This window comes from Stenotrophomonas sp. NLF4-10 (assembly GCF_022359915.1).
GTDB classification, from domain to species: domain Bacteria; phylum Pseudomonadota; class Gammaproteobacteria; order Xanthomonadales; family Xanthomonadaceae; genus Stenotrophomonas; species Stenotrophomonas daejeonensis.
Genome location: NZ_JAKSEE010000003.1, coordinates 2,365,913 through 2,421,112, shown reverse-complemented (window position 1 = coordinate 2,421,112; position 55,200 = coordinate 2,365,913). Strand labels below are relative to the sequence as shown.

Sequence of the window (55,200 nt, the reverse complement as noted above, 5' to 3'; positions counted from 1 at the left end):
TGAGTCCGAGGGCCACACGCTCAACTATCTCGTCCACCTGTTTGCGCTCAGCATCGGTGGGATCACCGTGGGCGTGGACAGCGCGGCCAGCATCACCGACGAAACCACGGGCTGGTACGGCGTGCAGCATGGCTTTCACCCGATCTTTCGCTCGAACGTTCGTTCGGACCGGCTGCTGGTCAAGACGCCGCACAGTTCGCTCTCGGGAACGCTCGACGAATTGCATGTTCGTGCGCAGATCAAGGGTGCCAGCATCGACGTGGCCCTGAAGGCCGTCGGCCACCCGCTCTACAACAAGGGCACGGGACGGTTCGACATGCTGGGCATGGACGTCTTCCAGTATTCCATCCCGACGCTGGAGACCACGGGGCGCCTGACCATCGACGGTCGGGAATTCCCGGCATCGGGCATGAGCTGGTTCGACCGGCAATGGCAGAACCAGCCGCTGGGCCCGCCGCGTGGCAGATGGACGTGGATGGATCTCAACCTCAGCAACGGTTGGCGGATCAGCCTCTGGGATGCGACGGGCGTTGACGGCAAGTCGGACGCCTGGGTGACCGTGGTTGACGAAGGCGGTAAGCACGTCGTCGCCGACCTGATTCCACTTGTCGAGGACGCCTGCGACTACTGGCTGAGCCCGCAATCCGGCGCCCGGTTCCCGACCCGATGGCGGGTGCGAGTGCCTGCGCTCGACATGCAGTTGGAGGTGATCGCGAAACCGCGCGAGCAGGAAGTCCGGGGCCTGCATGCGCGCTACGAGGGCGCGAGTTCGGTCAGCGGTTCTGTGCGCGGCGAGAAGGTCGGCGGCTACTGCTACGTCGAAATGGTCGGCGATTGGCAGGCCTGAATGAGACTTTTCATGATCCTTCGCCTGTCCTCCGTGGTCACCTGCTGCGGGCTGGTCCTGCTGTTGGTCGCCTGCGCTGGTACACCGTCGCGCGCGCCGTTGGCCGTTGATCTGCCCGAGGTCTGGCGCGCTCCCTTGCCCCATGACGGATCGACAGTGGCGCTCGCCGATTGGTGGAGGGCGTTTCCCGATCCAATGCTCGTCAAGTTGATTGAGCGCGCGCAGGCCGCCAACCCGGACCTGCAAATGGCCGCCGCCAGGCATCGGCAGGCGCGCGCCTTGGTCAAGCAAGCCCGTGCCGATCTGCTGCCGCAACTCGGCGTGAGTGCCACATCGAGCCGTGGCAAGAACCTCAACAACGTTGGCGGCGTGTCCACCCAATCGGACGCGCAATTCAACGCCAGTTGGGAGATCGACCTCTTTGGCGGCCAGCGCGCAGCAGCCGACGAACAGGCGGCGCGGGCCGTCGCCGCGCAACACGATTGGCATGCCGCTCGCGTGACGCTGGCGGCCGACGTTGCAGCGGCCTACGTCAACTTGCGGCTGGCGCAGGCCCGTGAGGAAGTCGCCGAACTCGATGGGCTACTGGCGGCCCAGCTTGCGGCCTGGGGACGCCAACAACAGGCGGCCGGTCTCTTGAATGCCAGCGACGTGGCCCTGTTGCACACCGATGCTTCGCTCGCCGCCGCCCGCCGCAGCACCGAGCGCGCCGAGGCGCAGGTCGCGTTGCAGGAACTGGCCCTGTTGCTTGCGGTACAGGCGGCCCCGCTAGCGGCCGAACTGCAGGCGCCCGCCTTACCCGCTGGCTGGGCGTCGCCCCGTCGCGCATTGCCCGGCGTGCCCGCCTTTGCAGTCCACGCGTTGCCGGCGCAGTTGCTGGCGCAGCGGCCGGATGTGGCTGCGGCCCATCAACGTTGGCTGGCCGCACTGGCCCATCACCGCAGCGTGGATGCCCAGCGCTACCCGCAACTCAGTCTCGGCGCCTTGGTCGGCGAAGCGCGCCTGCGCGTGGGCGGCGAAAGTTCGGTGACTTCGCTCTGGTCGATTGGACCGAGCTTGACCTTGCCGCTGTTCGATGGCGGGGCACGCCGGGCACAAGGCCAGGCCGCGCTGGCCGCAGCCGACGAGGCCGCCGCCGCTCTACAAGCGAAGTGGCAAACCGCCGTCGCCGAGGTCGAGGAGTCGCTGGAACGCATGGTCGCCACGCGCGACCGCGGACGCGAAGCCGAATCAGTGGCGCGTGAATGGCAAGGCATCGCGCATCGCGCCGCCCTGCAGGCGCAGGCGGGCTTGCACAGCGGCCCGCAGCGCGTCGTTTCCCAACGCAATGCACTGACCGCGCACGACGACCTGCTCACCGCGCAGGCGGATCAGGCGCAGGCCTGGTTCCGCCTGTATCGCAGTCTTGGCGGTGGCTGGAGCGCCGACACAAGCCCCACCGAACAACTGGTTGCTCAACCATGAAACGTCGCCTCGTCTATCTCTTTGCCGCGGTCGTCGGTCTTTCCGTCGCCTGCGCCGCGCTACTCGTGACCACGCGCAGCGCCGCTCAATCCACCTCGTCTCCGGCCACGCCGGCGGCACTGACGGTCAAGCGCACCGTCGCCACCGCACAGCAATGGCCGCAGACGCTGAACGCCGTCGGCAGCATTGCCGCCTGGCAGGAAGTCGTGATCGGGGCCGAAATCGGAGGGCAGCGCCTGTCGCGGCTGCTGGTCGATGTCGGCGACCGGGTGAAGCAGGGGCAGCTTCTGGCACAGTTCAGCCCCGGCACGCTCGAAGCCGATCTGAACGCTAGCCGGGCGGCGCTTCAAGAGGCCGAGGTCAGTGCCGCAGAGGCACGCCGTGCAGCCGATCGCGCCCGGGCGCTGCAAGGCACCGAAGTCTTGTCGGAGCAGGCCATCGACCAAGCACTGGCGGCCGGCGACGCCGCGCAAGCGCGCCTGGCCGCAGCCCGCGCGCGCGTGCAGGCTGATTCGCTGCGCCTGGCCTATACCCAGGTGCGCGCGCCGGACGACGGCGTGATCAGCGCCCGGCCGGCGGCTGAGGGGGCGCTCATTCAAGAAGGGGCGGAAATCATGCGCCTGCAACGCCAAGGCCGGCTTGAATGGCGCGCCGAATTGCCCGGACCCGAACTCGCACGGGTAGCGCCAGGGCAGACCGCGCGCATCGCACCGAGCGGCACACAGCCCGTCGAAGGCCGCGTGCGAAAAGTCGCACCGCAGGTCGATCCGCAAAGCCGCATCGGCATCGTGTACGTGGATCTCAAGCCCTCCGCGCAGGTGCGCGCGGGCCTGTTTGCCCGAGGCGAGTTGCTGCTGGACCAGCGTGCGGTGTTGACCTTGCCCGAAAGCGCCGTCCTGCTGCGCGATGGTTTCAGCTACGTCTTCCGCATCGAAGGCGACAAGGTGCGGCAGCAGAAGGTGACGCTGGGCGTTCGCCACGGTGACCGGGTGGAGATTCGCGAAGGGCTGAGCGCCGACATGGCGGTTGTCGAGTCCGGCGTTGGGTTCCTCGCGGATGGCGTGACGGTGCGCATCGCCTCAGCCAGTCCGAATACCTCCCCTCAAACGACACGCTGAAGAGGGCGACCATGAACTTCTCCGCCTGGTCAATCCGCAACCCCGTACCGGCCATCTTGCTGTTCGTCATGCTGACGGTCGCCGGGCTGTTCGCATTCAGCACCGCCAAGGTCCAGAACTTCCCAGACGTTGACCTGCCGATGGTCACCGTCGTGGCCAGCCTGCCAGGTACTGCACCGGCCCAGATGGAAACCGAGGTGGCGCGCAAGCTGGAGAACGCGATGGCCACCATGAAGGGGCTCCGGCACCTGCACACGACGGTACAGGACGGCGTGGCCACAGTCTCGGCGGAGTTCCGCCTGGAGAAGCCGCCACAGGAAGCTCTGGACGACACCCGTGCTGCCGTGGCCAGGGTGCGGGCCGACCTGCCCGCGGCCTTGCGCGACCCCATCATCAGCAAGATCGAGTTCAAGAACGATCCGATCCTGACCTACACGGTGGCGTCGCCACGCATGGACGACGAAGCGTTGTCGTGGTTCGTGGATGACCAGATCACTCGGCGCCTGCTCGCCGTGCCCGGCGTCGGGGCCGTCACCCGCGTGGGCGGCGTGAATCGCGAAGTGCGCGTGGAGTTGGACCCGGACCGGCTGCTGGCCTTGCGTTTGAGCGCGGCCGATGTCTCGCGCCGGCTTGTCCAGGTACAACGAGAGGCGCCTGGTGGCCGTGCCAAGCTTGGCAGCGGCGAACAGACCGTGCGCACGGTCGTCGCCGTACCTTCGGCCGACGCGCTGGCGGCCATCGAGATTCCATTGCCGGATGGTCATGTCGCACGCCTGGATCAAGTGGCCTCTGTGTCCGACGCGCTGGCCGAGCGCCGCAGCGGTGCCTTCCTCAACGGCAAGCCGGTGGTCGGCTTCGAGATCCTGCGCACCACGGGCGCCGGTGACATCGAAGTTGCCGATGGCGTGCGCCAGGCGCTCGCTACCTTGAAGGCGGAACAGCCAGACATTGAACTGACCGAGGCGTTCAACGCCATCGACCCGGTTGTGGAGAACTTCGAGGGCAGCATGTCGCTGCTCATCGAGGGTGCCGTGCTCGCGGTACTCGTGGTGGGGCTGTTCCTGCGCGATGTCCGCGCAACCTTCGTCAGCGCCGTGGCACTGCCGCTGTCCATCATTCCCACCTTCCTGTTCATGCAGTGGATGGGATTCACGCTGAACATCATCACCTTGCTGTCGCTGTCGCTGGTGGTCGGCATCCTCGTGGATGACGCCATCGTGGAGATCGAGAACATCATGCGCCACCTGGCGCAAGGAAAGGAGCCGCTGGTGGCCGCCCGCGAGGCGGCCGACGAGATCGGGCTGGCGGTAATCGCCACTACCTTCACGCTGATCGCCGTCTTTCTGCCGACTGCCTTCATGAAAGGTTTGGCCGGCAAGTTCTTCGTGCAGTTCGGTTGGACAGCATCCATCGCCGTGTTCTTCTCGCTCGTCGTGGCCCGGCTGCTCACGCCCATGATGGCGGCTTACCTGTTGAAGAAGCCGACCCGGCCCCATGCCGAGCCCTTCTGGATGTCGGCTTATCTGAAGGCTGCGCGCTGGGCATTCACACACAAGGGCGCGACGCTGGCGATCATGGCGGTCTTCGGCGTCGCCAGTTGCACACCGCTGCTTACCGGGGCAATCAAGGGCGACTTCATGCCGCCGGACGATCTGAGCCAGACCCGTATCAGCGTCGAGCTGCCGCCGGGCAGCACCTTCGAGCAAACGCGCGCCATCGCCGATGAGGTACGTACCATCGTGGCCGCACATCCGCATGTGACGATGGTTTACACCGCTGTTGGCGGCGGCAGCGCTGGGGACAGTCCGGTGCGCAACGCGGCCGAGGCGCGCACGGCGAACTTGACGCTGAATCTGACACCACGCAAGGAGCGCCCAGGCCTGAGCCAGCAGCACATTGAGCGCGAGCTGCGTTCTCGCCTGCAGGACGTGGCCGGCGCACGCATCAAGGTGGCCGCGAACGAAGCCTACACGCTGGTGCTCTCCGGCGAAGACAGTGACCTGCTGGCGCAGCATGCCGCCACGGTGGAGCAGGAATTGCGTGGCCTGGCAGGGATCGGCCAGGTGACCAGTAGCTCAAGCCTTCAGCGGCCCGAGTTGATCGTGCGCCCCGACACGGCGCGCGCGGCGGACCTGGGCGTGAGCACCGAGGCCATTGCAGAGACCGTGCGTGTGGCCACCCTGGGCGACTACGACCAGTTCCTGCCGAAACTGAACCTAAGCCAGCGTCAGGTGCCGATCGTGGTGCGGCTGCCCGACGATGCGACGCGGAACCTTGATCTGCTGCGCCAACTCACGGTGCCGGGCGCCCGCGGCCCGGTGCCGCTGCGTGACGTGGCAGAGGTCGAGATCGCTAGTGGACCTGCGCAGATCAGCCGTCTTGACCGCCTGCGCAACGTGAACTTCGAGATCGAACTCAACGGCCAGGCGTTGGGTGATGTGCAGCAGCGCGCCGCGGCGCTGCCCAGCCTGTCCCGCTTGCCGCCTGGCTTGTTCAAGAACGACATCGGCGAAGCAGAAACGTCCAACGAACTCGGCCAGAGCTTCCTGCTGGCGATGGGCACGGGCGTGGCCTGCATCTACATCGTGCTGGTGCTGCTGTTCCATGCCTGGGTGCAGCCAGTGACGATTCTCGGGGCGCTGCTGTTGTCGATTCCCGGCGCGATCCTCGCGCTGTTCGTGACCGGCACCAACCTGAGCATGCCCGCCATGATCGGAATGATCATGCTAATGGGCATCGCCACCAAGAACTCCATCTTGCTGGTGGAGTACGCCATCGTGGCGCAGCGCGATCACGGCATGTCGCGGCTCGACGCGCTGCTGGACGCCTGCCACAAGCGCGCACGTCCCATCGTGATGACGACTCTGGCGATGGGCGCCGGCATGCTGCCCATCGCCCTGGGCTTCGGTGCCGACCCCAGCTTTCGCGCGCCGATGGCCATCGTCGTGATCGGCGGCCTCATCACCTCCACATTCTTGAGCCTGCTGGTGATCCCCGTTTTCTACGAAGTTGTGGATGACCTTGTTCAGCGTTTCACACCGAGACGTTGGATGGCAAGACTGGAAGGAGCTTGAAATGGAGCTTCGCCATCTTCGCTGTTTCGTTGCGGTCGCTGAAGAACTGCACTTTGCGAGAGCGGCGGAGCGGCTGCATATCGAGCAATCGCCCCTGTCAACCGCGGCAACATCAGCAAGATATTCGGCGAGCTGATCACTCTGATCGAGGCCGACAAGCGCGAAGGCGCGGCCAATGCGCTGTCGGCGCTGTTGCCGTATTCGGGCGAGTCGTTCAGCGTGCCGCGCAACGTGCACATCATCGGGACGATGAACACCGCCGATCGTTCGCTGGCGCTGCTCGACACCGCGCTGCGCCGGCGTTTCGAGTTCGTGCCGGTGCTGCCCGACCTTGCGCCGTTGCAGGACCTGCATGTGGGCGAGATCGACATCGCGCGCATGCTGGTGGCCATCAACCGCCGAATCGAAAGCCTGTACGACCGCGACCACGCCATCGGCCACGCCTTCTTCACCGGCCTGCGCGACGTGGCCGAAGGGCCGGCACGTTTCGCCGCGCTGAAGGCGGTGTTCCGCGGCCACATCCTGCCGCTGCTGGAAGAATATTTCTTCGAGGACTGGAACAAGATCCGCCTGGTGCTGGCCGACAACCAGAAGCCGGAGGGCGCGCGGTTCGTGGTGCAGGCCGATGCGGATGGCGCGCTGGAGCAGTTGTTCGGCGACGGCCACGGCCTGGACGAACATGGCGTCAACCCGCGCCATGAACTGGACATGCAGGCGTTCGAGCGGCCCGAAGCCTACGTCGGCATCTATTCGACCCTGGCGTAATGCCGATGGCGGCCGGCGTCATCACCACCCACGAGTTCGACCGGCTGGTTGCCGGGGATGCGGCGACCGCGCTTGAGGCCGGCGTACGCGTGGTGCCGGCATCGACGTACCGCTGGCTGGAGGCGCAGTGCTTCGGCGGCGATGGCAACGCGCCGTGGATACGGCCGGCGCGCTGGCGGGGGCGACCGGCGCTGCAACTGACCAGCCATGCCGGCATCGTGCAGGCCGCCGATGGCGTCCGCATCGAAGTGTTGCCCAAGGTCGGCAAGGCCATTGCCGGTGGCGAGGTGCAGACGCGGCGCCTGCTGGTGGCGATGCTGCGCTGCCTGCCGGGGTTCCGCCACGTGCGTGCCGGCAGCGCCGAGCAACTGGCGCTGCGCATGTCGCTGCCGGAGGTGTTCATCGCTGAATTCCTCGATGGCGTGCGCGGCATCGTCAAGCGCGGCCTGCGTGGTGATTACCGGCAGTGCGAAGGCAACCTGCCGGCGCTGCGCGGCAAGCTGCGGGTGGACGAACAACTGCGGCGCAACTGTCTGCGTCCGGACCGCTTCTTCACCGCGCACGATGAATTCTCCAGCGACCGTGCCGAGAATCGCCTGCTGCATGCGGCGCTGCGCCGGGTGCTGGCGCAGAGCAGTTCGCGGGAAAACCAGCGGCTGGCGCGCGAGTTGGCCTTCGTGTTCGCCGAGGTGCCGCCCTCGACGACGCCGGCTGTGGATTTCGCGCGGGTGCGCCGTGACCGTGGCATGGCGCATTACGCCGATGCGCTGGCATGGGCGCGCTTGATCCTCGATGGCTGCGCGCCGGCGCCCAGCGGCGGCGCGCATGTCGCGCCCTCGTTGCTGTTCCCGATGGAGGCATTGTTCGAAGCCTGTGTGGCCCGGCACTTGCCCCCGCAACTGCCGGCTCCGCTGCGCCTTGCCGCACAGGTGCGCAGCGAGCATCTGGTGCGGCATCTGCAAGCACGCTGGTTCCGGCTGCAACCGGATTTGCTGCTCAGGCAGGGGCCGGCGGTGCGCATGGTGCTGGATACCAAGTGGAAACTGCTCGATGCCCGCGCGGGCAGTGCAGCCCGCAACTACGGCTTGGCCGAAGCGGATTTCTACCAACTGCACGCATACGGTCATGCCTACCTGCGCGGCGTGGGCGAGATGGCGCTGGTCTATCCGATGACCGATGCCTTCGCCGCGCCGCTGGAATTCACGTTCCCGCACAGTCCCGGCCTGCGCTTGTGGGCGTTGCCGTTCTGCCTGCGCACGGCGCGGTTACATGTGCCGGATGCCTTGTTGTCGCAGTTGGCGGTGGCGTAGGGGGCAGCTTGCCGCCCTGTTTTTCGTGGGAGCGCTCTCCGCCCTGCGGCTATGCGTGGTTGTCCTGTACGGGAATGCTGTCGCGCATCGAGCGCAGTTCGCGTTCCAGCAGGGCATCCACTTCGCCCGGCTGGAATTGCATGGCGAACAACGGCACCGCGAAACGCAGTTGCTCGCCGTCGCCATGGCGCTTGAGCACGTAGGCCAGTTGCAGCCGCGACAGGGAGCGGCGCAGGGCTTCGGCCTCGATGGCGATGCCGGCATGGTCGAAACCCCGCAGCAGGCCGGGCAGGGTGAGGGCGTCGCCACGGGCGAAGTGCGCCTGCGCGGCGCGATAGACCACGATGCGGTCGATGCGGCACGCCGTTGGCTCGGGGCTGAGCCGCGCCCAGCCGGCCAGCGCGTCCAGCACGGCCTCGGATTGCATCGCCGCCTGCATCTGCCGCTGGTCGATCAGGCGCTGGCCGCGATCCATGTTTTCCAGCGCCTGCTGGCAGACGATGGCGACCAGGTTGGCGCGTTGGCCGCAGGCGGTGGCTAGCGTGGCGGGCAAGGCGCCATCGTTGAAATGGATGCCCAGCCGCGCCATCGGTTCGGTGGCCAGCGCGATGCAGGCGTCGCGTTCCAGCCCGCCGAGGTGGATGACCTCGCCGAAATTGCGGATCGGCGAGGCGTAATCGTGCATCGCCGCTTCGTAGAGATCCCAGAAGCCGGCCAGCATGAAGTGGCAGCGGCCGGATTCGCTCAGGGCGCGCAATGCGGCCAGTTGCCCGTAGCCGCTTTCGGCCTCGGCGCGCATGAACAGGTCGGTTTCGTCCACCAGCAGGAGCAGGCGGCGGCCGCCGGAACGGGCCGCCAGCGCTTCGATCAACGCATCCAGATCGGTGTCGGCGGGCAATGCCAATTCCGCCGCCAGACGTGCGCCCAGCCGGTGGTCGCGCAGCGACAGGTAGCGGCAATGCACGCGCGGGTGGCCGTCGAAGCGGCGTTCGATCGCCTTCATCAGGCTGGTCTTGCCGAGCTGGCGGCCGCCCACCAGCAGGTAGTTGCCGGGTTCGCGGTTGAGCACGCGCGCCAGCAGGGCGTCGCGGCCGAAGAACGCGGCCGGGCGGGTCACGCCGCCGCGGGTCTGGTAGGGCGAGATGCGCGTGACCTGAAGTTGCCGCGCCAGTTGCGCGACCAGTATCGGGGCGGCGGAGGGTTTCAGCAGCCATTCGGTCTGCGCGGCCTGATCCAGGCAGACGCACAGGTTGGCCGGGTCGCGGGTGAAGTCGAGCAGGGCGGCATCGGCCTCGATGGACGGGCTGACCACCAGCACCACGTCCTGCCCGCTGGGCAGGCTGCGCAGCAGGGCGACGATGCGGTCGGCGGGCAGTGCCGCATCCGGCAGGTAGAGCCACAGGCGTTCGAGGGCGACCGGCAGCGTGAGCGGCAGGCGCCAGAGGTGGACGTGGCCGGGCAGCGCCCAATCGTGCGTGGCTGTGCTCTCCGCGCCCATGCAGGCGGCAAGTCGTTTGGCGCGCGCTTCGGCATCGTCGCCGGGGTATTCCAGCGCGTCACGCCAGCGTTGCGATGGCACGCCGGCGGTTTCCAGCACGGCGCTGCGGGCGCGCAGCCAGCCAAGCTGCCGGTTCAACCGTGGCAGGGCGGTGACGGGCTGGCGGAACAGGTTGCGCGGCTCGCGGATAATCGTGGCGACGGCGGGGCGCACGAAGAACCACAGTGCGGCGATGCCCGCCATCGCCAGCAGCGCCAACACCAATATCAGCGTCAGCCATTCGATGATGCTCCACGGCGTCGAGTCGCGGCAGTCGTGGCCGAGCAGGCGCGACGGTGGGGACGGTGTGCCGGGCCGGCAACTCCAGCGCTGCGTCTGCGGGTCGAAGCGCTGCACCAGCGCGGTGCCGCGCAGCCGCGAACTGGCCGGGAAGCGTGAGGTGTAGCGGAAGCGCACTTCATGCGTGGCCGGCACGTCGATGTCCAGCAATGCTTCGGCGGGGTCATGCACGCCGGGGAGCTTTGCTTGCTGCGGCCACTGTTCGTGGATCAGCCAGTGCGAATGCAACTCTTCGCGCACCAGCATCATCTCGATGTTGGCCTGTTGCAGCAGCATCAGGGTCGGGCCATCGGTGCGAATGCGCCAGGCCACCCACGGGTTGAGCAGGGGGGCGAACAACAGGCTGCCGAAGAACCAGGTCAGGGCGGCGATCGCCAGCAGCCGCCAGCCGCGAAAGCGGGAACGCGCCGGCTTCATGGGTTGGCCGTGTCGAGGCTGGCGGCGATCATGCGCGCGGCGTCGCGGATGGCTTCGCAGCGCCATTCCAGCCATGCGCCATCGGCGTCGCGCCGCGTCGCCAGCAGGTTGGCCCAGTAGAGTTGGCGCAGCAGCGGGTCGAACAGGTAGGGGCGTGCGGGTGCAAGACGCGGGCGTTCGAGCCATTCGACGACCAGCGCACGCGCGGCCGGTTCGCGCATCAGCGGCAGCAGCGATTGCCACAGCGGCGGATGCTGGGCGAGCTGGGCCACCACGTCGGCGTCGCTGGCGTCCTCGTCCTGCGCCAACAGCGAAAGCGCTGCACTGGCCAGCAGCGGGTGGCCGCCGGAAAGCCGCAGCGCCCGCGCCGCGCCGGCAGCGTCATCGGCGAAACGGGCGTGCATGCGTTGCAGGTCGCCACAGGTCAGTTCCGGCCAGCCTTCGGTGGCGGCGATGTTGAGCAGCGACAGGTCGCCGCCCTGGTATTTGAGGTCGGCCAGCGCCGCGCCGCCGCAGATCAGCAGGTGCAACTGCCCGCTGTGCATCTCGCTGAGGCTGCGCAGGATGCCGGCCAGCACGTCGCGTTGTGCCGGCGCGCCCTGTTCGAAACGGCTGACCAGGCAGAACAGCGGCGGCGATTGCTGCAACAGCCGGCCCAGTTCGATTTCCAGCGCGTAGTCCGAGTCCACGCCGGCAAAGCCGCATTGGCGGCCCAGCGCGGCGAAATAGTCCTCGCCCTCCGCGCCGGCGCTGAAGGGTGGTTGCAGGTGCAGTACGCGCTCGGCTCCGTAGCGCGAGCGGGCCTCGGCCAGCATTGCCTCGCGTTCGGGCGGCTGCCCCCAGTGCGCCTGGGTCAACAGCAGCATCGCCGGATAGGGGCGCAGGCATTGCAGCCGGTCGAACAGCGCGGTCACCGTGGCCGGCCGCGCGGTGGCGGCGATGCCGTGCTGCGCGGGTTCGGCGGGAAACTCCGGCTCGAAGCCGGCCGCGGCGAGCAGTTCGTTGCTTTCCTGCTCGGTCAGGCGCAGGTAGTTGGCGCAGGCCAGCACTTTGTCGCGGTGCTTGCGGTTGGGCAGCGAATAGCCCTGCCGCCAGTTGTTGACGGCCTCGCGGCTGATGCCGATCTCGCTGGCCACGCCTGCCGCGCTGGCGCGGATGCGGCGCATGTGGCGGCCGAGCAGGTCGGGGAAATCCGGGACGGGCATGGCGGATGGCATCAGTGGTTGGTCCGCCACGTTAGCGGCCATGCCAGTGCTGTCAATCGCCTCCATGCCCGTGGCCGGCGCGGTGGTTACTGCGTGGCCGTTTCCTGCTGGGTCACGAACAGCTTGCGGGTGATGATCAGGTGCACGATGAAGGCCAGCACGGCCATCAGCAGCAGGCTGATGCACAGGCGGGTGAGGATGCCGCCCAGGCTCTTGTTGTTTTCCAGCAGGCTGAGCCGCTCGAACCGCGTCGGCTCGGACCTGGAATAGGCGATCTCGACCGTGGCGCCATCTTCCAGGTAGCGGTCGGCGTTGGCCTCGGACGTGGTGAAACTGCCGCGGTGGGTGACGCCGTTGGCATCGAACGCATAGTTGAAGTGGTACTGGTTGGTAACGCGGCCCTTGCGACCGCGTTTTTCCTCGATGGAATCCAGCTCGACCGGCGCGCTGACCACGGCATGATCCATGAGGATGGCGTTGGCCTTGCGGTAATTACCCAGTCCCGACAGCGAGAACACCAGCACGACCACCACGTAGGCGACCAGGCAAAGCCATTTGGAAGCGTTGGACAAGCGCCGGTGGGAGATGGGGGAAACGGGGATGCTGATCATGGCGTGGCTCTGCTTGGAATGGTTGGAGAGGAGGAGCATGCGGCAGGTGTGGCGCCTGCCGTCGTGTCCAGCCGGCCTGCATGCGTGGCACGCGATGCGGCATGGCAAGAGTGTGTGAGCGCGCGGGCGGGGATGGATTCCCGATGCGTCAAGTGCGGCAGACGATTTGCTTGACGCGATGTCAACCAGGCCATGTCCGGGATGTCCATGCAGGGGGAAATACATGGCATCCGGGATGTGCCGGCGGACGATGCGATTGCGCGCACCGGCCTGCTGCCACCCGGACGGCTATTCGTTGACCTTGGCGGTGGCGCATGGGGCCTGCGAGGCGGCCCTGCGTACCAGCACCGCCTCGCGGTGGGCGATGTAGGCGTTTGCACCGAGGATGATGGCCGCGCCGAGCACGGTCCAGCGGTCCACGGTTTCGCCGAACAGCAGCCAGCCCAGCAGCACCACCAGCGGCAGTTGGGTGAAGCTGATCGGGGTCAGCGCGGAGACTTCGCCGAGCTTGAGCGCGCGTGTCCACAGCAGTTGGCCCACGGTGCCCATCACGCCGGTGGCCAGCAGCCACAGCCAGGCGATGCCGGTGGGCCAGACCCAGACGAACAGCGCCGGCACCAGCGACAGGGGAACCCAGAAGACGTAGGTGTAGAACACCACGGTATCCGGGCCGTCGATGCGGGTGAGCTGCTTGATCTGGATCGACACCAGCGCGCTCAGCATCGCCGCGGCCACCGCGATCAACGCGCCCGCCTGGAAGCCGCTGGAGCCGGGGCGCACGATCACCAGCACGCCGATGAAGCCGGCCACGACCGCGGCCCAGCGGCGCATGCGCACGACTTCGCCCAGCCACAGCACCGCGGCGATGGTCACGAACAGCGGCGTGGAGTACGACAGCGACACCGCCTGCGACAACGGCAGATGGCCCAGCGCCCAGAAACCGCATAGCATCGAGGCCAGACCGATGCCGCTGCGCAGCAGGTAGCGCGGCAGTTGCCGGGTGCGCAGCGGGGCGTGGCCGGGACGCAGCAGGATCGGCAGCAGCACCAGCAGGCCGAAGGCATTGCGGAAGAACGCGACCTCCTGCGTGGGCACGTGGGCGGTGGCGAGGCGGATGGTGATGGCCATCAGGCCGAAGGCGGTCGCGCTGCCGAACATCAGCAGCATGGCGCGCAACGGCGTGGCGCCGGGCGTGGCGATGGCGTTCACCAGCGCGCGCCGACCAACCGTGGCTCGGGTTCGATGGGCACGCCGAATTTTTCCAGTACCGATGCGGAAATGCGCCGCGCCAATGCCAGCAGCTCTGCACCGCTGGCGTTGCCGTGGTTGACCAGCACCAGCGCATGGTTGGGCGACACGCCGGCGTCGCCGTCGCGGTGGCCCTTCCAGCCGCAGGCTTCGATCAGCCATGCGGCCGACAGCTTGCGGCAGGTGTCGTCCTCGCCAGGGAACACCGGCAGCGCGGGATGTCGCTGCAGCAGCAGGTCGGCCTGCTCGCACGGCAGTTGCGGGTTCTTGAAGAAGCTGCCGGCATTGCCCAGCACGTCCGGGTCGGGCAGCTTGCGGCGGCGGATGGCGATGACCGCATTGGCGACGTCGGCGGCCACCGGCAGTTCCACGCCCATCCGCTGCAATTCCTCGCCGATGCCGGCGTAGCCCAGGCGCAGCTCGTGCAGCAGCGGCAGCCGCAGCTGCACGGCGGTGATCAGGTAGCGGTCCGGTTCGTGCTTGAACAGGCTGTCGCGGTAGCCGAAACGGCAGGCGTCGCGCTCCAGCCGCACCCAGCCGCGCGCCTGCGTGTCCCAGGCTTCGACCAGGTGGATGAACTCGCCGACCTGCGCGCCATAGGCACCGATGTTCTGGATCGGCGCGGCGCCGACGGTGCCGGGGATCAGCGCCAGGTTCTCCAGCCCGGACAGGCCTTCGCCCAGCGACCAGGTCACCAGTTCGTGCCACGACGTACCGGCGCCGGCGCGGACGATGGCGTGGTCGGTGCGGTGTTCGAGGATGCCGATGTCGCGGTTCTCGAAGCACAGCACGCTGCCTTCCGGGTCGGCGGCGAGCAGCACGTTGCTGCCGCTGCCCAGCACCAGCAGCGGGCCGTCGCCGACGACGGCCAGTGCCTCGGGCAATGCCTCCGGGTCGGCCACGTGCAGCAGGCGCGGTGCATGGGCGACGATGTGGAAGGTGTTGAGCGCTTGCAGTGATGCGTTTTCGGCCAGCCACCAAGGCCCGGTGCTGGTCATAGCGGGGCGACGGCTCCACGCGAGGGCGCCTCGCGACGGCGGCGGATGGCTTCCACGCATTCGCCAACCAGCGCCGGGCCGCGGTAGATCAGCCCGCTGTAGCACTGCACCAGCGATGCGCCGGCGGCCATCTTGGCCACCGCGTCGGCGCCGGACTGGATGCCGCCGACGCCGACCAACGGGATGCGCTCGGGCAGGCGCGCGCGCAGCCGGCGCAGCACGAAGGTGGACTGCGGCATCAGCGGCGCGCCGGACAGGCCGCCGGCCTGCGTCGCGTGCGGGTGGCTCTCCACGCCGTCGCGGTTGATGGTGGTGTTGGTGGCGATCACGCCGTCCACGTCCAGCTCGGCGAGTACGCGCGCGGCGGCGTCGATGTCGTTTTCATTCAGGTCCGGGGCGATCTTGACCAACATCGGCACGCGCCGGCCGTGCACGCCGGCCAGCCGCTCCTGCGCCTCGCGCAGGCCGGCAACCAGCCGCCGCAGCGCCTGTTCCTCCTGCAGTTCGCGCAGGCCGGCGGTGTTGGGCGAGGAGATGTTGACGGTGATGTAGTCGGCCAGCGGGTATACCCGCTCCATGCAGTGCAGGTAGTCGGACAGCGCCTCCTCGTTGGGCGTGTCCTTGTTCTTGCCGATGTTGATGCCCAGCGGGCCCTTGCGGTGCCGGCTATGCCCGACGTTCTTCACCAGCGCATCGACGCCGGCGTTGTTGAAGCCCATGCGGTTGATGATGGCCAGGTGCTGCGGCAGCCGGAACATCCGCGGCTTCGGGTTGCCGGCCTGCGGCCGCGGGGTGATGGTGCCGATCTCGACGAAGCCGAAGCCCAGCGCGAACAGGGCGTCGATGTGCTCGCCGTTCTTGTCCAGCCCCGCGGCCAGCCCGACCGGGTTGGGGAATTCCAGCCCCAGCAGTTTGGTCGGCAGCGCCTCGACCCTGCCTGCCAGCAGCGGCGTGGTGCCGGTGCGCCAGGCCAGGTCGAGCGCGCCGAGGCCCAGGCCGTGCGCGCGCTCGGCGTCGAGGGTGAACAGGAAGGGACGGGCGAGTGGGTACATGCAGGATCAGGAATTGACTGCGGCCAACCAGGCCAGGCCGCCGAAGAACATGATGAAGGCGATGATGCCGACGATCCACAGGCCGACGTTGATCCAGCCCAGCACCAGGCCGGTGACGGCCAGGCCGTCGCCGTCGAGCTGGCCGTGACTGCGGCGGATTTCCCCGCGTGCCATGTGGCCGAAGATGATGCCGCCGAGGCTGCCCAGGAACGGCAGCAGGGTCCAGCCGAGGATGCCGGCGACCAGGGCGATGACGGCGAGGGTGCTGGTCTGGCGGGGGGCGGGGATGCTCATGGGTGGGCTCCGTTGCAGGTTATGAAGCCCCTCTCCCTGCGGGGCGAGGGGGCACGGCTTGCGCACCACTGGTGCGCGTACCCCTGAGCGCCCACGCCGCTGGCGTGGGCCGGGGCGCGGAGCGGGGGTTGGTGAGAGGGTCGGGGCGAAGCCCCCGCAGTGTTCAACTGCACGTGTGCTTCGCCCGTACCCTCATCCGGCGCTTCGCGCCACCTTCTCCCGGAGGGAGAAGGGTAAAGCAGTCACAGGTCGAACTTGATGCCCTGCGCCAGCGGCAGCGAATCGGAGTAGTTGATGGTGTTGGTCTGCCGGCGCATGTAGACCTTCCACGCATCCGAGCCGGACTCGCGGCCGCCGCCGGTGTCCTTCTCGCCGCCGAACGCGCCGCCGATCTCGGCGCCGCTGGTGCCGATGTTGACGTTGGCGATGCCGCAGTCGCTGCCGGCCGCCGACAGGAACTTCTCGGCGCGCTTCAGGTTGGTGGTGAAGATCGACGAGGACAGGCCCTGCGGCACGCCGTTCTGCATGTCGATGGCTTCGTCCAGCGTCGAATACTTCATCACGTACAGGATCGGCGCGAAGGTCTCGTGCTGGACGATTTCATCGGTGTTCTTCAGGCCGGTGACGATCGCCGGCAGCACGAAGTTGCCGGGGCGGTCGATGGCGGTGCCGCCGGTCTCGACGGTGCCGCCGGCGGCCTTGGCCTTCTCGATCGAGGCCAGGAACTGCTGCACGGCCTCCGGGCTGTTCAACGGGCCCATCAGGTTGGCCGCGTCCAGCGGGTCGCCGATCTTGCCTTCGACCTGCTTGTAGGCCTTGACCAGCGTGGCCAGCACGGCGTCATGGATGGACTCGTGCACGATCAGGCGGCGGGTGGTGGTGCAGCGCTGGCCGGCGGTGCCGACCGCGCCGAACACGATGCCCGGCACCGCCAGCTTCAGGTCGGCGGTTTCGTCGAGGATGATGGCGTTGTTGCCGCCCAGTTCCAGCAGGCAGCGGCCGAGTCGCTTGGCGACCTTCTCGTTGACGATGCGGCCGATCCGGGTGGAGCCGGTGAAGGAGATCAGCGGCACGCGCTTGTCGTCCACCAGCTTCTCCGACAGCGCGGTGCCGGCGTCGTTGACCAGGAAGAAGATGTCCGGGAAGCCGCCTTCCTTCAGCGCCTCGTTGCAGATCTTCATCGTCGCGATGGCGGTCAACGGGGTCTTGTTGGACGGCTTCCAGATGCACACGTCGCCGCAGATGGCGGCAAGAAATGCATTCCACGCCCACACCGCGACCGGGAAGTTGAACGCGGAGATGATGCCGACCAGGCCCAGCGGGTGGTACTGCTCGTACATGCGGTGGCCCGGGCGCTCGGAGTGCATGGTGTAGCCGTACAGCATGCGGCTCTGGCCCAGCGCGAAGTCGGCGATGTCGATCATCTCCTGCACTTCGCCGTCGCCTTCCGGCTTGGACTTGCCCATTTCCAGCGCGACCAGCGAACCCAGCGCGTCCTTGTGCCGGCGCAGCGCCTCGCCGCACAGGCGCACGGCCTCGCCGCGGCGCGGGGCCGGGGTGGTGCGCCACGCCTTGTAGGCTTCCTGCGCGCGGGCGACGACGGTTTCGTAGTCGGCCTCGGTGGTGGCCTGCACCTGCGCGATCACCTCGCCGGTGGTCGGGTTGCGCGGCGACAGCACGCCGGCGCCGGTGGTGGTGGACCATTCCCCGTTACCCAGGTAGGTGCCAGCGTTGGAAGCGTCGAGGCCGAGCGCCTTGAGCAGTTCGAAGGACATGAAAACTCCTGATTGCCTTGCGTTGTAGGGCGCAGCCGCTGGCGAAGGTGGGGTGCGGCATGCAGAACCACGATTTTAGCAGAGCCCCGCCGGCTTCTCCCCGGCCGCGGGGGTGCGGCGGAGGGGGCGGGCGTGCCACAATGCGCGCCCTCGGCCCCGTAGCTCAGCTGGATAGAGCGGTCCCCTCCTAAGGGACAGGTCGCACGTTCGAATCGTGTCGGGGCCGCCATCGATGAACGCCCGTGCCGGCGCTTGCGGCCGCCACCGGCGTGCGCACAGACTGCGCCCATGTCTGCCACCGCGCGCCACCTGCGACGCTACCTCCGGCCCACCGGGCTGGAATGCCACGACCATGCGCAGTGGGTGCTGCCGCTGCGCGGCGACCTGCAGTTCGAGGTGGGTGGCGCAGGCGGCAGCCTGGACCTGCTGCAGGGCGCCTTCGTCGCGCCGGGCGAAACCCACGACCTGGAGGCATTGGGCGACAACTGCTGCCTGATCATCGACTGCCATCCCGACGTGCTCGACGACGATACGCTCGAACACCTGTGCCGGCAGCGCTGGTTGGCGTTGTCCCGGGACATCCGCCGGCAGTTGCAAGACATCCATGCCAACGGCGTGGGGATGGATCCGCTGCCGCAGCTGCTGCGCTATTTCGCCCCGGCCGGCAGCGGGGCGCGGCTGCAGGCGCTGTGCATGGCCATCGCGGCTGCGCCCGGCGCGGACTGGACGGTGGCACGAATGGCGGCCGAAGTCGGGGTCGGCGGCAGCCGCCTGCATGCCTTGTTCGCCCGCGAATTCGGGCTTTCGCCGCAGGCCTGGGTCAGCGGCGCACGCCTGCGCTGGGCCAAGCGGCAGCTGTTGGCCGGCACTGCCGGCATCAGCGACATCGCCCTGCACGCCGGTTATTCCGAACAGAGTGCATTGACCCGCGCGCTGCGCCGGGAAACCGGGATGACGCCGCGGCAATGGCGGCTGGCGGGCAGTAGCCTGGGTCAATACGCCCAGGGGTGAGCCACCTACACTGCGCGCCTTCCCTCTCTGGGTGGTGCTGCGGTGAGCGTGAACCGTTCGATGGGCGTCGGCCTTGCCAATGGCGTGGCCTCCGGCGCGTTGTGGGGCGTGGTGTTCCTGGCACCGGCGATGCTGGCCGGGTTCGCGCCGCTGCAACTGGCTGCCTCGCGCTACCTTGTCTATGGCGCCATCGCGGCGGTACTGCTGGTGCCGCGCTGGCCGACGCTGCGCGCCACCATCGGCCGCGTCGAATGGACTGCGCTGGCATGGCTGAGCCTGCTCGGCAACCTGCTCTATTACGTGCTGCTGTCCATTTCGGTGCAGTGGAGCGGCGGTGCGGCGGCGTCGCTGATCGTCGGCATGGTGCCGGTGCTGGTGGCGGTCACCGGCGCGCGCGAGCCGGGCGCGGTGCCGCTGCCGAAACTGGCGCCGGCACTGTTCCTGTGCGTGGCCGGCGTGGCGCTGATGGGGGTTGCGGCAATGGCGTCCTCGCATGTGGCCGGGACGCCCATGCAGCGCTTGCTCGGGCTGCTGTGCGGGGTAGGGGCGCTGGTGTCGTGGACGCTGTATTCGGTGGGCAACACGCGCTGGCTGGCGCGGCTGCCGCAGGTGTCCGGGCACGACTGGTCGTTGTTGACCGGGGTGGCTACCGGCGCATTGGCACTGCTGGTTGCGCCGTTGGCCTTCGCCGGTGGCGGACAGGGCCGGCCGGCGTCCGAATGGGGGCTGTTCTGGCTGGTGGCGGCGGGCGTGGCGGTGTTTGCCTCGATCCTCGGCAACGCCTGCTGGAATCGAGCCAGCCGCGCGCTGCCGCTGACCCTGGGTGGGCAGATGATCGTGTTCGAGACGCTGTTCGGCCTGCTCTACGGTTTCCTGTGGCAGCAGCGCTGGCCGACGCTGCTGGAAATGCTGGCCGCCGGCTGCCTGCTCGCCGGTGTGGTGCTGAGCACCGCGGCGCATCGCCCGGCGGCCAACCTGCACGCGGCCGCGTAGGTCGGGGTTACGCCCCCGACACGTGAATGTCCGGATGCCCGGAGCGTCGGGGGCGTAGCCCCGACCTACGGTTTTCGCGCAATTGGTGGCGGGTCGGGGGATTGCAGAAGGGGCCGCCGGGATGCTTCGTTGCCTCGCCGGATTTTTCCCGACAGCGCTGCCCGGGCCGGGTGGCGGCGTTTTCAATGATGCTTGCGCACCAGATGGCCGATGATCGCGGTTGATGACATTTGCAACCGATGCCGGCAAGTTTGCCGATGATGGTTGCAGTTGATTTTTGCAACGCAGCACTTGACAGCCCATTCATCGCTGGTGTCTTCTCGGCTCCATGCACATGTCGCCGACCGCCACCGCCCACGCATTGCCGACCTCCGGCAGGTCGGCATCTGGCTGCATGTCGATTACCACCACCATTACCGTCACCACTCGCCCGGTGCGGCCCGTCGTCTTCGCGTAATTTTCCGAAAACCACGGCCCCGCACCCGGATCAGGATGCGGGAAACCCATCCAGATGCGTGTCGGGGCCTCCAGCCGAGGTTCATCCGATGTCGCCAGTTGCCGTTCCCCCCGTCGAATCCGCCGCCGTGCGCACCGTCGTCCACAAGTTCGGCGGTACCTCGGTGGCCGATGCCGAGCGTTACCGCCACGTGGCGCAGCTGTTGCTGGCGCGCGAGGAGGCCATCCAGGTCACCGTGGTGTCGGCGATGAAGGGTGTGACCGACGCGCTGATCGAGCTGGCGAAGCTCGCGGCCAGCGGCGACGAGGCATGGCGCGAGCGCTGGCACGAACTGCGCGCGCGCCACCGCGCCGCGGCGGTGTCGCTGCTCGGCGAGCAGGTCGGTAGCACCATCGAATGGCTGGACGCGCGCTTCGAGCGCCTGGCGGAAATCCTCGCCGCGCTGGCGGTGATCGGCGAGTTGCCGCAGGAAGTGCTGGACCGCGTGCAGGGGCTGGGCGAGGTGTTCTCGGCGCAGTTGCTGGGCCGGCACCTGCAGGCATTGGGCGAGGACGCCGACGTGCTCGACGCGCGCGACGTGCTGGTGGTCAACCACGGCGAACTCGGCGTGGACGTGGACTGGAAGGCCAGCGCCGCCACGCTGGCGTTGTGGCGGCAGTCGCACCCGGCGCGGCGGCTGGTGGTCACCGGTTTCGTCGCCCGTGACCGCAAGGGCCACATCACCACGTTGGGCCGCAACGGCAGCGACTTTTCCGGCGCGATCTTCGCCGCGCTGTTCGCCGCCGACGAGCTGCACATCTGGACCGACGTGGACGGCGTGCTGTCGGCCGACCCGCGGGTGGTGCCCGAGGCGGTGCAGTTGGAAGCCTTGAGCTACGACGAAGCTTGCGAACTGGCCTATTTCGGTGCCAAGGTGGTGCACCCGCAGACGATGTCGCCGGCGATCGAGCGCGGCCTGCCGATCATCATCCGCAACACCTTTCAGCCGCAACATCCGGGCACGCGCATCACCGCGGCCAGCGGCGGGCGCGGGCCGATCAAGGGCCTGACCCTCAGCCCCGACCTTGCCGTGCTGAATGTCGAAGGCACCGGGCTGATCGGCGTGCCCGGCACCGCCGAGCGGGTGTTCGCCGCGCTGCGCAACGCGCACGTGTCGGTGGTGATGATCTCGCAGGGGTCGTCCGAGCATTCGATCTGCTGCGTGGTCAGGCAGGCCGAGGCCGGGCGCGCGCGCGATGCGGTGGTGCAGGCGTTCTCGCACGAACTGGCCGCGGGACAGGTGCAGCGCGTGCAGACCACCGAAGGCGTCAGCGTGCTGGCGGCGGTGGGCGATGGCATGGCCGGGCAACCGGGCGTGGCCGCGCGCCTGTTCGAGGCGCTGGGGCGGGCGCAGGTCAACATCCTCGCCATCGCGCAGGGGTCTTCGGAGCGCAACATCTCGGTGGTCGTCGATGGCAAGGACGCGACCAAGGCGCTGCGCGCCGCGCATGCCGGGTTCTGGCTGTCGCCGCAGACCTTCTCGGTCGGCGTGATCGGCCCCGGCAACGTCGGCGCGGCGCTGCTGGAACAGCTGCGCAGCGCCCAGCCGCAACTGCTGGCGCGGGCGCGGCTGGACCTGCGCCTGCGCGCGATCGCCTCGCGCAGCCACATGCTGCTGGAAGCGCGCGGCGTGCAAGGCGACTGGAAGGCCGCGTTCAACGCCGCCTCGCAGCCGCTGGACCTGGACGCGTTCGCCGACCACCTGCTGTCCGCGCGCCTGCCGCACACGCTGATCATCGATTGCAGCGGCAGCGCCGAAGTGGCCGGGCGTTACGCCGGCTGGCTGGCCGCGGGCATCCACGTGGTCACGCCGAACAAGCAGGCCGGCTCCGGCCCGCTGGCGCGGTACCGGGCCATCCGCGAAGCCGCCGCTGCCACCGGTGCGCGCTTCCGCTACGAGGCCACGGTGGGCGCGGGCCTGCCGGTCATCACCACGCTGCGCGACCTCGTCGATACCGGCGATGAAGTCAGCGCGATCGCCGGCATCTTCTCCGGCACGCTGGCGTGGCTGTTCAACAGGTACGACGGCAGCGTGCCGTTCTCGCAGCTGGTCGCGCAGGCGCGGGCGATGGGCTACACCGAGCCGGACCCGCGCGACGACCTGTCCGGCGTGGATGTCGCGCGCAAGCTGGTGATCCTCGCGCGCGAGGCCGGGTACGAATCGAGTCTGGAGGACGTGGCGGTGGAAAGCCTGGTGCCCGAAGCCCTGCGCCAGGCCAGCGTCGAGGATTTCATGGCACGCCTGCACGAGGTGGATGCGGCGTTCGCGCAGCGACTGGTCGATGCCCGCGCGCGCGGCCATGTGCTGCGCTATGTCGCGCAATTCGCGCCGGGGCAGGCGCCGAGCGTCGGGCTGGTGGAACTGCCGGCCGACCATGCCTTCGCCAACCTGCGCCTGACCGACAACGTGGTGCAGTTCACCACCCGCCGCTACTGCGACAACCCGCTGGTGGTGCAGGGCCCCGGCGCAGGGCCGGAAGTGACCGCGGCCGGCGTGTTCGCCGACGTGCTGCGGGTGGCGGCGGGCGAGGGGGCAAGGCTGTGAGTGCAGGCGTGACGGACAACGGCGTGCGCGAGGCGCGCGCCTTCGCGCCGGCTTCGGTGGCGAACGTGGCGGTTGGTTTCGACCTGCTCGGCTATGCGGTGGCCGGCGTCGGCGACACGGTGATAGTACGGCGCATCGACGCGCCGGAAGTGCGCATCGCCGCCATCCGCGGCGCGGCGGTGGAACTGCCGACGCAGGCGGCGAGCAATACCGCCGGCGCGGCGCTGATCGCGCTGCGGCAGGCGCTGGCGCTGCCGTTCGGTTTCGAGGTCGAGATCGACAAGGGCATTCCGCTCAGCTCCGGCATGGGCGGCTCGGCGGCCTCGTGCGTGGCGGCGCTGGTCGCGGCCAACGCATTGCTGGACCAGCCGTTGACCCGCGAGCAGCTGTACCTGCATTCGCTGGAAGGCGAAGCGGTCGCCAGCGGCAGCCGCCACGGTGACAACCTCGGGCCGATGTTCCTCGGCGGGCTGGTGCTTTCGACGTTGGAACGGCTGGTGCCGGTGCCGGTTCCCGCGCAGTGGCACAGCCTGCTGGTGCACCCGGATGCCTTGCTGGAAACCCGCCGCGCACGCGCCGCGTTGCAGGGCAGCTACGCGTTGCAGGAGTTCGTCGCGCAGAGCACCAACCTGGCGCTGGTGCTGGCCGGTTGCCATGCCGGCGACGCCGCGCTGGTGCGCGCCGGCCTGCGCGACGTGCTGGTCGAACCACGCCGTGCGCCGCTGATCGTCGGTTTCGATGCGGCCAAGCAGGCTGCGCTGCATGCAGGGGCAATGGGTGCGAGCATTTCCGGTGCCGGCCCCAGCGTGTTCGCGTGGTACGAAACCGCCGAAGCCGCGCAGGCCGCCGCACCGAAGGTGCAGGCCGCGTTCGCCGCCGCCGGCTTCGATAGCCAGAGCTGGGTAACGCCATTGAACAGCCCCGGCGCACATCTGCTTTGAAGCTTTTCAAAGCCCCTCTCCCTCCGGGAGAGGGGTTGGGGTGAGGGTAGGGGCGAAGCCCTGCAATATTCGATTGCACGAGGCTTCGCCCGAGCCCTCATCCGCCCCTTCGGGGCACCTGCATTCGGCACATCCCTGTGCCTCACCCTACGGGCGGCTTCGCCGTGCAGCTTGGCAATCCTGCCAAGCTGTCTCCCGCAGGGAGAAGGGAAAAGCATCGCGTCTCGCAAGAAACAACCTCATTCGGAACCTCTCATGCACTTCATCTCCACCCGCAACAACGCCCCCACCGCCACCCTCAGCCAAGCCATCGCCGCCGGTCTGGCCCCCGATGGCGGTCTGTACGTCCCGCAGCAGATGCCGCCCGCGCGCGATTTGCAGGCCGGCGCGTCACTGGCCGAAACCGCCGCCACACTACTGCAGCCCTTCTTCGCCAATGACGCACTGGAAGCCGAGCTGCCGCGCACCTGCACCGAAGCCTTCGACTTCCCCGCGCCCTTGCAGGAGCTGGCCACGCGCAACGACCACGTGCTGGAGCTGTTCCACGGCCCCACCGCCGCATTCAAGGATTTCGGCGCGCGTTTCCTTGCCGCCAGCCTGTCGCGGCTGCGTGCCGGGCAGGAGCGTCCGTTGACGATCGTCGTTGCCACCTCCGGCGATACCGGCGCGGCGGTGGCCGCGGCCTTCCACAACCAGCCGAACCTGCAGGTGGTGGTGCTGTACCCGGATGGCCGCGTGTCGCCGCGGCAGGCGCACCAGTTGGGCTGCCTCGGCGGCAACATCCGCGCGCTGCGCGTGGCCGGCTCGTTCGACGATTGCCAGGGCATGGCCAAGCAGGCGTTGAACGACGCCGAATTGCAGGCGCAGGTACCGCTCAGCTCGGCCAACAGCATCAGCCTCGGCCGCCTGCTGCCGCAGATGAGCTACTACGCCCACGCCGCGCTCACGCACCGCGCCGCGCACGGTACGCCGCTGAATTTCGTCATCCCCACCGGCAACCTCGGCAACGCGATGGCGGCGATCATGGCGCGCGCGCTGGGCGTGCCGCTGGGCCGCATCGTGCTGGCGACCAATGCCAACCGCGTGCTGCCGGACTACTTCGCCGGCGGCGACTACCGGCCCAAGGCCAGCCTCGCCACGCTCGCCAACGCAATGGACGTGGGCGCGCCCAGCAACTTCGAGCGCCTGCGCTGGCTGTATGCCGGCGACGATGCCGCCCTGCGCGTGGCCTTCGTGTCACGTGCGGTCGACGACGCCACCATCCGCGACACCATCGCCACGCGTCATCGCCGGTTCGGCGAAGTGTTCTGCCCGCATACCGCCACCGCGGTGCACGTGCTGGAACAGTTGCGTGCCAGTGGCGAGGCGGCCGCGGATGAGCACTGGGCGGTGGCGGCCACCGCCCACCCGGCCAAGTTCGAATCGGTGGTCGAACCATTGATCGGCCGCGAGGTGCCGGTGCCGCCGGCGCTGGCGGAGCTGCTCAAGCGCCCCGCCCACGCCGAACCCTGCGCCCCCGAGTACGCCGTGCTGCGCGAAAAGCTGCTGGGCTGAAGTCGGGACGCCCTCGTGCTTCAGGGTATTCCCGATGCCGCGCACGGTGGTGGCGCCCGACCGTTGGTCGGGCGGCGGCGCGTAGCACCGGCAGGTTTCAGGTGCGCTGGCCGATAGTGCCGACCAACGGTCGGCACCCACCGGTGTGGTGGAGCATGTGCCGGGCGATCAGCCCGCTTCGTCGTTGGCGAGCTTCTGCAGCCCGGCGAAATCGAGGATCTCGACCACGTTCAGGTGCGGTAGCGCGATCAGCCCCTGCTGGCGCAGCTTGGTGAAGGTGCGGCTCACCGTTTCCATCGTCAGCCCGAGGTGGTCGGCGATGTCGCCGCGCCCCATCGGCAGCGCCACGCGGTTGCCGGTCTGGCCGAACATGGCCTCGCGCGCGGCCAGCCGCAGCAGGAAATCGGCCAGCCGCTCCGGTGGTTGCAGCCGCGCCAGCGCCAGCGCGTTGTCCTGGGCGGCGTCCAGCTCCTGGCAGGCGCGTTGCAGCAGCTTGCGCTCCAGGTGCGGGAACTGCTGGCGCAGGTCGCGCATCTGCGCGGTCGACACCCGGCACACGCGGCTGTCGGCGATGGCCTCGATGTCGTAGCGGTGGTGGTCGCTGCCGCTCAGGCCCACGTAGTCGCCGGGCAACACGAAGCCGTTGACCTGGCGGCGGCCATCGGCCAGCGTGCGCACCAGCCGCAGCGCGCCCTCGGTGACGGTGAACACGTGCGTGCGCGGCTCGCCGCTGCGGGCCAGCGTGGCGCCCAGCGGCGCCGGCATCGACACGGTTATCCGCTCCAGCGCCTGCACCTCGTCGCAGGCCAGCGCCGAGCACACCGCGAGGTGCCGGACCGAGCAATGCAGGCAGGCGCCCGTACCGGTGTCGGGCCTGCTGGAGGAGGGCGGGGCGGGGGGCTCTGAACCGGGGGCGGGCCGGGACATGACGTCGTTGCTTGAAAGGTGCGCGAATGATACTTCATGCGGCCGTGCAGGCGGCGTGCGGCTAGAATTGGCGTCCGCTCACCCCCACCGTTTGCAGGAGTTTGGCCCGTGATAAAGCCCCGTACCCCGCCCGGCATCATGGAATTGCTGCCGCGCGAGCAGATCGCGTTCCAGCGCATGCTGGACGTCATCCGCCGCAACTACGAGCGCTTCGGGTTCCTGCCGGTGGAGACGCCGGTGTTCGAGCTGTCCGACGTGCTGCTGACCAAATCCGGCGGCGAGACCGAGCGGCAGGTGTATTTCGTGCAGTCCACCGGTGCGCTGGCCAATGCCGCGGAGTCGGCCGAAAAGGGCCTGCCGGAGCTGGCGCTGCGCTTCGACCTGACCGTGCCGCTGGCGCGCTACGTGGCCGAGCACGAGCACGCGCTGACCTTCCCGTTCCGCCGTTACCAGATGCAGCGCGTCTACCGCGGCGAGCGCGCCCAGCGCGGCCGCTTCCGCGAGTTCTACCAGTGCGACATCGACGTGATCGGCAAGGACGCGCTGAGCATCCGCTACGACGCCGAGGTGCTGGCGGTGATCCACGCGGTGTTCTCCGAGCTGCGCATCGGCAGGTTCGCCGTGCAGCTGAACAACCGCAGGTTCATGCGCGGCTTCTTCGAGGCGCAGGGCGTGGCCGACCCGCAGCAGCAGGCGCTGGTGCTGCGCGAGGTGGACAAGCTCGACAAGCGCGGCGCCGACTACGTGCGCGAAACCCTGCTGGGGCCTGACTTCGGCCTGTCGGCGGAAGCGGTGGAGCGCATCCTGGCCTTCGTCGAAGTGCGCTCGACCTCGCACGCCGACGCACTGGCGCAGCTCGATGCGGTGCTGGCCGAAGCAGGCGAGGGCGCCAGCGAATCGCTGCGCAGCGGCGCGGCCGAACTGCGCGAGGTGCTGGAGCTGGTCAAGGCGCTGGGCGTGCCGGAAAACGCATACTGCCTGAACTTCTCCATCGCCCGCGGCCTGGACTACTACACCGGCACCGTTTATGAAACGACGCTGCTGGATCACCCGCAGATCGGCTCGATCTGCTCCGGCGGCCGCTACGAGGACCTTGCCAGCCATTACACCAAGAGCAAGCTGCCGGGCGTGGGCATCTCCATCGGCCTGACCCGGTTGTTCTGGCAGCTGCGCGAGGCCGGGCTGATCGACGGCATCGCCGAGAGCAGCGTGCAGGCGATGGTGGCGCTGATGGACGAGGCGGCGATGCCGCATTCGCTGGACATCGCCCGCCGCCTGCGTGCCGGCGGCATCAACACCGAAGTGCAGATGGAGCCGAAGAAGGTCGGCAAGCAGTTCCAGTACGCGGCCAAGGCCGGCATCCGCTTCGTGGTGCTGGCCGGCGAGGACGAACTGGCGCGCGGCGTGGTGGCGGTCAAGGACCTGCTGCGCGAACAGCAGTTCGAGGTCGCCCGCGACGAGCTGGCCTCCACGCTGCAGGTCGAATTGGAGCAGGCGCGAGTGATGGCGCGTTGAGCGGAAAATCCGGCGTAATGAAGCAGAAGCCCCGCAGATGCGGGGCTTCTGCTTTTCCGGCCCGGTAATAGGTGGCGCCCGACCGTTGGTCGAGCGGGTTTGGTGCGGGCCGATGGTGCCGACCAACGGTCGGCACCCACCTGCAATCGCGGCAGCGGGTAGGTCGGGGCCATGCCCCCGACTGGCCTTGGCTTGCCGAAAGAATTGCCGGCAGATGCGCATCGCGTCGGGGGTGTAGCCCCGACCTACGGTATCGCCGGGTTTGACATGGTGGCTCGATTGCATCAATGTATTAGCACGCTATTACATTGATGCAGATGAAGCCACGTCCAGAATCCGACCGTGAGAAGTCCTCCGATGCCCCGCTGAAGGCGCTGGCGCGTGCATTCGCTGCGCTGGAACGGCCGCAGGACGTGCAGGCCTTCCTGCGCGATCTGTGCACGCCCGCCGAACTGGAGGCGATGGCCGACCGCTGGCGGGTGGTGCCGCTGCTGCGCAAGGGCGTGCCGTACCGCGAGATCCATGACCTGACCGGGGTGAGCGTGACCACCATCGGCCGGGTCGCGCGCTCGCTCGAACACGGTGCCGGCGGTTATGCCGCCGCCATCGAGCGCATCGCCACGCGCAAGACCGAATCCAACTGAGAAACCAACATGAGTGCTTCCACCTCCGCGCCGGCCCGCGACCGGCTGCGCATCGCCATCCAGAAGAGCGGGCGCCTGGCCGACCCGGCGCGCAGCCTGCTGGCCGCCTGCGGGCTGAGCTGGCGGCAGAGCCGCGACAAGCTGTTCTGCTTCGGCGAATCGCTGCCGGTGGACCTGCTGCTGGTGCGCGACGACGACATCCCCGGGCTGATTGCCGATGGCGTCTGCGACCTTGGCGTGGTCGGCCTCAATGAGCTGGACGAGCAGGCCAAGGCGCGCCGCCAGATTGGCCTGGCCGATGCCTACCAGCCGCTGCGCGGCCTCGGCTTCGGCCAGTGCCGGTTGATGATCGCCGTACCTGACGAGTGGGAGTGGCAGGGCGTGCAGCAACTGGCCGGCAAGCGTATCGCCACCAGCTATCCGGCAATCCTCGCGGCGTGGCTGAAGGAAAAGAACGTGGATGCGCAGGTGGTGGAGCTGTCCGGCTCGGTGGAAATCGCGCCGAAGTTGGGTACCGCCGACCTGATCTGCGACCTGGTTTCCAGCGGTGCCACGTTGGCCGCCAACCAGCTCAGGCCGGTGGAAACCCTGCTCGACAGCGAAGCGGTGCTGGCCGGTCCGGTGCACGAACTGGACGACGCCCGCGCCGGGCTGATGGCGATGCTGCTGCGCCGCCTCGACGGGTTGACCAGGGCGCAGGACCGCAAGCTGCTGATGTTCTCCGCCGACGAGCAGCACGTGGACGAACTGGCGCGGCTGCTGCCCGATGCCGAGCCGCTGCTGCGGCTGCCGGGGCAGGGCAGCGCGGTGCGCCTGCAGGCCATGTGCAACGGCGCATTGAGCTGGCAGCGGCTGGAGGAACTGGAGCGCGCAGGCGCGCAGGAGCTGATGGTGCTGGCGGTGGAGAAGTCGCTGGCATGAACGTCCTCGACTGGAACACGCTGGATGCCGACGCGCAGGCGCGTGCACTGACCCGCCCTGTGCAGGCAGTGGCCGCGCAGACCCGCGAAGCGGTGGCGGCCTTGGTCGAGCAGGTGCGTGGCGTTGGTGACATTGCATTGCGCGAGATCACCGCCCGTTTCGATGGTGTCACGCTGGAAAAATTCGAGGTGAGCGAAGCCGAGTTCGCCGCCGCCGAACTGGCGGTGCCGGCCGAGCTGCGCATCGCCATGCAGCAGGCGGCCGAGCGCATCGATGCCTACCACCGTGCCGGCATGGCCCGGCCGTACAGCGTGGAAACCGCACCCGGCGTGGTCTGCGAAAAAATCATCCGCCCGATCGGCCGCGTCGGCCTGTACGTGCCGGCCGGCAGCGCGCCGCTGCCTTCCACCGCGTTGATGCTGGGCATGCCGGCCAGGCTCGCCGGTTGCCGCGAGGTGGTGCTGTGCACGCCGCCGCGCAAGGACGGCAGCGCCGATCCGGCGGTGCTGGTGGCCGCGCGCCTGACCGGCGTGCACAAGGTGTTCAAGATCGGCGGTGCGCAGGCGATCGCGGCGATGGCATGGGGCACCGAAACCGTGCCTTCCTGCGACAAGCTGTTCGGGCCGGGCAATGGCTACGTCACCGAGGCCAAGCAGCAGGTGGCGCAGGCCGGCGCGGCGGCCATCGATATGCCGGCCGGGCCGTCGGAAGTGCTGGTGGTTGCCGATGCCGGCGCCGTCCCGGCCTTCGTCGCCGCCGACCTGTTGTCGCAGGCCGAGCACGGCCCGGACTCGCAGGTGATCCTGCTCAGTGACGATGCCGCGCTGATCGCCGCGGTGCAGGCCGAGGTGGAGGCGCAGGTGGTGCGCTTGGCGCGCGAGAATATCGCTCGCAAGGCACTGGACGCCTCGCTACTGCTGAAGGTGGATTCGATCGAACAGGCCTTCGCCATTTCCAACCGTTATGCGCCGGAGCACCTGATCCTCGCGTTGCGCCAACCGCGTGACTGGCTGGATCTGGTCGAGGCCGCAGGCTCGGTGTTCATGGGCGACTACACGCCCGAGGCGCTGGGCGACTATTGCTCCGGCACCAACCACGTGCTGCCCACCGCTGGTGCCGCGCGGGCGTACAGCGGTGTCAGCGTCGCCAGTTTCCAGAACCAGATCAGCGTGCAGGCCGCCAGCCGCGAAGGCATCGCCAACATCGGCCCGTGCGCCTTGACTCTTGCGCGCGCCGAGGGCTTGGGCGCGCATGCCAATGCCGTCGCCGTGCGACTGGGAGTCGCACCGTGAGCGGCGTGCTCGAACTGGTACGCGATGACCTGCGCGGCTTCGCTGGTTATTCCTCCGCGCGCAGCGCCAGGCTCGATGGCGAAATCTGGCTCAATGCCAACGAATCGGCATGGGCCAATCCCGGCGATGCGCAGGCCAGTTGCCGCCGTTATCCCGAGCCGCAACCGCAGGAACTGCGCGAGCGCATGGCAGTGCTGTACGGCTGCGCACCGGAACAGCTGCTGCTCGGTCGCGGCAGCGACGAGGCCATCGACCTGCTGGTGCGTGCGCTGTGCGTGCCGGGCCGCGACGGCGTGCTTTGCACGCCGCCGGTGTTCGGCATGTACGCGGTAAGCGCGCGCTTGCAGAACGCACCTTTGCTGGAAGTGCCGCTGCGCGATACCGGGGCCGGCCTGGTGCCGGACATCGACGCGATCATTGCCGCCGCCAGGCAAGGCAACGCCAAGCTGGTGTTCCTGTGCTCGCCCTCCAACCCCGGTGGTTCGAGCATTCCGTTGGCACAGGTCGAACAGGTGGCCACCGCGCTGCACGGGCAGGCCTTGGTCGTGGTCGATGAAGCCTATGCCGAGTTCGCCGACGAACCTTCGGCGACCACGCTGCTGTCCAGACACGACAACATCGCCGTGCTGCGTACCTTGTCCAAGGCGCACGCGCTGGCGGCGGCGCGCATCGGTTGCGTGATCGCCGATGCCGGCCTGATCGCGGTGCTGCGCACCTGCCAGGCGCCGTATCCGATTCCGACGCCATGCTCGACGCTGGCACTGGAAGGTTTGAGCGACGCGGCACTGGCGAAAACCCGCGCGCGCATCGCCATCGTGCGCAGCGAGCGCGAGCGCCTGCGCGCCACGCTTGGGAACCTGCCGAACGTGCGCAGCGTCCATGCCTCCGACGGCAACTTCCTGCTGGTGCGTTTCACCGATGCCGAAACCGCGTTCCAGCGCCTGCTGGCCGCCGGCGTGGTGGTGCGCGACCAGCGCGCCGCGCCGCAATTGCACGATGCCTTGCGCATCACCCTCGGCACGCCCGAGCAGAACAACCGCGTCCTCGACGCACTGGCCGCGCTGGAGTCCGCCGCATGACCCCCATCCTGTTCGTCGACCGTGACGGCACCCTGATCGAGGAGCCGGCGGATTTCCAGATCGACGCCTACGAGAAGATCCGCTTCGTCAGGAACGTCATCCCGGCGATGCTCAGGCTGCGCGACGCTGGCTACCAGTTCGTCATCGTCTCCAACCAGGACGGGCTGGGCAGCGAGGGCTATCCGCAGGAGAGCTTCGACGGCCCCAACGACCTGATGCTGCAGATCTTCGCCAGCCAGGGCATCGCCTTCCGCGACGTGCTGGTCGACCCGAGCTGGCCGGCCGACAACAGCCCCAACCGCAAGCCGGGCATCGGCATGATGCTGCCGTACCTGCAGGATCGGACCATCGACTGGGCGCGCTCGGCGATGGTCGGCGACCGCCCCACCGACATCCAGTTCGCCGACAGCATGAAGATCCGCGGCTTCCAACTGCGCACCGAGCAGTTCGGCGGGCAGTGGGACTGGGACGCCATCGCCCACGAACTGGCCGATGCACCGCGCCGCGCCACCGTGCAGCGCGACACCAAGGAAACGCAGATCCGCGTGTTCGTCGATCTGGACAAGCCGGCCGCATCGAAAATCGACACCGGCCTGCCGTTCTTCGACCACATGCTCGACCAGATCGGCCGCCACGGCGGTTTCGCGCTGGAGGTGCAGGCCAGGGGCGATCTGCACATCGACGAACACCACACCATCGAGGACACCGGCCTTGCCTTGGGGCAGGCGCTGCGCGAGGCGCTGGGTGACAAGCGCGGCATCGGCCGCTACGGCTTCACCCTGCCGATGGACGAGACCCTGGCCAGCGCCGCGCTGGATTTCAGCGGCCGCCCGTACTTCGTATTCGAGGGCGCGTTCAGGCGCGAGCGGGTGGGCGACATGCCGACCGAGCTGGTGCCGCATTTCTTCCGCTCGCTGTGCGACGCGGCCGGGCTGAACCTCAACCTCAAGGTCGAAGGCGACAACGACCACCACAAGGTCGAGGCCTGCTTCAAGGCGCTGGCGCGCGCCCTGCGCCAGGCGTTCCGCCGCGAGGGCACCGAACTGCCTTCGACCAAGGGGGCGCTGTGACCACGGTCGGCCTGATCGACGCCGGCGGCGCCAACCTCGGCTCGGTGCGTTATGCGCTGGAACGGCTGGGTGTGGCCGTGCGCATGGTGCGCGGGCCTTCCGATCTGGACGCTGCGTCGCGGGTGATCCTGCCGGGCGTCGGCGCCGCGGTCGAGGGCATGCGCCGCCTGCACGCGCAGGGGCTGGTGCAGCCGCTGCGCGAACTGCAGCAGCCGTTGATGGGCATCTGCCTGGGCATGCAGCTGTTGTTCGAGCGTTCGGAGGAGGGCGGCGTGGACGGCCTGGGCCTGCTGCCGGGCGTGGTGCGCCGCCTGCATCCGGCGGTGGGTGTGCGCGTGCCGCACATGGGCTGGAACAAGCTGCTGGCGCTGCGCGAATCGCCGCTGCTGGACGGCGTGCCGGCCGGTTCCAGCGCCTATTTCGTGCACAGCTATGCCGCGCCGGTCACCTCCGACACGGTGGCGGCCTGCCACCACGGCGGCCTGTTCACCGCAGTGGTGCAGCGCGGCCGGCTGTGCGGCGCGCAGTTCCATCCCGAACGCTCGGCCGGGCCGGGCGCGCGCATCCTGCGCAACTTCATCGAGACCGACTTTTCATGAGCTTCACCGTCTATCCCGCGCTCGACATCCGCAACGGGCAGGTGGTGCGCCTGCTGCAGGGCGATTACGCGCAGCAGACCACCTATGGCGACGATCCGCTGCCGCGCGCGCAGGCCTTCGCCGCGGCCGGCGCGCGCTGGATGCACCTGGTCGACCTGGATGCGGCCCGCGCCGGCGGCTACACGCTGGCGCCCTTGCTGGCGCAGGTCGCAGTGACCACGGCGCTCAAGGTGCAGACCGGCGGCGGCGTGCGCGGCCGCGACGATGTGGCGCGCATCCTCGATGCCGGCGCCAGCCGCGTGGTGATCGGCTCGCTGGCGGTGCGTGAGCCCGCGCAGGTGCTGGCCTGGCTGCAGGACTTCGGTGCGGAGCGGCTGACCATCGCGCTGGACACGCGGCAGGGCGACGACGGCGTGTGGCGCCTGCCGGTGCATGGCTGGACCGAGACCGCCGACGTCACCCTGGACGAACTCGCCGTGCGTTATGCGCAGGCGGGCATGAAGCACCTGCTGTGCACCGACATCGCCCGCGACGGCATGCTGTCCGGTCCCAACCTCGGCCTGTACGCGCACCTGTCGCGGCTGCTGCCCGGGGTGGCGGTGCAGGCGTCGGGCGGCGTGCGCGACGTGGCCGACGTGGCCGCGGCGCGCGCGGCCGGCTGCGCCGGCGCGGTGCTGGGCAAGGCGCTGCTCGAAGGCCGGCTGCGACTGCAGGAGGCGCTGACATGCTGAGCCGCCGCATCATTCCCTGCCTGGACGTGCGCAAGGGCCGCGTGGTCAAGGGCGTGCGTTTCCGCGACCACGTCGACATGGGCGACATCGTCGAGCTGGCGCTGCGCTACCGCGACGCCGGCGCCGACGAGCTGGTGTTCTACGACATCTCCGCCAGCCCGGAAGGGCGTTCGGTGGACCGCGCCTGGATCGAGCGCGTCGCGCGCCTGATCGATATCCCGTTCTGCGTGGCCGGCGGCATCGGCGACGTGGAGACCGCGCGCGGCATTCTCAATGCCGGCGCCGACAAGATCTCGATCAACACGCCGGCGCTGGAACGGCCGGCGCTGATCGGCGAGCTGGCCGAGGCGTTCGGCCAGCAATGCGTGGTGGTCGGCATCGACTCCATCCGCGAGCCGGACGGGCAATGGCGGGTGCGCTCCTACACTGGCGACCCGGCAAAGACCCGCGCCGAAGCGCGGCTCACGCTGGACTGGCTGCGCGAGGCGCAGCAGCGCGGCGCCGGCGAGATCGTGCTCAACTGCATGGACAGCGACGGCGTGCGCAAGGGCTACGACATCGCCCATCTGCGCCAGGCCCGCGCCCTGTGCGGCGTGCCGCTGATCGCTTCCGGCGGTGCCGGCGAGCCGCGGCATTTCGCCGACGTGTTCGAGCAGGCCGACGTCGACGGCGCGCTGGCGGCCAGCGTGTTCCACTCCGGCGCCATCGCCATTCCGGAACTCAAGCGCTTCCTGCGCGGACAACAGATCGAGGTACGCGATGTCTACTGAAACCCCCTTCGACCCGGCCGCGCTGGATTGGGACAAGGTCGGCGGGATGATGCCGGTCGTGGTGCAGGACGCGGCCACGCTGCGCGTGCTGATGCTCGGCTACATGGACCGCGCCGCGCTGGACCGGACCCTGCAGGGCGGCAAGGTCACCTTCTTCAGCCGCAGCCGGCAACGCCTGTGGACCAAGGGCGAGACCTCGGGCAACCACCTTGAACTGGTGGCGGTCCGCGCCGACTGTGACGCCGATACGCTGCTGGTTACCGCGCGCCCGCACGGGCCGACCTGCCACACCGGCAGCACCAGTTGCTTCGGCGACGCGCCGGGGCAGTTCCTGGGCGCGCTGGACGCGCTGGTGCGGCAGCGCGAGCACGACCGCCCGCTCAACAGCTACACCACCAAACTGTTCGAGAAGGGCACGCGCCACATCGCGCAGAAGGTGGGCGAGGAGGGCGTGGAGACCGCGCTGGCCGGCGTGGTCCAGCGCGACGACGAACTGCTGGGCGAATCGGCCGACCTGCTGTTCCACCTGATCGTGCTGCTGCGCGCGCGCGGCCTGTCGCTGGACGACGCGGTGGCGGTGCTGGAGCAGCGCCACGCCAAGGGGTAGGTCGGGGTTACACCCCCGACGTCGTGATGGGAGAGGCAGAGCGCGCCGGGGGCGTAGCCCCGGCCTACCGCGCGATAATGGCGGCCTGTCCGTTCGCCTGACGAGGCTTTCATGCGCCATCCCCTGCTTGCCGGCCTGCTGCTGGCCTGCACACCGTTCGTCGCCACCGCTTCCTGCGTGGAGGGCATGGTGTTCGAGGATGCCAACGGCAATGGCGCGCGCGACGCGGGCGAGAAGCCGCTGCCGGGCATCCGCGTTTCCGATGGCGAGCACATCGCCGTGACCGGCCGCGACGGCCGCTATCGCCTGCCGGATTCCATGCAGCCCACGGTGTTCGTCATCAAGCCGGCCGCGCATCGCGCCGCGCCGCGCGCCGACGGCCTGCCGGACATCTGGCGCCCGCGCGCCGGTGAAGCCGAAGGCGGGCAATGCCGCCCCTTCGCGCTGGTGCCGCAGCCGGATGCGCCGGCCAGCTTCCAGACGCTGGTGATGGCCGACAGCCAGACCGCCAGCGCGCGGGACGTGGATTATTTCGAGCGCGATATCGTCGCGCCGCTGCGTGGCAAGCATGCCGCGCGGCTGGGCATGACCCTGGGCGACATCACCAACGACGATCCCTCGCTGTATCCGCTGCTGGTCAAGGCGGTGACCTCGCTGGGCGTGCCGTGGCTGCACGTACCGGGCAACCACGACATGGACGTGGGTGCGGCCAGCGATGCCGAGTCGCTGCGCAGCTATCACCGCCAGCTCGGCCCGGACACGTATGCGTGGGAAGAACCGTCGATGGTGTTCATCGGGCTGGACGACATCGTCGCCCAACCGGGGCGGAGGCCGGCCTATGTCGGTGGCCTGCGCGAGGACCAGTTCGCTTTCCTCGAACGCTATTTGCCGACGGTCCCCAGCGACAAGCTGGTGGTGCTGGGCATCCACATCCCGCTGTTCGACCACGACTTCCGCGCTGAAGACCGCGTACGCCTGTTCGCCCTGCTGGAAAAGGTCGAACACCCGTTGGTCCTCAGCGGCCACACCCACAACCAGAGCCAGCGCTTCTGGAATGCCGCGCAGGGTTGGAACGGCGCAAAACCGCTGCACGAATACAACGTCGGCGCGGCCTGCGGCGCGTTCTGGTCGGGGGTGAAGGACGCGCAGGGCATTCCCGACAGCACCATGTCCGATGGCACGCCCAACGGCTACGGCCTGCTGAACGTGCAGCCGCAGGGCCGCTACAGCGTGGAATACCGCGTCGCCCGCGCGCCGGCCGACGAGCAGATCGCGCTGCATGCGCCGAAAGTCCTGCGCCGTGGCGCGTACCCGGCGTGGGGCGTGTATGCCAACGTGTTCATGGGTTACGACGGCCTGCCGGTGGAGTTCCGCGTGGACGCGGGCGAATGGCGGCCGATGAAGCGCGTCGAACAGCCCGACCCGCGGTTGCTGGTGGAAAACGTGGCCGACGACCTGAGCGACGGCCTGCGCGGCTACGACCGCTCGCCCGAAGCCCGGCCCTCCACCCACCTGTGGCGCGCGGCGCTGCCCACCCGGCTGGAAGCGGGCGAGCACACCGTGGAAGTACGCGCCACCTTCGACGGCCACGAATACCGCAGCCGCACCGTTTACCGCCTGCAGGACGCGCAGCCCTGAGTGCCGGGCTCAGGGCTGCTTGCGGGCCAGCCGTTCGTGCACCTCGCGCAGGCCGATCAATGCGGCACTGCCGTAATAGGTGTGGTATTCGGCCACCATCTCGCCGTTGACCAGCACCGGATCGGTCGCGGCGAGCTGCCGCGCCTCGTCGATGTCGGCCACGGCGAAGACGAACAGCCCGCGCCAGCCGTCCACGCCATCCAGCGGCCCGGCCAGCACCAGCTTGCCCTCGTCGGACAGGCGCTGCATGTTGGCGAAGTGGCCACGGAACATCGCCTCGCGCTCCGGCCCGGCCGGCATCGTGTTCGGCCCGGTTTTCAGGATGACCAGCACGTAGGCGCGCATGCCGTACTCGTCGGCCCCGAACTTCGTGGCCAGCGCCTCGTCGTAGGTTGGGGCGTGCTGCGCGGCGACGGGCGGGGTGAGCACCAGCAAGGCGGCAAGGGCGCCGGCAAGTTTGAAGGACATGCGCGTTCTCCCGGAGGGCGTGCGGGCATCGTACATGCGTGCCGGCTGGCGGGTGCGCCGCGCCGGCGCTATCGCGACTTGCGGTTGTCCGGGCCCGGGTCGCGGTGAAGCGCCGGCTGCCGCCGCGGAGCATGGGTGAAGGGATAGGGCACCGGCGGGCTTGCCGGCAAGCCGGAGCGCCAGCGTGCCAGCGCCGGGGCGATCGCCTTGCCGGCGAAGAACTGCGGCTGCGAGGGCAGCTCGCCTTCTTCCACCTCCCGCTGCCGCACCGTGGCGCTGGCCGCCTTGAAGGCGCTGGCGAAGTCGTTGGTGGCGTTCAGCGCCTCGACCAGGAACGCGCGGCCGAACCAGGTGGCGCTGTCGGTATTGCCGCAGCCGAACGACGGGCGATCCTTGCGCGCGGCGGTGATGACCATGCCGTTGGGCGCTTTCAATACCGGCACGAAGCCACCCGAGTAGCAGGCCGACACCACGATCACCGCGTTGCCGATCCCGGCCTCCTCCAGCAGCTGCGCGAGGCCCTCCGGCGCGAGGTAGTCCTCCTGGTCCGGCCCGGTGTGCAGGTAGACGCTGTTGTCGTCCAGCCCGTGGCTGCTCAGGTACAGGAACAGCACGTCCTCGCTCGGGTCCAGCGTCTGCCCCAGCACGTCCAGTGCGTAGCCGATGCTTTCATACGTGGCCAGTGGCGCGGCGGGCTCGCCGGGCAGCGCATTGGGCTGGTTGACCAGCGCCAGCATGCGGTCCCGGGAATCCCAGCGCTGCGCCGACAGCTGCCGCAGGTAGGCCACCTCGTTGCGGAACACGTCCTCGTCGGCATCGCCGGCCACGCCCAGCACGTACATGTCGGTCACGCCTGGCCGTTGCGCTGGCAGGCGCTCCAGCGCGGCGTCGAGCTGGGCCAGTTGCGCACCTTCCAGCCTTGGCGTGGTCGGCTCCCATGTATCCGCTCCGGGCGTCTGCGCCACCGCTGGCCAGATGCAGGAGAGCAGGGCCAGGGCAGGCGCCATCGCCGTGGAGCGTCGGGCAATGCGCGTCATGGCGGAGGCGGCAGGCGTCATTGGTGCAGGCATGAAGGAGGGCGGGGCGATTCTAGCGTGGCCGCTGCCGGACGCCGGTTGTCCGAGCGAGGTGCTGATCGGCCATGACTGCGCGGCAGGCCGTGGATCGCTTGGATGCCGCGGGGCATGCCGCTGGCTCGATGTGTCCGAAGGCGGTGGCGAAGGTGCCGGGTGTACTGGCGTCTCGTCACATCAACCGCGGCAAATGCGCCTATGGTGTATGGAGATATCGGGCGCCCCGTGCCCAGGATGCTTCCCATGAACTACGAAGAAGTCCGCGCTGACCTCGATGAGCTGGCGCAGGAGATGACAATCTCGACGCACGCCTGGTCGTACTCCCAGCGCCTCGGCAAGCTCCGTTCCCTGGCAATCCTCTCCAGGCGCGCCATGAGCGCCGCATCGGGTTCGTTGAGCGAATCGGAACGACGGCACGGCATCGAATGCCTCCTTGCAAGAATCAAGGGCATGGTGGCGGCCGCGCAGCTTGGCCCGCTCAAGGGCGGGTCCCCGCTGGTGGGGGTTTCCGCAGGAACATCCGCAGATCACGGCAAGAATTTCAGCGTCGACACATAAGGCCCAGCCTCATGACTACCCCAAGAGATCGCGACTTCGTCAATGTGGACACGGAACTTGGCTATTGGCAAACCCGGTTCGACAATGGCGCACTCATCGGAGACAGCTTCTTCAAGGATTGCCGCCCCGTGATAAAGCTCGCCTGCGATATCTACGTGCGGAACCCGCATGGCAGCCGTTCGGCCTGGCTGGTGGATCTGGACAGCCACCTTCCCGATGCCCTGAATCGGGATCAAAGAAAAATCTCCGGCCAGATCGCCGAGCTTTGCTGGAGTCGCCTGCTCTTCTGACTTGCGCATTCATCCACGGCGAACAAAAAGCACGTTGCAGTAACAGGCTATGGCGCAAGCTTCACTTGCGATGACTTCATCGCAATGGAGTGGAAAATGAGTAGTCCCAATGCAACAACCGGTACCCAGGGCTCGCAGGAACGTGATCCCAAGCCGGCACAGGGAGTGCCGCAACAGAACGACAATGACCGCAAGGATGCGGCAGCCAGGGAAGGCAAGTCCCATGAGGGCGGCAAGCCCCAGCAGAAGTAACGGCATCTGCTGCTAGACGAAGGAGAGCTGCGCCAAGCGCGCAGCTCCTCCCGAAGGAACAACCGGCGGTGAGTACGGTAGCGGAAGCGAAGGCACTGATGGCGAAGATCGCCTATCAACTTCGCCCCCCGGAAACGACGACGATGTCGCCATGCAAACTCTGTGGAAGCAGCAGCCCGGGAGGGCAGGCCTGCTCCGATTGCCTGTGCCTGCAGCTCGAAGCCCTGATCCGGAACAAGGGGGCCGTGGTTCGCTGGACGAAATCGGTCAAGGCCGCGGCAGAAGACGAGGCATTGATCCTGAAGTATGCGCAACGGGCCAGGAAATGAGATCGCCTGCGCGCCGCCCTGCTTCATTGACCATTGATTGGATGGAGGGGCAGGTCGTCCATCCGTAAAGCGAGTAATCGTTGTGGTTGCGTGGCCCCGGGAGAGACATCCTGCCGACGCTGGAAGAACTCGGGATCGGGTTCGTGTCTTTCGGCCCGCCGGGCAAGGGCTTTCTCACCGGGGCGATCGGCGCGGACACGACCTTCGGTGGCAATGACTTCCGCAGCGTCGTGCCACGCTTTGCGCCGGAAGCACGGGCGGCCAACCAGGTGCTGGTCGAACTGCTTGGTACGGTCGCGGCAAGAGCTGCGTCAGTTCCGCGGGGACCGGCCCCGCCGCAGCCAGAAATAGATCGGCAATCCGGCCACGATCAGCCCGGCGCCCCATAGCAGCGCCTCGGCGCCGATCCCGCCCAGTGCGTACAGACTGAAGGCCAATGCGCCGGCGGCAGCGAGCCGCGAGGCGAGGCCGCTGCCGCGCCACAGCCATGCGGCGGCGCCGGCCAGATAGGGCAACAGGGTGGCGGCGGTGGACAGCAGCACCGAAAACTTGAACAGGTCCACCAGCGAGCGGTTGTAGTTGCTGATCACCAGCACGGTGGCGAGCAGGCAACTGACGAGGATGCCGAAGGCCGGGGCGCCGCGCCGGTTCTCTTTGGCGAAGGCGTGTGGCAGTACGCCGTCGCGGGCGGCGGCCATCGGCAACTGCGCCGACAGCAGCGTCCAGCCGTTGAGCGCGCCGATGCAGGAAACGGCCATCACCGCCGCCAGCAGCATGCCGGCACCGGGCCCCCACAGCGCGGCCGCGGCGTCGGCCATCGGCGCGGCCGAGGCCGCCAGCACGTCGGCCGGCAGCAGGCCCAGCACGGTGGTGCAGGCCAGCACGGTGGCGACGCCGGCGATGGCGGTGCCGGCGACGGTGGCGCGGGCCACGGTGCGCGGCGCGTCGTCGACCGACTCGGCCGGCACGGTGGCCGCCTCCAGCCCGATCATCGCCCACAGCGTCAGCGCCACGGTGGCAGCGGCCACGCTGCCCAGCGGCTCGCCGCTGGGATTGAATGGCACGTAATGGCGGGCATCGACGAACCACAGCGCCACCAGCCCGAACAGCAGCAGCGGCACCACTTTCAGCACCGTGGTCAGCAGTTGCAGGCGCCCGGCCTCGCGCACGCCGAGCAGGTTGACGCCGGCGCACAGCCACAGCGCGAGCAGGCCGCAACCGGCCGCGCGCACCGGGGTGGCGGTCAACGCGGGGAACAGCGCGCCGATGCTGCCGGTGAAGGCAACCGCAATCGCGGCGATGGCGCACCACATCGAGATCCAGTAGCTCCACGCCACCATGAAGCCGGGCAGCTCGCCGAAGGCGTTGCGGGCGAACACGTAGGGGCCGCCGGTCTGCGGCCAGCGCCGCGCCAGCCGCGCGAAGGTGACGGCCAGCAGCAACGCGCCGCACAGGGTGATGCCCCAGCCGACCAGCGTGGCGGCGCCGTAGGGCGCCAGCGTCGCCGGCAGCAGGAAGGTGCCCGAGCCGATCATGCTGCCCACGACCAGGGCGGTGGCGGACCAGAAGCCCAGCGGGCGGCGGGAGGTAGTCATCGAATGCGGCAACGGCAAGGGCCGGATCGCACGGGCCACGCGGGCGGCGGATCAGGCGGGAACGGGCATCCACCTGATGGCGGGGTGGGGCGGGCCGCGGATTATGACGGTTTGCCGACGGCGCGGCGACGGCAATGACCTTTGGCCCTTCCGCGGCCACGCCGGCACATGGACGCTGCCGGTTTCATTCCCTCGCTGGATTCCCCATGACGCTGCGTCCGCTGGCATTGTCCGTTTCCCTCTCGCTGGCCACGGTGCTGGCCGCCTGCTCGCCTTCCCCGTCGCCGGCCGGCGACACCGCCGCGCAGCTGGCGCCGGCCGAAAAGGCCGCGCAGTTGAACCAGCTGTATGCCGACTACTGGGAAGGCGTGCTCAAGCTCAACCCGCTGCAGGCCACCTTCCAGGGCGACGACCGTTACAACGACCAGTTGCCGGACATGGGCTCGGCCGAATACCGCAAGCAGGTCCACGACTTCACCGCGCAATGGCTGGACAAGGTGCAGAAGATCGGCGATGCCGGCCTGAGCGGCCAGGACCTGCTGAGCTACCGCATCTTCGTCGAGGAACAGCAGCAGTCGCTGGAGGGCGAGAAGTTCCCCGGCTGGATGCTGCCGGTCAACCAGATGGGCTCGACCGTGAGCTATGCGGTGATGCTGGGCTCGGGCCAGGTGGCGCAGCCGTTCAAGACGGTGAAGGACTACGACAACTGGCTGGCGCGCGCCGCGCGCATCCCGGTGCTGCTGGATACCGAGATCGCCAACATGCGCGAAGGCATCAAGGCCGGCGTGGTGCAGCCGCGCGTGCTGATGGAAAAGGTGGTGCCGCAGTTCGACGCGCTGATCGCCGGCAAGGCCGAGGACAGCCAGTTCTGGGGCCCGATCACGCTGATGCCGGCCGATTTCCCGGCCGCCGACAAGGAGCGCCTGACCGCCGCCTACCGCGAGCTGGTCGAGGGGCAGCTGATGCCGGCGATCAGGAAGCAGCGCGACTTCATCGCCAACGAATACCTGCCGGCCACCCGCGACACGGTGGGCCTGGACGCGCTGCCCGACGGCAAGGCGTGGTACGCCTTCAGCGCCAAACAGATGACCACCACCGAGCAGACCCCGGAGCAGATCCACGCCATCGGCCTGAAGGAGGTCGAGCGCATCCACGGCGAGATGCACAAGGTGATGGAGCAGGTGGGCTTCAAGGGCTCGCTGCAGGACTTCTTCACCTTCATGCAGCACGACAAGCAGTTCGAGTTCACGTCGGAAGACGCGCTGCTGGCGCATTACCGCGGGCTGGAGGCGAAGATCGAGGCCAACATCCCCAAGCTGTTCTCGCTGACCCCGAAGGCCGGTTTCGAGATCCGCCCGATCGAGGCGTTCCGCGCCGAATCGGCGGCTGGCGGTGAATACATGCAGCCCAGCGAGGACGGCAGCCGCCCGGGCATCTTCTACGTCAACACCTTCGACCTGCCGACCCGGAAGACGTGGGACGCCGAGGACCTGTTCCTGCACGAAGCCATCCCCGGCCACCACTTCCAGCTGGCGCTGCAGCAGGAGCTGCAGGGTGTGCCGGCGTTCCGCCGCTTCGGCGGGCAGACCGCCTTCATCGAGGGCTGGGGCCTGTATGCCGAGAGCCTGGGCAAGGACCTGGGCGTCTACACCGACCCGTACAGCTACTTCGGCCGCCTGCAGGGCGAGCTGTGGCGCGCGGTGCGGCTGGTGGTCGATACCGGCCTGCATTCCAAGGGCTGGAGCCGCCAGCAGGTGCTGGACTACATGTTTGCCAACTCCTCGGTCAGCGAGCCCGACGCCATCGCCGAGGCCGAGCGCTACATCGCCTGGCCGGGGCAGGCGCTGGCCTACAAGACCGGCGAGCTGAAGATCCAGGAACTGCGCAGGCGCGCCGAGCAGAAGCTGGGCGACAAGTTCGACATCCGCGAATTCCATGCCGAAGTGCTGAAGGACGGCTCGGTGCCGCTGGACGTGCTGGACGGAAAGATCGAACGCTGGATCGAAGGCAAGGGCGCATAACGGCCCGCGCTTCCCCCGCCGGCACGGGCCCGTTCCGTGCCGGCTTTCCCCCGATGGTTTCCTGCCGGGTTCCGATATGCGCCGGTGACCGGCGCGGCTGTGGTTTGAATTGATGATCGTATCGATATTGCTGTTCCCGCTGCTGCTGGCCTTCTGGTTGTGGTGGCCGGTGGCGGCGCTTGGCCGCAAGCGCCGCTGGTATGCAGGGCTGACCTTCGCGCTGGGCTTGCTGCAGCCGTTGCTGGGCTGGCTGTGGCGCCGGCAGGCGTTCGGCGACGTCGCCAACGCATGGGTGCAGCTGCTGTTCGGCTGGGTGATGGTGGCCTTCGCGCTGGCACTGGTGTTCGTGCTGCTGCGCGACCTGCTGTGGCTGCCGCTGCGCCTGTCGCGCCGTGCCGGACGACTGCGCGCTTTCCTGCACGGGGCGCGGCTGCACCATGTCGCGGTACCGCTGGTGCTGTTGCTGGCGACGCTGGGCACGTACAACGGCCTCAAGCCGCCGAAGGTCCACGAGCGGGAGGTCGTGCTGCCGTCGCTGCCGGTGGAACTGGACGGGCTGCGCGTGGCGGTGCTGGCCGACCTGCACGCCAGCCCGGTCAAGGGCGCATGGCGTACCCGGCGCATCGTCGACGACGTGCTGGCGGCGAAACCCGACCTGATCGTGTTGCCGGGCGACATGGTGGACGGGCAGGTTGCGAGCAACGCCGCCAATGTCGCTGCCCTGGCCGACCTGCGTGCGCCGCATGGTGTGTGGGTCGCGCCCGGCAACCACGAGTATTACAGCAACTACGCCGCGTGGATGGCACACTTCCGGCAGCTGGGCCTGGGGGTGCTGGAAAACGAGACGGTCAAGCTTGCGATTGGTGGCCGCACGCTGGCCGTGTCCGGCGCGGGCGATCCGGCCTTCTACAGGAATCCCGGGCTCGTGCAGGGCGGCGGCATCGCGCCGGACATCCCGCGCGTGGTCGGGCAAGCACGGGGCAGCGATTTCCACCTGCTGCTGGCGCACCAACCCAAGCTGGCGCGCGAAGCCGCCGCCACCGGCGCGGTGGATCTGCAGATTTCGGGGCATACCCACGGTGGCCACATCATCGGCATGGACCGCTGGCTGGTGGCACCGTTCAACGACGGCTTCGTGCGCGGCGACTACCGCGTCGGCGGCATGACCCTGTTCGTCAGCGCCGGCGTGGGCCAGTGGGATGGGTTCAACGCGCGGCTGGGCGTGCCGTCGAGCATCGACGTGCTGGTGCTGCGCAGCGCGCGTCAGCGGTAGCGCCCGATCGTTGGTCGGGCGGGGGCGTCACCGCGCAGTGCCGACCAACGGTCGGCACCTACCGGGTTCAAGGCGCGATCTGGCGGAAATCCTCCACGCGCGCGTGGCCGTGGGTGGCCTCGCCGATGCGCGGCGTCGGGTAGTCGCTGATGCGGTCCAGCAGCACCGTGCGCAGCCCGGCTTCGCGGGCCGCGTCCAGCTCTTCCACCACGTCGGACAGGAACAGGATGTCGCCCGGGGCGATACCGATGGCCCCGGCGATGCAGGTGTAGCTGGCCGCTTCGCGCTTGCCGCCGATCTCGGTGTCGAAGTTGCCGGAGAACAGGCCGTTGAGGTCGCCTGCGTCGCTGAAGCCGAAGAACAGCTTCTGCGCCGGCACCGAGCCGGAGGAATACACGTACAGCGGCAGGCCGGCCGCATGCCAGCCGCGCAGCACGCCGGCCACTTCCGGGTACAGGTGCGCGGTGTAGTCGCCATTGCGGTAGCCGATGTCCCAGATCATGCCCTGCAACGCCTTGAGCGCGGTGTGCTTGCGGTCCTGGTCGATCCAGCCCTGCAGGGTTTCGACGATGACCTCGTCCTGGCAGGCGCTGGCGGCGATCTCGGTGGCCACCGCGTCGAGCCAGCGGCGCACTTCCGGTTCCTTGCCATGCAGGCGCACGAAGCCGGGCAGGGCGTCGCGGGCGTAGGGGAACAGCACTTCCTTGACGAAGGAGATGCTGGAGGTGGTGCCTTCGATGTCGGTGAGGATGGCGTGGATGGTCATGGTTGAGTCCGTTTCCTTCTCCCTCCGGGAGAAGGTGCCCCGAAGGGGCGGATGAGGGTGCGGCGAAGTGGGGAGGAGGGGCGAAGAAGCGATTGGCGAGTCCGTTGCATTTCTGCTTCGCCGTACCCTCACCCCAGCCCCCGCTTCGCGCCCCGGCCCTTGCGCTGGCGCAAGGGCGTTCGAGGGGCAGCGAACCGGTGGTTCGCAAGCTGCACCTCTCACCCCGAAGGGAGAGGGGCTCTGGGCATCACGCGGTGCCGGGCTCGTAACGCGGAAACTTCCGCGCGATGTCGGTGCCGGTGAAATGGCCGACCCAGCCATCCGGCTCGGTGAAGAAGCGGATCGCCACGAAGCTCGGTTCTTCGCCCATGTCGAACCAGTGGGTGGTGCCGTCCGGTACCGCGATCAGGTCGTCCTTCACGCATTCCACCTCGTAGACCTTGTCGCCCACGTGCAGGGTGAACAGGCCCGAGCCGGCGACGAAGAAACGCACCTCGTCCTCCTTGTGGTAATGCTCGTCGAGGAACTTCCGGCGGATCTCGGCGCGGTTGGGGTTGTCCGGCGCGATCGAGGCCACGTCCACGCTCTTGAAGCCGTTGGCGGCGACGAGGCGGTCGATGTCCTCGCGGTAGGCGGCGAACACTTCTTCCTGGCTCGCGCCCGGCGCGACGTCATGCCTGGCCTGCCAGCGCTCGAAGGTGACGCCGATCGCCTTCAGCTCGGCGGCGATGGCCTCGCCGTCGCGACTGTCCAGCAGCGGCGTGGCCGGGTCGGTGTCATTGAAGATGCGCAGTCGGCTCATGGCGATGGCTCTGGGCGTGTGGGGGACGGAAAGGGTAGCAGGGTAGGTCGGGGCTACGCCCCCGACGCGCCATGCCGGACATACGGTGAAACGTCGGGGACGTAACCCCGACCTACCGCAGCCGGCGCAGTTCCAATTCGCAGTGCAGCAGGAACTCGAAGGCTTCCAGATGGCGGCGCGCCTCGGCCATGTCGCGGCCCCAGGCGTACAGGCCGTGGCCGTCAATCAGGTAGCCCCACATCGGGCCCTTGTCCAGCTCGGCTTCCACCTGTGCGGCCAGCACGTCCATATCCTGGGTGTTTGGGAACACCTTCAGGTCCACCGCGGTTTCATGGGTGGAGTTGCCGTGCAGCGCCTTGAGCAGTTCGTAGCCTTCCAGCCGGACGTGGCCCTGCGCGCCGTACAGGCGCGAGGCGACGGTCTGCACCGGCGAATGGGTGTGCAGCACGCAGTTAACGTCCGCGAAGCGGGCGTAGAGCTGGGTGTGCAGCAGGGTTTCGGCCGATGGGCGCAGCGGCCGGCCCACCGCCTTGCCGTCGAAATCCACCACCATGATGTCGGCCTCGACCAGCCGCCCCTTGTCCTTGCCGGACACGGTGATCGCCGCATGCCGGTCGTCCAGCCGGTGCGAGAAATTGCTGCTGGTGGCCGGCGTCCAGCCGGCCTGGGCCAGTTCGCGGACGTTGTCGATCAGCAGCTGGGCCAGCTCGCTCAGGCGCCGGGCGTCGTAGGGGGCAGAGGGGGCGTTCATGCTTGCAATTCTACGGGCTGCCCGCAAAAGCTGTAGTGCCGGCCGCTGGCCGGCATCTGCAAGGATGCTGGGTGGTGCGAGGTTGCCGGCCAGCGGCCGGCACTACCGTGATTGGGTAGCGCCCGACCGTTGGTCGGGCAGCGCAGGGGGTTGAAGGAGTGCCGACCGACGGTCGGCACCCACAAGCGCCTGCAATTTTCAGCGGCGCAGCTTGCTGTGGCGGTGGCCGTAGGCGAAGTAGATGATGAAGCCGGCCGCGGTCCAGACCCCCATCAGCATCCAGTTGTGCGCGGTCATCGCGGTGAGCAGCGCGCCGCAGCTGAGCACACCGAGGCTGCAGATCAGCCATGCCGCCGGCATGCGGAACGGGCGCGGCAGGTCCGGCTGGGTCCGGCGCAGCACCAGCACGCCGGCGCAGACTGCGGCGAAGGCGATCAGGGTGCCCATCGAGGTCAGCTCGCCGAGGATGTCCAGCGGGAACAGCGCCGCCAGCAGGGCGATGCCGATGCCGGTGATGACGGTGTTGATGTGCGGGGTGCGGTACTTCGGGTGGATGCGGGTGAACACCGGCGGCAGCAGGCCGTCGCGGCCCATGATCATGAAGATGCGTGGCTGGCCGATGATCATCACCAGCACCACCGAGGACAGGCCGATCAGCGCGCCGACCTCGACGATCACGCGCAGCCAGCCCAGCTGCGGGTGCGCGGCCACCGCGGTGACCACCGGCTCGGCGGTGCCCAGCTGGGTATAGGGCACCAGCCCGGTCATGACCGCGGCCATCGCGATGTACAGCACGGTGCACACCACCAGCGACAGCAGCATGCCGATCGGCATGTCGCGCTGCGGCCGGTGCGACTCCTGCGCCGCCACCGACACCGCCTCGAAGCCGATGTAGGCGAAGAACACCATCGCCGCGCCGCGCAGCACGCCCTCGAAGCCGTACTTGCCGGGGCCGACGTTCTCGGGGATGAACGGCGTCCAGTTGCCCGGATCCACGTACTTCCAGCCGGCGGCAATCACCAGCACGATCAGCCCGGTCTTGAGGATGACCATCGCCATGTTCATCGCCGAGGACTTGCGGATGCCCACGTAACAAAGCCAGGTCAGCAGCAGCACCAGCCCGGCCGCCGGCAGGTTGGCGATGGCGCCGGTGGGGCGCAGCTTTTCGTCCAGCGGCGCGTTGACCAGCGCCGCCGGCAGGTGGATGTCGAAATGGCTGAGCAGGCTGAGGAAGTAGCCGGTCCAGCTCACCGCCACCGCCGAGGCGGAGACGCCGTATTCGAGCACCAGCATCCAGCCGATGAACCACGCCGACAGCTCGCCGAAGGTGGCGTAGGTGTAGGTGTATGCGCTGCCGGACACCGGCACCATCGCCGCGAATTCGGCATAAGCCATCGCGCAGAACGCGCAGCACACCGCGGCCAGCACGAAGGACAGCATGATCGCCGGGCCGGCGTGGTCGGCCGCGGCCTGTCCGGTGATGACGAAGATGCCGCCGCCGATCACCGCGCCGATGCCCAGCGCGGTCAGCCCCCACGGGCCGAGCGTGCGGCGCAGGCTCAGGCCGTTGGCCTCTTCATGGGCGGCGTGCGGATGTTTGGTGGCCCACAGTTGCTTGAGCATGGTTCGGGTCTTCGCTGGTTGCGGGGCGCGGCGGTTGCGCAATGAAACCGGCGCCAATGGCGCCGGTCGGAAGTGTTGGAATCAGACGCTCTTGTTGAGCTTGCTGTGGCGCATGCCGTAGCCGAGGTAGATGGCCACGCCGAGGACGTTCCATAGCACGAAGACCAGCCAGTGGGCGGCGAACGCCATCGCGAACAGGGTCAGGCAGATCAGCGCACCGAGCGGGGCGACCAGCCACACCGCCGGCACGCGGAACGGGCGCGGCATCTCCGCGCGGGTGCGGCGCAGGATCAGCACGCCGACGCAGACGGTGGCGAAGGCCAGCAGCGTGCCCATCGCGACCAGTTCGCCCAGCACGTTCAGCGGCACCAGCCCGGCCAGCGTGGCCGCGACCGCGCCGACGATCACCGTGCTCAGGTGCGGGGTGCGGAACTTCGGGTGCACCTTGCCGAATATCCGCGGCAGCAGGCCATCGCGGGAGATGGTGTAGGCGATGCGGGTCTGGCCCATCATCATCACCAGGATCACCGAGGACAGGCCGGCGATGGCGCCGATCTCGACCCAGGTCTTCAGCCACGCCAAGTTGGCATAGGCTTCCAGCGCGGTAGCCACCGGCTTGTCGGTGCCCAGCTTGGTGTAGTGCATCAGGCCGGTCATCACCGCGCAGACCACGATATAGATGATGGTGCACACCGCCAGCGAGCCGAGCAGGCCGATCGGCATGTTGCGCTGCGGGTCCTTGGTCTCGCCGGCGGCGGTGGAAACCGCGTCGAAGCCGATGTAGGCGAAGAACACGATCGAGGCCGCGCGGAACACGCCGCTCCAGCCGAACTGGCCGAACACGCCGGTGGTGTTGTCGGGGATGAAGGGCGTCCAGTTCTCGGGGGTGACGTACATCGCGCCGAAACCGACGAACAGGCAGATCACCGCCACCTTGACCGCGACGATGATCGCGTTGACGAAGGTGGACTGGGTGACGCCGACGTAAAGCAGCCCGGACACCACCGCGATGATCAGCACCGCCGGCAGGTTGAACAGCTTGCCCGAGGCGACGAACTGGCCGTTTTCCCAGGCGATGGGCGCGGCGGTCAGTGCGTCGGGGAAGGGCAAATGCAAGGTGCTGGTGAGGAAGCTGAGCAGATAGGCCGACCAGCCCACCGCCACCGACGAGGAGGCGAACAGGTATTCCAGCACCAGGCACCAGCCGATGAACCAGGCCATGCCCTCGCCGAGGGTGGCGTAGGAGTACGAATAGGCGCTGCCGGACACCGGCATCATCGCCGCGAACTCGGCGTAGCACAGGCCGGCGAAGGCGCAGGCCAGGCCGGCCAGCACGAAGGACAGCATGATCGCCGGGCCGGCGTGGTTGGCCGCCGCCTGCCCGGTGATGACGAAGATGCCGGCGCCGATCACCGCGCCCATGCCCAGCAATACCAGGTGCCGTGCAGTGAGGGTGCGCTTGAGCGTGGCTTCGCCTTGCAGGCTGCCTTCCACCGGTTCGCCGGCATCCACGTGTGCGGCCGGTTCGACCGGTTTGACCCTCAGCAGTGTCTTGAGCATTCGCTGTTTCCCAGGCTGTTCGTCGGTGCCGCGGCGGCAAGCCGCGGCGTTGCAAGTTGAACTGCAGGCTGAACCGGCAGCAGCGGACTACCTTGCCAAAGGAGCCGAAAACCGACAAGCGCAGGTGCAGCATGGACGGTGATAATGGGCGCCGGACGGAAGCGATGGGATGTGCCTGCAGTCATGCATCAACAGGATCGGGAGCTGCGGCTGGCGCTGCAGGACTATGCGCGGCGCGTGCCGGAACACGCCGCATTGGCCGCCGGATACGCGGCGTTGCTGGACGAGCCCGGCAACGACCCGTTCGCGCGTTCGCGTCTGTCCGGGCATTTCACCGGCAGCGCATGGCTGGTCAGCGCCGACGGCCGGCGCGTGTTGCTGACCCATCACCGCAAGCTGGGGCGCTGGCTGCAGTTGGGCGGCCACGCCGATGGCGACCGCGACCTGGCGGCGGTGGCCCTGCGCGAGGCGGAGGAAGAATCCGGCCTGACCGGATTGCGGCTGCCGACGGCGGCGATCTTCGACCTCGACCGCCACTGGATTCCCGAACGCGGCGACGTGCCGGGACACTGGCATCACGACGTGCGCTACGTGGTGCAGGCCGGCGCGGACGAGGCTTTCGTGGTCAGCGAAGAGTCGCTGGAGCTGGCGTGGCGCGACATCGCCGGGATTGCCGCGGACGCGCAGGCCGAAGAATCGATGCGGCGCATGGCCGCGCGCTGGCTGGAGCGACCGATTCCGTAGATGCGGGGCTTGCCCCGCATGGGGCCTTGCTGCGAAGTCCCTGTGCGGGGCAAGCCCCGCACCTACGAGAGCATTCCATCGCCGCGATTGCCGGCGATCCGCGAGTCCAAGCCTCAATGCGAGCGGTGGATCGCCATTTCGCCCAGTGCCGCCAGTGCGTCGGTGCGTGGACCGAACGGCGCCAGCGCATCGCGCATCGTGGCGGCCAGTGTTTCCAGCTGTGCCCTGGCGCCGTCCATGCCGAGCAATGCAGGAAAGGTGGACTTGTCCTGCGCCGCGTCCTTGCCGGCGGTCTTGCCGAGCTGTTCGGAGCTGGCCTCGACGTCGAGAATGTCGTCGCGCACCTGGAAGGCCAGCCCCAGCGCATCGGCGAACGCATCCAGCCGCGCCAGTTGCGTTTCGTCCGCGCCGCCGCACAGCGCGCCCATGCGCACCGCGGCGCGGATCAGCGCGCCGGTCTTCAGTGCATGCATGTGCTTGAGGTCGTCCAGCGGCTGGGCGCGGCCGGTGGCGTCGATGTCCAGCGCCTGCCCGCCGCACATGCCGGCCACGCCGGAGGCGCCGGCCAGGGTGCGCAGGCAGGCCACCGCCAACGCGGGCGGTAGCGGCGCCGCGGCCAGCACTTCGAAGGCGCGGGTCTGCAGCGCGTCGCCGGCGAGGATGGCGGTGGCTTCGTCGAAGGCGACGTGGGTGGTCGGGCGGCCGCGGCGCAGGTCGTCGTCGTCCATCGCCGGCAGGTCGTCGTGCACCAGCGAGTAGCAGTGGACCAGTTCCACCGCCACGGAGGGGGCATCGAGCAGGCCTGGATCGGCGTCGAACAGGTGTCCGGCGGCGTGGACCAGCAGCGGTCGCATGCGCTTGCCGCCGCCGAGCGCGGCATGGCGCATGGCCTGGTGCAGGCGCCGTGGCGCGGTTTCCGGGTCGGGCAGGGTGGCCTGCAACTGCTGTTCGGTGCGTGCGATCCAGCCGGCGAACAGGGCGTCAGTCGTCATCGCCGACGGGGTCGAACGGTTCGGACTTGTCCGGTTGTGCCGGGTCGGTGAGCAGGCGCACGCGCAGTTCTGCCTGCTCCAGCGCCTGCTGGCATTGCCGGTACAGGCCGACGCCGCGCTCGTAGGCGCTCAGCGACTGCTCCAGGCTCAGGTCGCCGGCTTCCATCTTCTCCACCAGTTGCTCCAGCTCTTCCAGCGACTGCTCGAAGTGGGCGACCGGCGAGGTCTCGTTGGGGGACTTCTTGGGCATGGCCGCAAGTGTGAGCGGCATGCGGGAAAGGGTCAATTCACGGGGGCGGGGGCATGCCAGTGCAGCTGCGCGGCGCGGTCGCGCAGCCAGTCGTGCAGCGTCGCCGAGACGATGCGGTCGCCGGCGGCGAGTACCTGTGCGCCATCGCACAACAGCGGCAGGTGCGGGCGCAGCCACGGCGCGACCCCGGCATCCTGCAGGCAGTGCTTGAGCAGGTGGCTGTGCCCGCGGCCGGGCAGCCGGATGCGTTCGCCGCCGTTGCGCTGGCGCACCTGCAGCGGGGTATCGAAAGCGGGGGCGCCGTGCAGCTCCAGCCTGCCGCCGTCGGGCAGCGGCAGGGGCGCGTGGCCGTCCCAGCGTGCCTGCCAGCCGGCGGGCCAGTGCGGCAGTTCGCCGATGGCGTGCAGGCAGTCGCGCCAGCGCACGATGCGCGCCTGTTGCCAGCGGAATTCGGCCTGCCGGTCGTGCGCGGCATCGAGCAGGTCGTGGCGGATGCGCGCCACGCCGTTGCCCGGCAGCGGCGGCAGCCCGCGTTGCTGCACCCACAGGCGCAGCACCCGGGCGCAGGCCGGCGGCGGCAGCGCGCGCAGGGCGGCAACCGACAACGTGCCGTCGCCGCCATCGCAGGCGTGCAGTGCCTGCGCGTCATGCGCGTGCAACAGGCCGGCGGCCTCGCCGGCCAGCGCCGCGCTGCGCGCGAACATGGCCGCCGCGTCGGGCCAGCGCCCGGCCAGCAATGGCATCACCGTATTGCGCAGGAAATTGCGGTCGAAGGTGTCGCGGGTGTTGCTGGGATCTTCGATCCAGTGCAACCGGTGCTGGCGGGCATGGACTTCCAGCGCCGCGCGCGGGACATGCAGCAGCGGGCGCCACAGCTGGCCGGCGGCGAAGGCGCGGCGTTCGCGCATCGCCGCCAGCCCGTCGATGCCGGAGCCGCGCAGGGCGCGCAGCAGGAAGGTTTCGGCCTGGTCGTCACGGTGGTGGGCCAGCGCCAGCCACTCGCCGGGTTGCAGCAATTCGGCGAAGGCCGCATGGCGGACGTGGCGCGCCGCCGCCTCGGGGCCGAGGCCGGTGGCGTCGCCGACCTGCACGTGGACGACGTGCAGCGGCACCTGCCATTCGTCGCAGATGCGCTGGCAGTGGGCCGCCCAGTCGTCGGCCTCGGCCTGCAGGCCGTGGTGCACGTGCACCGCGCGCAGGCCGGCCTCGCGCCGGTCGGGTGCGTGCGCCAGCAAGTGCAGCAGCACGCTGGAATCCAGCCCGCCGCTGAAGCCGACCAGCACCGGCGTTCCGGCGGCGGCATCCAGCAGGGAGGGGGAAAACGGGGTCATCCGGGAATTGTAGGAGCGACGCCAGTCGCGATGGGGGTTTGCCGGTGAAGCCCTGTCGCGACTGGCGTCGCTCCTACGGGGATTCCGGCAGTGGATTGCCGTGGCGGTCGATGCGGTAGCGGCGGCCGCCGATCATCGGCGTATGGCCGTCGGCGTCGGTTTCGCCGCGGCGGCAGCCTTCGCAGACCAGCGCCTCCCCGTCCTCGAACGGCCAGCCCCAGTCGAAACGGGCGGCGAAGGCCGGTTGCAGTCCGGTGCCGTAATAGCCGAGCTTGCCGCCGACGACGGCGCGGACCAGGCCTTCGCTGAAATAGTCCGCGCCGTTGTCGAAGGTGATGACCGGCAGGTAATGGCCATCGCGGCGCACGTAATAAAACTGGCCGGCGGCAAGCACCGTGGCCAGCCCATCGGCATTGAACGGCAGCCGGGCCAGCGCGTCCGCGGACAGTTCCAGCGTGCCGGGCGCGACCTGCCGGCAGCCTTCCAGCACCGGCAGGTCGAATCGTTCCGGCAGCAGGCAGTGGTCCCCGGCCGCGAGCGCGGCCGCGGCGAAGAACAGGGACGGCAGCACCGCCGCCACGGACCGGTACGCGGCGGTGCGCATCGCCGTCACGGGGTCCTGCGTTCGAACGTCGTCGGCTGCGGCAGTTCCACCGGCACACCCTGCGTATCGCAGGTGCCCTGCGCGCACAGGCGTTCGCGCAGGCGCGGGGTGGCCTGCACGATCAGGTGGTAGATGGTGTTCTGCTCCAGCGTGCCACGCACGGCGTTGCTGCCGGGGCCGCGCGCCCAGATGCCGACGTCCTCGCCGCCGTGCGATTCGCTCTTGGCCGGCACCAGCGCTTCCTGCATGTAGTCCGGGTGCTCGGTATCGACGTGGGTCAGGTCGGGGCGGCCGCTGGCCGGGTCGAAGCTGCTCGGCGCATGCGGGTACTTCTTCGGCCCGGCCGGCTGCTGGTTGCTGGCGCCGGTGTAGCCGGGGCCATTGGCGTAGCTGAGCGTGGTGTAGGGCAGGCCGGTGGCGTCGCGGGCCAGTTCCAGCCCGCCGGTGCCGTCTTCGCCGCCCTTGTCCTTGACCTTGCCCAGGATCGGGTTGCCACGCGCCGGGTAGCCGACGAAGTTCAGGGTGTGCGAGTGGTCGGCGGTGACGATGATCAGGGTGTCCTCGGCCGAG

General features: G+C 68.8%; 52 protein-coding genes, 1 tRNA gene and 2 pseudogenes (2 of these 55 only partly in view). 32 read left to right on the top strand and 23 right to left on the bottom strand.

Annotation, left to right across the window (positions count from 1 at the left end; translation table 11 throughout):
- The 7 genes and pseudogenes from MIC98_RS11395 to MIC98_RS11360 form a co-directional block, all read left to right on the top strand.
- Positions 1 to 847, top strand: the 3' portion of a protein-coding gene (locus MIC98_RS11395) for a lipocalin family protein (protein ID WP_239737252.1). It extends 131 nt beyond the left edge of the window; 847 of the gene's 978 nt are visible here — the last part of the coding sequence; its start codon lies off the left edge, out of view; it ends in the stop codon at positions 845 to 847.
- Between the two features lie 12 nt (positions 848 to 859).
- Positions 860 to 2,311, top strand: a complete 1,452-nt coding sequence (locus MIC98_RS11390) for an efflux transporter outer membrane subunit (protein WP_239737251.1) — start codon at positions 860 to 862, stop codon at positions 2,309 to 2,311.
- On the top strand, positions 2,308 to 3,429 hold the full coding sequence (locus MIC98_RS11385) for an efflux RND transporter periplasmic adaptor subunit (RefSeq protein WP_239737250.1): 1,122 nt from the start codon (positions 2,308 to 2,310) through the stop codon (positions 3,427 to 3,429). The genes MIC98_RS11390 and MIC98_RS11385 overlap by 4 nt, the downstream gene beginning before the upstream one ends.
- A gap of 11 nt (positions 3,430 to 3,440) precedes the next feature.
- On the top strand, positions 3,441 to 6,503 hold the full coding sequence (locus tag MIC98_RS11380; RefSeq protein WP_239737249.1) for an efflux RND transporter permease subunit: 3,063 nt from the start codon (positions 3,441 to 3,443) through the stop codon (positions 6,501 to 6,503).
- Between the two features lies 1 nt (position 6,504).
- Positions 6,505 to 6,603, top strand: a pseudogene (locus MIC98_RS11375) (LysR family transcriptional regulator); the annotation flags it as partial.
- A gap of 149 nt (positions 6,604 to 6,752) precedes the next feature.
- On the top strand, positions 6,753 to 7,268 hold the full coding sequence (locus MIC98_RS11365) for a hypothetical protein (RefSeq protein ID WP_239737248.1): 516 nt from the start codon (positions 6,753 to 6,755) through the stop codon (positions 7,266 to 7,268).
- A gap of 5 nt (positions 7,269 to 7,273) precedes the next feature.
- Positions 7,274 to 8,578: an McrC family protein gene (locus tag MIC98_RS11360; protein ID WP_239737247.1), complete on the top strand. Its 1,305-nt coding sequence runs from the start codon at positions 7,274 to 7,276 to the stop codon at positions 8,576 to 8,578.
- A gap of 49 nt (positions 8,579 to 8,627) precedes the next feature.
- Here the strand turns inward: MIC98_RS11360 and MIC98_RS11355 are convergent, their stop codons facing one another.
- From MIC98_RS11355 to MIC98_RS11320, 8 genes are all read right to left on the bottom strand, one after another.
- On the bottom strand, positions 8,628 to 10,832 hold the full coding sequence (locus tag MIC98_RS11355) for a hypothetical protein (protein ID WP_239737246.1): 2,205 nt from the start codon (positions 10,830 to 10,832) through the stop codon (positions 8,628 to 8,630).
- Entirely contained in the window at positions 10,829 to 12,049 is a 1,221-nt protein-coding gene (locus MIC98_RS11350; protein WP_239737245.1) for a hypothetical protein, read from the bottom strand. The genes MIC98_RS11355 and MIC98_RS11350 overlap by 4 nt, the downstream gene beginning before the upstream one ends.
- A gap of 74 nt (positions 12,050 to 12,123) precedes the next feature.
- Positions 12,124 to 12,648, bottom strand: coding sequence for a DUF3592 domain-containing protein (locus MIC98_RS11345; RefSeq protein ID WP_239737244.1), 525 nt, complete (start codon positions 12,646 to 12,648; stop codon positions 12,124 to 12,126).
- A 288-nt stretch (positions 12,649 to 12,936) separates the two neighbouring features.
- Complete coding sequence (locus tag MIC98_RS11340; protein ID WP_239738153.1) at positions 12,937 to 13,815, bottom strand: DMT family transporter; 879 nt, start codon at positions 13,813 to 13,815, stop codon at positions 12,937 to 12,939.
- A gap of 38 nt (positions 13,816 to 13,853) precedes the next feature.
- Positions 13,854 to 14,894, bottom strand: coding sequence for a UDP-N-acetylmuramate dehydrogenase (gene murB / locus MIC98_RS11335; RefSeq protein ID WP_239737243.1), 1,041 nt, complete (start codon positions 14,892 to 14,894; stop codon positions 13,854 to 13,856).
- Positions 14,891 to 15,946: a quinone-dependent dihydroorotate dehydrogenase gene (locus MIC98_RS11330; RefSeq protein ID WP_239737242.1), complete on the bottom strand. Its 1,056-nt coding sequence runs from the start codon at positions 15,944 to 15,946 to the stop codon at positions 14,891 to 14,893. Before MIC98_RS11330 ends, murB begins: the two co-directional genes overlap by 4 nt.
- Positions 15,947 to 15,952: 6 nt before the next feature.
- Positions 15,953 to 16,240 carry a DUF4190 domain-containing protein gene (locus MIC98_RS11325; protein ID WP_057640567.1) on the bottom strand — a complete coding sequence of 96 codons (288 nt, stop codon included), beginning with the start codon at positions 16,238 to 16,240 and terminating at the stop codon, positions 15,953 to 15,955.
- A 242-nt stretch (positions 16,241 to 16,482) separates the two neighbouring features.
- Positions 16,483 to 18,015 (bottom strand): aldehyde dehydrogenase family protein, encoded by a 1,533-nt coding sequence (locus tag MIC98_RS11320; RefSeq protein WP_239737241.1) that lies wholly within the window; start codon positions 18,013 to 18,015, stop codon positions 16,483 to 16,485.
- A gap of 152 nt (positions 18,016 to 18,167) precedes the next feature.
- Here MIC98_RS11320 and MIC98_RS11315 point away from each other — a divergent pair.
- From MIC98_RS11315 to MIC98_RS11305, 3 genes are all read left to right on the top strand, one after another.
- Positions 18,168 to 18,244 (top strand) — tRNA-Arg (locus tag MIC98_RS11315).
- A gap of 59 nt (positions 18,245 to 18,303) precedes the next feature.
- Positions 18,304 to 19,026, top strand: a complete 723-nt coding sequence (locus MIC98_RS11310) for an AraC family transcriptional regulator (protein WP_239737240.1) — start codon at positions 18,304 to 18,306, stop codon at positions 19,024 to 19,026.
- 60 nt (positions 19,027 to 19,086) lie between these two features.
- A complete protein-coding gene (locus MIC98_RS11305; protein ID WP_239738151.1) occupies positions 19,087 to 20,019 on the top strand; it encodes a DMT family transporter in 933 nt (310 codons plus the stop codon).
- Between the two features lie 303 nt (positions 20,020 to 20,322).
- Here MIC98_RS11305 and MIC98_RS11300 read toward each other — a convergent pair whose 3' ends face one another.
- A complete protein-coding gene (locus MIC98_RS11300) occupies positions 20,323 to 20,526 on the bottom strand; it encodes a hypothetical protein (protein ID WP_239737239.1) in 204 nt (67 codons plus the stop codon).
- A 38-nt stretch (positions 20,527 to 20,564) separates the two neighbouring features.
- Between MIC98_RS11300 and thrA the strand changes: the two genes are divergently transcribed.
- The 3 genes from thrA (at position 20,565) to thrC (ending at position 25,555) form a co-directional block, all read left to right on the top strand.
- The gene (thrA, locus tag MIC98_RS11295; RefSeq protein WP_239737238.1) at positions 20,565 to 23,060 is read left to right on the top strand and encodes a bifunctional aspartate kinase/homoserine dehydrogenase I; all 2,496 of its coding nucleotides are present in this window, start codon (positions 20,565 to 20,567) and stop codon (positions 23,058 to 23,060) included.
- Between the two features lie 8 nt (positions 23,061 to 23,068).
- Positions 23,069 to 24,001: a homoserine kinase gene (locus tag MIC98_RS11290; RefSeq protein WP_239737237.1), complete on the top strand. Its 933-nt coding sequence runs from the start codon at positions 23,069 to 23,071 to the stop codon at positions 23,999 to 24,001.
- Between the two features lie 255 nt (positions 24,002 to 24,256).
- Positions 24,257 to 25,555, top strand: a complete 1,299-nt coding sequence (gene thrC, locus MIC98_RS11285) for a threonine synthase (RefSeq protein WP_239737236.1) — start codon at positions 24,257 to 24,259, stop codon at positions 25,553 to 25,555.
- A 168-nt stretch (positions 25,556 to 25,723) separates the two neighbouring features.
- Here thrC and MIC98_RS11280 read toward each other — a convergent pair whose 3' ends face one another.
- Entirely contained in the window at positions 25,724 to 26,482 is a 759-nt protein-coding gene (locus tag MIC98_RS11280) for a helix-turn-helix domain-containing protein (RefSeq protein ID WP_239737235.1), read from the bottom strand.
- Positions 26,483 to 26,590: 108 nt separating this feature from the next.
- Here MIC98_RS11280 and hisS point away from each other — a divergent pair, with 108 nt between their 5' ends.
- The 11 genes from hisS (at position 26,591) to MIC98_RS11225 (ending at position 37,348) form a co-directional block, all read left to right on the top strand.
- Positions 26,591 to 27,997: a histidine--tRNA ligase gene (hisS, locus tag MIC98_RS11275; protein ID WP_239737234.1), complete on the top strand. Its 1,407-nt coding sequence runs from the start codon at positions 26,591 to 26,593 to the stop codon at positions 27,995 to 27,997.
- A gap of 317 nt (positions 27,998 to 28,314) precedes the next feature.
- The gene (locus MIC98_RS11270) at positions 28,315 to 28,641 is read left to right on the top strand and encodes a YerC/YecD family TrpR-related protein (RefSeq protein WP_057641783.1); all 327 of its coding nucleotides are present in this window, start codon (positions 28,315 to 28,317) and stop codon (positions 28,639 to 28,641) included.
- 9 nt (positions 28,642 to 28,650) lie between these two features.
- On the top strand, positions 28,651 to 29,562 hold the full coding sequence (hisG, locus tag MIC98_RS11265; protein ID WP_239737233.1) for an ATP phosphoribosyltransferase: 912 nt from the start codon (positions 28,651 to 28,653) through the stop codon (positions 29,560 to 29,562).
- Positions 29,559 to 30,854, top strand: a complete 1,296-nt coding sequence (gene hisD, locus MIC98_RS11260; protein ID WP_239737232.1) for a histidinol dehydrogenase — start codon at positions 29,559 to 29,561, stop codon at positions 30,852 to 30,854. Before hisG ends, hisD begins: the two co-directional genes overlap by 4 nt.
- Positions 30,851 to 31,933 carry a histidinol-phosphate transaminase gene (gene hisC / locus MIC98_RS11255; protein WP_239737231.1) on the top strand — a complete coding sequence of 361 codons (1,083 nt, stop codon included), beginning with the start codon at positions 30,851 to 30,853 and terminating at the stop codon, positions 31,931 to 31,933. The genes hisD and hisC overlap by 4 nt, the downstream gene beginning before the upstream one ends.
- Positions 31,930 to 33,003 (top strand): bifunctional histidinol-phosphatase/imidazoleglycerol-phosphate dehydratase HisB, encoded by a 1,074-nt coding sequence (gene hisB / locus MIC98_RS11250; protein WP_239737230.1) that lies wholly within the window; start codon positions 31,930 to 31,932, stop codon positions 33,001 to 33,003. The genes hisC and hisB overlap by 4 nt, the downstream gene beginning before the upstream one ends.
- Positions 33,000 to 33,602, top strand: coding sequence for an imidazole glycerol phosphate synthase subunit HisH (gene hisH / locus MIC98_RS11245; RefSeq protein WP_239737229.1), 603 nt, complete (start codon positions 33,000 to 33,002; stop codon positions 33,600 to 33,602). Before hisB ends, hisH begins: the two co-directional genes overlap by 4 nt.
- Positions 33,599 to 34,333 (top strand): 1-(5-phosphoribosyl)-5-[(5-phosphoribosylamino)methylideneamino]imidazole-4-carboxamide isomerase, encoded by a 735-nt coding sequence (hisA, locus tag MIC98_RS11240; RefSeq protein WP_239737228.1) that lies wholly within the window; start codon positions 33,599 to 33,601, stop codon positions 34,331 to 34,333. Before hisH ends, hisA begins: the two co-directional genes overlap by 4 nt.
- Entirely contained in the window at positions 34,327 to 35,103 is a 777-nt protein-coding gene (gene hisF / locus MIC98_RS11235; RefSeq protein WP_239737227.1) for an imidazole glycerol phosphate synthase subunit HisF, read from the top strand. Before hisA ends, hisF begins: the two co-directional genes overlap by 7 nt.
- Positions 35,093 to 35,710 (top strand): bifunctional phosphoribosyl-AMP cyclohydrolase/phosphoribosyl-ATP diphosphatase HisIE, encoded by a 618-nt coding sequence (hisIE, locus tag MIC98_RS11230; protein ID WP_239737226.1) that lies wholly within the window; start codon positions 35,093 to 35,095, stop codon positions 35,708 to 35,710. Before hisF ends, hisIE begins: the two co-directional genes overlap by 11 nt.
- A 111-nt stretch (positions 35,711 to 35,821) precedes the next feature.
- Positions 35,822 to 37,348: a calcineurin-like phosphoesterase C-terminal domain-containing protein gene (locus tag MIC98_RS11225; RefSeq protein WP_239737225.1), complete on the top strand. Its 1,527-nt coding sequence runs from the start codon at positions 35,822 to 35,824 to the stop codon at positions 37,346 to 37,348.
- 9 nt (positions 37,349 to 37,357) lie between these two features.
- On the opposite strand, the gene MIC98_RS11220 is transcribed toward MIC98_RS11225, so the two are convergent.
- Together MIC98_RS11220 and MIC98_RS11215 are read right to left on the bottom strand one after the other, a co-directional pair.
- On the bottom strand, positions 37,358 to 37,816 hold the full coding sequence (locus tag MIC98_RS11220) for a YciI family protein (RefSeq protein ID WP_239737224.1): 459 nt from the start codon (positions 37,814 to 37,816) through the stop codon (positions 37,358 to 37,360).
- Positions 37,817 to 37,884: 68 nt separating this feature from the next.
- Entirely contained in the window at positions 37,885 to 38,823 is a 939-nt protein-coding gene (locus tag MIC98_RS11215; RefSeq protein ID WP_239737223.1) for a C13 family peptidase, read from the bottom strand.
- Between the two features lie 309 nt (positions 38,824 to 39,132).
- Between MIC98_RS11215 and MIC98_RS11210 the strand changes: the two genes are divergently transcribed.
- The 5 genes and pseudogenes from MIC98_RS11210 to MIC98_RS11190 form a co-directional block, all read left to right on the top strand.
- Positions 39,133 to 39,447 (top strand): hypothetical protein, encoded by a 315-nt coding sequence (locus MIC98_RS11210; RefSeq protein ID WP_239737222.1) that lies wholly within the window; start codon positions 39,133 to 39,135, stop codon positions 39,445 to 39,447.
- 11 nt (positions 39,448 to 39,458) lie between these two features.
- A complete protein-coding gene (locus MIC98_RS11205; protein WP_239737221.1) occupies positions 39,459 to 39,737 on the top strand; it encodes a hypothetical protein in 279 nt (92 codons plus the stop codon).
- Between the two features lie 96 nt (positions 39,738 to 39,833).
- Entirely contained in the window at positions 39,834 to 39,989 is a 156-nt protein-coding gene (locus MIC98_RS11200; RefSeq protein WP_239737220.1) for a hypothetical protein, read from the top strand.
- A 98-nt stretch (positions 39,990 to 40,087) separates the two neighbouring features.
- A complete protein-coding gene (locus MIC98_RS11195; RefSeq protein WP_239737219.1) occupies positions 40,088 to 40,318 on the top strand; it encodes a hypothetical protein in 231 nt (76 codons plus the stop codon).
- A 68-nt stretch (positions 40,319 to 40,386) separates the two neighbouring features.
- A pseudogene (locus MIC98_RS11190) lies at positions 40,387 to 40,620 on the top strand (aldo/keto reductase); the annotation flags it as partial.
- 9 nt (positions 40,621 to 40,629) lie between these two features.
- Here MIC98_RS11190 and MIC98_RS11185 read toward each other — a convergent pair.
- Positions 40,630 to 41,913: an amino acid permease gene (locus MIC98_RS11185; protein WP_239737218.1), complete on the bottom strand. Its 1,284-nt coding sequence runs from the start codon at positions 41,911 to 41,913 to the stop codon at positions 40,630 to 40,632.
- Between the two features lie 206 nt (positions 41,914 to 42,119).
- On the opposite strand from MIC98_RS11185, the gene MIC98_RS11180 reads away from it, so the two are divergent.
- Positions 42,120 to 43,934 carry a DUF885 family protein gene (locus tag MIC98_RS11180; RefSeq protein ID WP_239737217.1) on the top strand — a complete coding sequence of 605 codons (1,815 nt, stop codon included), beginning with the start codon at positions 42,120 to 42,122 and terminating at the stop codon, positions 43,932 to 43,934.
- 112 nt (positions 43,935 to 44,046) lie between these two features.
- Complete coding sequence (locus MIC98_RS11175; RefSeq protein WP_239737216.1) at positions 44,047 to 45,207, top strand: metallophosphoesterase; 1,161 nt, start codon at positions 44,047 to 44,049, stop codon at positions 45,205 to 45,207.
- Positions 45,208 to 45,274: 67 nt separating this feature from the next.
- Here the strand turns inward: MIC98_RS11175 and mtnC are convergent, their stop codons facing one another.
- The 5 genes from mtnC to MIC98_RS11150 all read right to left on the bottom strand — a co-directional run bounded on the left by mtnC (position 45,275) and on the right by MIC98_RS11150 (position 50,709).
- A complete protein-coding gene (gene mtnC, locus MIC98_RS11170) occupies positions 45,275 to 45,973 on the bottom strand; it encodes an acireductone synthase (protein ID WP_239737215.1) in 699 nt (232 codons plus the stop codon).
- A 247-nt stretch (positions 45,974 to 46,220) separates the two neighbouring features.
- Positions 46,221 to 46,775, bottom strand: coding sequence for an acireductone dioxygenase (locus tag MIC98_RS11165; protein WP_239737214.1), 555 nt, complete (start codon positions 46,773 to 46,775; stop codon positions 46,221 to 46,223).
- Between the two features lie 112 nt (positions 46,776 to 46,887).
- A complete protein-coding gene (locus tag MIC98_RS11160; protein ID WP_239737213.1) occupies positions 46,888 to 47,526 on the bottom strand; it encodes a methylthioribulose 1-phosphate dehydratase in 639 nt (212 codons plus the stop codon).
- A gap of 198 nt (positions 47,527 to 47,724) precedes the next feature.
- On the bottom strand, positions 47,725 to 49,149 hold the full coding sequence (locus tag MIC98_RS11155; RefSeq protein ID WP_057642042.1) for an amino acid permease: 1,425 nt from the start codon (positions 49,147 to 49,149) through the stop codon (positions 47,725 to 47,727).
- Between the two features lie 81 nt (positions 49,150 to 49,230).
- Positions 49,231 to 50,709: an amino acid permease gene (locus MIC98_RS11150; RefSeq protein WP_239737212.1), complete on the bottom strand. Its 1,479-nt coding sequence runs from the start codon at positions 50,707 to 50,709 to the stop codon at positions 49,231 to 49,233.
- A 183-nt stretch (positions 50,710 to 50,892) separates the two neighbouring features.
- Between MIC98_RS11150 and MIC98_RS11145 the strand changes: the two genes are divergently transcribed.
- Positions 50,893 to 51,453, top strand: a complete 561-nt coding sequence (locus MIC98_RS11145) for an NUDIX hydrolase (RefSeq protein WP_239737211.1) — start codon at positions 50,893 to 50,895, stop codon at positions 51,451 to 51,453.
- A gap of 113 nt (positions 51,454 to 51,566) precedes the next feature.
- On the opposite strand, the gene MIC98_RS11140 is transcribed toward MIC98_RS11145, so the two are convergent.
- The 5 genes from MIC98_RS11140 to MIC98_RS11120 form a co-directional block, all read right to left on the bottom strand.
- The gene (locus tag MIC98_RS11140) at positions 51,567 to 52,445 is read right to left on the bottom strand and encodes a polyprenyl synthetase family protein (RefSeq protein WP_239737210.1); all 879 of its coding nucleotides are present in this window, start codon (positions 52,443 to 52,445) and stop codon (positions 51,567 to 51,569) included.
- On the bottom strand, positions 52,435 to 52,695 hold the full coding sequence (locus MIC98_RS11135) for an exodeoxyribonuclease VII small subunit (protein WP_057642026.1): 261 nt from the start codon (positions 52,693 to 52,695) through the stop codon (positions 52,435 to 52,437). Before MIC98_RS11135 ends, MIC98_RS11140 begins: the two co-directional genes overlap by 11 nt.
- A gap of 32 nt (positions 52,696 to 52,727) precedes the next feature.
- The gene (gene tilS / locus MIC98_RS11130) at positions 52,728 to 54,026 is read right to left on the bottom strand and encodes a tRNA lysidine(34) synthetase TilS (protein WP_239737209.1); all 1,299 of its coding nucleotides are present in this window, start codon (positions 54,024 to 54,026) and stop codon (positions 52,728 to 52,730) included.
- Between the two features lie 73 nt (positions 54,027 to 54,099).
- Complete coding sequence (locus tag MIC98_RS11125; protein WP_239737208.1) at positions 54,100 to 54,630, bottom strand: WG repeat-containing protein; 531 nt, start codon at positions 54,628 to 54,630, stop codon at positions 54,100 to 54,102.
- Between the two features lie 5 nt (positions 54,631 to 54,635).
- A protein-coding gene (locus MIC98_RS11120; protein ID WP_239737207.1) for an alkaline phosphatase crosses the window boundary here: on the bottom strand, positions 54,636 to 55,200 show its final stretch. It continues 1,133 nt past the right edge of the window; the window shows 565 of its 1,698 coding nt (coding positions 1,134–1,698); its start codon lies off the right edge, out of view — the gene reads right to left on this strand; the stop codon is at positions 54,636 to 54,638.

Excerpts from the sequence above, each read along its gene's own strand:
- MIC98_RS11380 (WP_239737249.1), top strand. The coding sequence starts at position 3,441 with ATGAACTTCTCCGCCTGGTCAATCCGCAACCCCGTACCGGCCATCTTG.
- MIC98_RS11360 (WP_239737247.1), top strand. The coding sequence starts at position 7,274 with ATGGCGGCCGGCGTCATCACCACCCACGAGTTCGACCGGCTGGTTGCC.
- murB (WP_239737243.1), bottom strand. The coding sequence starts at position 14,894 with ATGACCAGCACCGGGCCTTGGTGGCTGGCCGAAAACGCATCACTGCAA.
- thrA (WP_239737238.1), top strand. The coding sequence starts at position 20,565 with ATGTCGCCAGTTGCCGTTCCCCCCGTCGAATCCGCCGCCGTGCGCACC.
- MIC98_RS11145 (WP_239737211.1), top strand. The coding sequence starts at position 50,893 with ATGCATCAACAGGATCGGGAGCTGCGGCTGGCGCTGCAGGACTATGCG.
- MIC98_RS11350 (WP_239737245.1), bottom strand. The coding sequence starts at position 12,049 with ATGCCATCCGCCATGCCCGTCCCGGATTTCCCCGACCTGCTCGGCCGC.
- tilS (WP_239737209.1), bottom strand. The coding sequence starts at position 54,026 with ATGACCCCGTTTTCCCCCTCCCTGCTGGATGCCGCCGCCGGAACGCCG.
- MIC98_RS11210 (WP_239737222.1), top strand. The coding sequence starts at position 39,133 with ATGAACTACGAAGAAGTCCGCGCTGACCTCGATGAGCTGGCGCAGGAG.
- MIC98_RS11310 (WP_239737240.1), top strand. The coding sequence starts at position 18,304 with ATGTCTGCCACCGCGCGCCACCTGCGACGCTACCTCCGGCCCACCGGG.
- MIC98_RS11150 (WP_239737212.1), bottom strand. The coding sequence starts at position 50,709 with ATGCTCAAGACACTGCTGAGGGTCAAACCGGTCGAACCGGCCGCACAC.
- MIC98_RS11175 (WP_239737216.1), top strand. The coding sequence starts at position 44,047 with ATGATCGTATCGATATTGCTGTTCCCGCTGCTGCTGGCCTTCTGGTTG.
- MIC98_RS11340 (WP_239738153.1), bottom strand. The coding sequence starts at position 13,815 with ATGCTGCTGATGTTCGGCAGCGCGACCGCCTTCGGCCTGATGGCCATC.
- hisIE (WP_239737226.1), top strand. The coding sequence starts at position 35,093 with ATGTCTACTGAAACCCCCTTCGACCCGGCCGCGCTGGATTGGGACAAG.
- MIC98_RS11305 (WP_239738151.1), top strand. The coding sequence starts at position 19,087 with ATGGGCGTCGGCCTTGCCAATGGCGTGGCCTCCGGCGCGTTGTGGGGC.
- hisG (WP_239737233.1), top strand. The coding sequence starts at position 28,651 with ATGAGTGCTTCCACCTCCGCGCCGGCCCGCGACCGGCTGCGCATCGCC.
- MIC98_RS11345 (WP_239737244.1), bottom strand. The coding sequence starts at position 12,648 with ATGATCAGCATCCCCGTTTCCCCCATCTCCCACCGGCGCTTGTCCAAC.
- MIC98_RS11300 (WP_239737239.1), bottom strand. The coding sequence starts at position 20,526 with ATGGGTTTCCCGCATCCTGATCCGGGTGCGGGGCCGTGGTTTTCGGAA.
- MIC98_RS11225 (WP_239737225.1), top strand. The coding sequence starts at position 35,822 with ATGCGCCATCCCCTGCTTGCCGGCCTGCTGCTGGCCTGCACACCGTTC.
- mtnC (WP_239737215.1), bottom strand. The coding sequence starts at position 45,973 with ATGACCATCCACGCCATCCTCACCGACATCGAAGGCACCACCTCCAGC.
- MIC98_RS11195 (WP_239737219.1), top strand. The coding sequence starts at position 40,088 with ATGGCGAAGATCGCCTATCAACTTCGCCCCCCGGAAACGACGACGATG.
- MIC98_RS11185 (WP_239737218.1), bottom strand. The coding sequence starts at position 41,913 with ATGACTACCTCCCGCCGCCCGCTGGGCTTCTGGTCCGCCACCGCCCTG.
- MIC98_RS11125 (WP_239737208.1), bottom strand. The coding sequence starts at position 54,630 with ATGCGCACCGCCGCGTACCGGTCCGTGGCGGCGGTGCTGCCGTCCCTG.
- MIC98_RS11270 (WP_057641783.1), top strand. The coding sequence starts at position 28,315 with ATGAAGCCACGTCCAGAATCCGACCGTGAGAAGTCCTCCGATGCCCCG.
- hisA (WP_239737228.1), top strand. The coding sequence starts at position 33,599 with ATGAGCTTCACCGTCTATCCCGCGCTCGACATCCGCAACGGGCAGGTG.
- MIC98_RS11330 (WP_239737242.1), bottom strand. The coding sequence starts at position 15,946 with ATGTACCCACTCGCCCGTCCCTTCCTGTTCACCCTCGACGCCGAGCGC.
- MIC98_RS11205 (WP_239737221.1), top strand. The coding sequence starts at position 39,459 with ATGACTACCCCAAGAGATCGCGACTTCGTCAATGTGGACACGGAACTT.
- hisB (WP_239737230.1), top strand. The coding sequence starts at position 31,930 with ATGACCCCCATCCTGTTCGTCGACCGTGACGGCACCCTGATCGAGGAG.
- MIC98_RS11385 (WP_239737250.1), top strand. The coding sequence starts at position 2,308 with ATGAAACGTCGCCTCGTCTATCTCTTTGCCGCGGTCGTCGGTCTTTCC.
- MIC98_RS11390 (WP_239737251.1), top strand. The coding sequence starts at position 860 with ATGATCCTTCGCCTGTCCTCCGTGGTCACCTGCTGCGGGCTGGTCCTG.
- MIC98_RS11320 (WP_239737241.1), bottom strand. The coding sequence starts at position 18,015 with ATGTCCTTCGAACTGCTCAAGGCGCTCGGCCTCGACGCTTCCAACGCT.
- thrC (WP_239737236.1), top strand. The coding sequence starts at position 24,257 with ATGCACTTCATCTCCACCCGCAACAACGCCCCCACCGCCACCCTCAGC.
- MIC98_RS11215 (WP_239737223.1), bottom strand. The coding sequence starts at position 38,823 with ATGGCGCCTGCCCTGGCCCTGCTCTCCTGCATCTGGCCAGCGGTGGCG.
- MIC98_RS11220 (WP_239737224.1), bottom strand. The coding sequence starts at position 37,816 with ATGTCCTTCAAACTTGCCGGCGCCCTTGCCGCCTTGCTGGTGCTCACC.
- MIC98_RS11180 (WP_239737217.1), top strand. The coding sequence starts at position 42,120 with ATGACGCTGCGTCCGCTGGCATTGTCCGTTTCCCTCTCGCTGGCCACG.
- MIC98_RS11200 (WP_239737220.1), top strand. The coding sequence starts at position 39,834 with ATGAGTAGTCCCAATGCAACAACCGGTACCCAGGGCTCGCAGGAACGT.
- hisF (WP_239737227.1), top strand. The coding sequence starts at position 34,327 with ATGCTGAGCCGCCGCATCATTCCCTGCCTGGACGTGCGCAAGGGCCGC.
- hisD (WP_239737232.1), top strand. The coding sequence starts at position 29,559 with ATGAACGTCCTCGACTGGAACACGCTGGATGCCGACGCGCAGGCGCGT.
- MIC98_RS11325 (WP_057640567.1), bottom strand. The coding sequence starts at position 16,240 with ATGAGCATCCCCGCCCCCCGCCAGACCAGCACCCTCGCCGTCATCGCC.
- MIC98_RS11155 (WP_057642042.1), bottom strand. The coding sequence starts at position 49,149 with ATGCTCAAGCAACTGTGGGCCACCAAACATCCGCACGCCGCCCATGAA.
- MIC98_RS11160 (WP_239737213.1), bottom strand. The coding sequence starts at position 47,526 with ATGAACGCCCCCTCTGCCCCCTACGACGCCCGGCGCCTGAGCGAGCTG.
- MIC98_RS11140 (WP_239737210.1), bottom strand. The coding sequence starts at position 52,445 with ATGACGACTGACGCCCTGTTCGCCGGCTGGATCGCACGCACCGAACAG.
- MIC98_RS11365 (WP_239737248.1), top strand. The coding sequence starts at position 6,753 with ATGAACACCGCCGATCGTTCGCTGGCGCTGCTCGACACCGCGCTGCGC.
- MIC98_RS11135 (WP_057642026.1), bottom strand. The coding sequence starts at position 52,695 with ATGCCCAAGAAGTCCCCCAACGAGACCTCGCCGGTCGCCCACTTCGAG.
- MIC98_RS11165 (WP_239737214.1), bottom strand. The coding sequence starts at position 46,775 with ATGAGCCGACTGCGCATCTTCAATGACACCGACCCGGCCACGCCGCTG.
- MIC98_RS11280 (WP_239737235.1), bottom strand. The coding sequence starts at position 26,482 with ATGTCCCGGCCCGCCCCCGGTTCAGAGCCCCCCGCCCCGCCCTCCTCC.
- MIC98_RS11355 (WP_239737246.1), bottom strand. The coding sequence starts at position 10,832 with ATGAAGCCGGCGCGTTCCCGCTTTCGCGGCTGGCGGCTGCTGGCGATC.